Origin of the sequence: Halorhabdus sp. CBA1104 (assembly GCF_009690625.1) — an archaeon.
Taxonomy (GTDB): Archaea; Halobacteriota; Halobacteria; order Halobacteriales; family Haloarculaceae; genus Halorhabdus.
Genome location: NZ_CP033878.1, coordinates 1,461,255 through 1,517,843 on the forward strand (window position 1 = coordinate 1,461,255; position 56,589 = coordinate 1,517,843).

Annotated in this window: 54 protein-coding genes and 1 pseudogene (1 of these 55 cut by a window edge); 24 read left to right on the plus strand and 31 right to left on the minus strand. The window is 61.9% G+C overall.

The genetic code is table 11. The features are described 5' to 3' along the window. Positions 1-524 precede the first annotated feature (524 nt). From Hrd1104_RS07395 to Hrd1104_RS07415, 5 genes are all read left to right on the plus strand, one after another. On the plus strand, positions 525-1,064 hold the full coding sequence (locus Hrd1104_RS07395; RefSeq protein WP_154552148.1) for a pyruvate ferredoxin oxidoreductase subunit gamma: 540 nt from the start codon (positions 525-527) through the stop codon (positions 1,062-1,064). Further along, positions 1,061-1,354, plus strand: a complete 294-nt coding sequence (locus tag Hrd1104_RS07400; protein WP_154552149.1) for a 4Fe-4S binding protein — start codon at positions 1,061-1,063, stop codon at positions 1,352-1,354. Before Hrd1104_RS07395 ends, Hrd1104_RS07400 begins: the two co-directional genes overlap by 4 nt. 1 nt (position 1,355) lies before the next feature. Then, positions 1,356-2,582 carry a pyruvate ferredoxin oxidoreductase gene (locus Hrd1104_RS07405; protein WP_154552150.1) on the plus strand — a complete coding sequence of 409 codons (1,227 nt, stop codon included), beginning with the start codon at positions 1,356-1,358 and terminating at the stop codon, positions 2,580-2,582. Then, positions 2,582-3,538 (plus strand): thiamine pyrophosphate-dependent enzyme, encoded by a 957-nt coding sequence (locus Hrd1104_RS07410; protein WP_154552151.1) that lies wholly within the window; start codon positions 2,582-2,584, stop codon positions 3,536-3,538. Before Hrd1104_RS07405 ends, Hrd1104_RS07410 begins: the two co-directional genes overlap by 1 nt. A gap of 177 nt (positions 3,539-3,715) precedes the next feature. Then, entirely contained in the window at positions 3,716-5,185 is a 1,470-nt protein-coding gene (locus Hrd1104_RS07415) for a methyl-accepting chemotaxis protein (protein ID WP_154552152.1), read from the plus strand. A gap of 131 nt (positions 5,186-5,316) precedes the next feature. On the opposite strand, the gene Hrd1104_RS07420 is transcribed toward Hrd1104_RS07415, so the two are convergent. Next, positions 5,317-6,333 carry a polymer-forming cytoskeletal protein gene (locus Hrd1104_RS07420; protein ID WP_154552153.1) on the minus strand — a complete coding sequence of 339 codons (1,017 nt, stop codon included), beginning with the start codon at positions 6,331-6,333 and terminating at the stop codon, positions 5,317-5,319. A 99-nt stretch (positions 6,334-6,432) separates the two neighbouring features. Between Hrd1104_RS07420 and Hrd1104_RS07425 the strand changes: the two genes are divergently transcribed. From Hrd1104_RS07425 to Hrd1104_RS07435, 3 genes are all read left to right on the plus strand, one after another. Continuing rightward, entirely contained in the window at positions 6,433-6,630 is a 198-nt protein-coding gene (locus Hrd1104_RS07425) for a DUF5800 family protein (protein ID WP_154552154.1), read from the plus strand. A 74-nt stretch (positions 6,631-6,704) separates the two neighbouring features. Further along, positions 6,705-7,343: a chemotaxis protein CheC gene (locus Hrd1104_RS07430; protein ID WP_154552155.1), complete on the plus strand. Its 639-nt coding sequence runs from the start codon at positions 6,705-6,707 to the stop codon at positions 7,341-7,343. Positions 7,344-7,369: 26 nt separating this feature from the next. Continuing rightward, complete coding sequence (locus tag Hrd1104_RS07435; protein ID WP_154552156.1) at positions 7,370-7,822, plus strand: CopD family protein; 453 nt, start codon at positions 7,370-7,372, stop codon at positions 7,820-7,822. 65 nt (positions 7,823-7,887) lie between these two features. Here the strand turns inward: Hrd1104_RS07435 and Hrd1104_RS07440 are convergent, their stop codons facing one another. From Hrd1104_RS07440 to Hrd1104_RS07450, 3 genes are all read right to left on the minus strand, one after another. After that, entirely contained in the window at positions 7,888-9,459 is a 1,572-nt protein-coding gene (locus Hrd1104_RS07440; RefSeq protein WP_154552157.1) for a DUF1508 domain-containing protein, read from the minus strand. A 194-nt stretch (positions 9,460-9,653) separates the two neighbouring features. Then, a complete protein-coding gene (cysK, locus tag Hrd1104_RS07445) occupies positions 9,654-10,568 on the minus strand; it encodes a cysteine synthase A (RefSeq protein ID WP_154552158.1) in 915 nt (304 codons plus the stop codon). Positions 10,569-10,690: 122 nt separating this feature from the next. After that, positions 10,691-11,329: a helix-turn-helix domain-containing protein gene (locus Hrd1104_RS07450; protein ID WP_154552159.1), complete on the minus strand. Its 639-nt coding sequence runs from the start codon at positions 11,327-11,329 to the stop codon at positions 10,691-10,693. 188 nt (positions 11,330-11,517) lie between these two features. On the opposite strand from Hrd1104_RS07450, the gene Hrd1104_RS07455 reads away from it, so the two are divergent. After that, the gene (locus Hrd1104_RS07455) at positions 11,518-12,486 is read left to right on the plus strand and encodes a sugar phosphate nucleotidyltransferase (RefSeq protein WP_154552160.1); all 969 of its coding nucleotides are present in this window, start codon (positions 11,518-11,520) and stop codon (positions 12,484-12,486) included. A gap of 48 nt (positions 12,487-12,534) precedes the next feature. On the opposite strand, the gene Hrd1104_RS07460 is transcribed toward Hrd1104_RS07455, so the two are convergent. Then, positions 12,535-13,254, minus strand: coding sequence for a diphthine--ammonia ligase (locus tag Hrd1104_RS07460; protein ID WP_154552161.1), 720 nt, complete (start codon positions 13,252-13,254; stop codon positions 12,535-12,537). A 314-nt stretch (positions 13,255-13,568) separates the two neighbouring features. On the opposite strand from Hrd1104_RS07460, the gene Hrd1104_RS07465 reads away from it, so the two are divergent. The 6 genes from Hrd1104_RS07465 to Hrd1104_RS07490 all read left to right on the plus strand — a co-directional run bounded on the left by Hrd1104_RS07465 (position 13,569) and on the right by Hrd1104_RS07490 (position 20,007). Then, the gene (locus Hrd1104_RS07465) at positions 13,569-15,452 is read left to right on the plus strand and encodes a hydrolase (RefSeq protein ID WP_154552162.1); all 1,884 of its coding nucleotides are present in this window, start codon (positions 13,569-13,571) and stop codon (positions 15,450-15,452) included. 246 nt (positions 15,453-15,698) lie between these two features. Further along, positions 15,699-16,589, plus strand: coding sequence for a coiled-coil protein (locus Hrd1104_RS07470; RefSeq protein WP_154552163.1), 891 nt, complete (start codon positions 15,699-15,701; stop codon positions 16,587-16,589). 87 nt (positions 16,590-16,676) lie between these two features. Continuing rightward, a complete protein-coding gene (locus Hrd1104_RS07475) occupies positions 16,677-17,819 on the plus strand; it encodes a DUF373 family protein (RefSeq protein WP_154552164.1) in 1,143 nt (380 codons plus the stop codon). 38 nt (positions 17,820-17,857) lie between these two features. Next, complete coding sequence (locus Hrd1104_RS07480) at positions 17,858-18,271, plus strand: DUF371 domain-containing protein (protein ID WP_154552165.1); 414 nt, start codon at positions 17,858-17,860, stop codon at positions 18,269-18,271. Positions 18,272-18,377: 106 nt separating this feature from the next. After that, the gene (gene nth / locus Hrd1104_RS07485; RefSeq protein WP_154552166.1) at positions 18,378-19,247 is read left to right on the plus strand and encodes an endonuclease III; all 870 of its coding nucleotides are present in this window, start codon (positions 18,378-18,380) and stop codon (positions 19,245-19,247) included. Between the two features lie 55 nt (positions 19,248-19,302). Next, positions 19,303-20,007, plus strand: coding sequence for a DUF6602 domain-containing protein (locus Hrd1104_RS07490; RefSeq protein ID WP_154552167.1), 705 nt, complete (start codon positions 19,303-19,305; stop codon positions 20,005-20,007). A 12-nt stretch (positions 20,008-20,019) separates the two neighbouring features. Here Hrd1104_RS07490 and Hrd1104_RS07495 read toward each other — a convergent pair whose 3' ends face one another. The 3 genes from Hrd1104_RS07495 to Hrd1104_RS07505 all read right to left on the minus strand — a co-directional run bounded on the left by Hrd1104_RS07495 (position 20,020) and on the right by Hrd1104_RS07505 (position 23,544). Then, complete coding sequence (locus tag Hrd1104_RS07495; protein ID WP_154552168.1) at positions 20,020-20,994, minus strand: aldo/keto reductase; 975 nt, start codon at positions 20,992-20,994, stop codon at positions 20,020-20,022. Between the two features lie 110 nt (positions 20,995-21,104). Beyond that, positions 21,105-21,563 carry a disulfide bond formation protein B gene (locus Hrd1104_RS07500; protein ID WP_154552169.1) on the minus strand — a complete coding sequence of 153 codons (459 nt, stop codon included), beginning with the start codon at positions 21,561-21,563 and terminating at the stop codon, positions 21,105-21,107. 61 nt (positions 21,564-21,624) lie between these two features. Then, entirely contained in the window at positions 21,625-23,544 is a 1,920-nt protein-coding gene (locus Hrd1104_RS07505; protein WP_154552170.1) for a beta-CASP ribonuclease aCPSF1, read from the minus strand. A 354-nt stretch (positions 23,545-23,898) separates the two neighbouring features. On the opposite strand from Hrd1104_RS07505, the gene Hrd1104_RS07510 reads away from it, so the two are divergent. Both Hrd1104_RS07510 and proS read left to right on the plus strand, forming a co-directional pair. Then, entirely contained in the window at positions 23,899-24,717 is an 819-nt protein-coding gene (locus Hrd1104_RS07510) for a succinylglutamate desuccinylase/aspartoacylase family protein (protein WP_154552171.1), read from the plus strand. A 210-nt stretch (positions 24,718-24,927) separates the two neighbouring features. After that, a complete protein-coding gene (gene proS, locus Hrd1104_RS07515) occupies positions 24,928-26,379 on the plus strand; it encodes a proline--tRNA ligase (RefSeq protein WP_154552172.1) in 1,452 nt (483 codons plus the stop codon). 1,043 nt (positions 26,380-27,422) lie between these two features. On the opposite strand, the gene Hrd1104_RS07520 is transcribed toward proS, so the two are convergent. The 10 genes from Hrd1104_RS07520 to Hrd1104_RS07565 form a co-directional block, all read right to left on the minus strand. Beyond that, positions 27,423-28,334, minus strand: a complete 912-nt coding sequence (locus Hrd1104_RS07520) for a glycosyltransferase family 2 protein (RefSeq protein ID WP_154552173.1) — start codon at positions 28,332-28,334, stop codon at positions 27,423-27,425. A 64-nt stretch (positions 28,335-28,398) separates the two neighbouring features. Continuing rightward, positions 28,399-29,475 carry a M20 family metallopeptidase gene (locus tag Hrd1104_RS07525; protein WP_154552174.1) on the minus strand — a complete coding sequence of 359 codons (1,077 nt, stop codon included), beginning with the start codon at positions 29,473-29,475 and terminating at the stop codon, positions 28,399-28,401. Then, positions 29,475-30,734, minus strand: a complete 1,260-nt coding sequence (gene lysA / locus Hrd1104_RS07530) for a diaminopimelate decarboxylase (RefSeq protein WP_154552175.1) — start codon at positions 30,732-30,734, stop codon at positions 29,475-29,477. Before lysA ends, Hrd1104_RS07525 begins: the two co-directional genes overlap by 1 nt. 62 nt (positions 30,735-30,796) lie before the next feature. Beyond that, a complete protein-coding gene (locus Hrd1104_RS07535; protein WP_154552176.1) occupies positions 30,797-31,624 on the minus strand; it encodes a 2,3,4,5-tetrahydropyridine-2,6-dicarboxylate N-succinyltransferase in 828 nt (275 codons plus the stop codon). A 1-nt stretch (position 31,625) separates the two neighbouring features. Beyond that, complete coding sequence (dapB, locus tag Hrd1104_RS07540; RefSeq protein ID WP_154552177.1) at positions 31,626-32,384, minus strand: 4-hydroxy-tetrahydrodipicolinate reductase; 759 nt, start codon at positions 32,382-32,384, stop codon at positions 31,626-31,628. A 31-nt stretch (positions 32,385-32,415) separates the two neighbouring features. Continuing rightward, a complete protein-coding gene (dapA, locus tag Hrd1104_RS07545) occupies positions 32,416-33,339 on the minus strand; it encodes a 4-hydroxy-tetrahydrodipicolinate synthase (RefSeq protein ID WP_154552178.1) in 924 nt (307 codons plus the stop codon). A 213-nt stretch (positions 33,340-33,552) separates the two neighbouring features. Next, positions 33,553-34,713 (minus strand): nicotinate phosphoribosyltransferase, encoded by a 1,161-nt coding sequence (locus Hrd1104_RS07550; protein ID WP_154552179.1) that lies wholly within the window; start codon positions 34,711-34,713, stop codon positions 33,553-33,555. Between the two features lie 33 nt (positions 34,714-34,746). Continuing rightward, positions 34,747-36,429, minus strand: a complete 1,683-nt coding sequence (locus tag Hrd1104_RS07555; RefSeq protein ID WP_154552180.1) for an Hvo_1808 family surface protein — start codon at positions 36,427-36,429, stop codon at positions 34,747-34,749. Between the two features lie 81 nt (positions 36,430-36,510). Continuing rightward, a complete protein-coding gene (locus tag Hrd1104_RS07560) occupies positions 36,511-38,154 on the minus strand; it encodes an Hvo_1808 family surface protein (protein ID WP_154552181.1) in 1,644 nt (547 codons plus the stop codon). A gap of 70 nt (positions 38,155-38,224) precedes the next feature. Beyond that, positions 38,225-39,934: an Hvo_1808 family surface protein gene (locus Hrd1104_RS07565; RefSeq protein WP_154552182.1), complete on the minus strand. Its 1,710-nt coding sequence runs from the start codon at positions 39,932-39,934 to the stop codon at positions 38,225-38,227. A 162-nt stretch (positions 39,935-40,096) separates the two neighbouring features. On the opposite strand from Hrd1104_RS07565, the gene Hrd1104_RS07570 reads away from it, so the two are divergent. Further along, positions 40,097-40,669: a cysteine hydrolase family protein gene (locus Hrd1104_RS07570; protein ID WP_154552183.1), complete on the plus strand. Its 573-nt coding sequence runs from the start codon at positions 40,097-40,099 to the stop codon at positions 40,667-40,669. Next, positions 40,669-41,118, plus strand: a complete 450-nt coding sequence (locus Hrd1104_RS07575; RefSeq protein ID WP_154552184.1) for a GNAT family N-acetyltransferase — start codon at positions 40,669-40,671, stop codon at positions 41,116-41,118. The genes Hrd1104_RS07570 and Hrd1104_RS07575 overlap by 1 nt, the downstream gene beginning before the upstream one ends. A gap of 4 nt (positions 41,119-41,122) precedes the next feature. Here Hrd1104_RS07575 and Hrd1104_RS07580 read toward each other — a convergent pair whose 3' ends face one another. Continuing rightward, positions 41,123-42,196, minus strand: coding sequence for an aldose 1-epimerase (locus Hrd1104_RS07580; RefSeq protein ID WP_154552185.1), 1,074 nt, complete (start codon positions 42,194-42,196; stop codon positions 41,123-41,125). A 163-nt stretch (positions 42,197-42,359) separates the two neighbouring features. Here Hrd1104_RS07580 and Hrd1104_RS07585 point away from each other — a divergent pair, with 163 nt between their 5' ends. After that, positions 42,360-43,865 carry a dihydroorotase gene (locus Hrd1104_RS07585; protein WP_154552186.1) on the plus strand — a complete coding sequence of 502 codons (1,506 nt, stop codon included), beginning with the start codon at positions 42,360-42,362 and terminating at the stop codon, positions 43,863-43,865. A gap of 221 nt (positions 43,866-44,086) precedes the next feature. Here the strand turns inward: Hrd1104_RS07585 and Hrd1104_RS07590 are convergent, their stop codons facing one another. After that, positions 44,087-44,413 carry a hypothetical protein gene (locus Hrd1104_RS07590; protein ID WP_154552187.1) on the minus strand — a complete coding sequence of 109 codons (327 nt, stop codon included), beginning with the start codon at positions 44,411-44,413 and terminating at the stop codon, positions 44,087-44,089. Positions 44,414-44,822: 409 nt separating this feature from the next. Then, positions 44,823-45,572, minus strand: coding sequence for a DUF5806 family protein (locus tag Hrd1104_RS07595; RefSeq protein WP_154552188.1), 750 nt, complete (start codon positions 45,570-45,572; stop codon positions 44,823-44,825). A 95-nt stretch (positions 45,573-45,667) separates the two neighbouring features. Here Hrd1104_RS07595 and Hrd1104_RS07600 point away from each other — a divergent pair, with 95 nt between their 5' ends. Together Hrd1104_RS07600 and Hrd1104_RS07605 are read left to right on the plus strand one after the other, a co-directional pair. Then, entirely contained in the window at positions 45,668-46,036 is a 369-nt protein-coding gene (locus tag Hrd1104_RS07600; RefSeq protein ID WP_154552189.1) for a universal stress protein, read from the plus strand. Beyond that, positions 46,033-46,563 (plus strand): GNAT family N-acetyltransferase, encoded by a 531-nt coding sequence (locus tag Hrd1104_RS07605; protein ID WP_154552190.1) that lies wholly within the window; start codon positions 46,033-46,035, stop codon positions 46,561-46,563. The genes Hrd1104_RS07600 and Hrd1104_RS07605 overlap by 4 nt, the downstream gene beginning before the upstream one ends. Before the next feature lie 33 nt (positions 46,564-46,596). Here Hrd1104_RS07605 and Hrd1104_RS07610 read toward each other — a convergent pair whose 3' ends face one another. Continuing rightward, on the minus strand, positions 46,597-47,049 hold the full coding sequence (locus tag Hrd1104_RS07610; protein ID WP_154552191.1) for a universal stress protein: 453 nt from the start codon (positions 47,047-47,049) through the stop codon (positions 46,597-46,599). Positions 47,050-47,155: 106 nt separating this feature from the next. On the opposite strand from Hrd1104_RS07610, the gene Hrd1104_RS07615 reads away from it, so the two are divergent. Both Hrd1104_RS07615 and Hrd1104_RS07620 read left to right on the plus strand, forming a co-directional pair. Further along, a complete protein-coding gene (locus tag Hrd1104_RS07615; RefSeq protein ID WP_154552192.1) occupies positions 47,156-47,617 on the plus strand; it encodes a universal stress protein in 462 nt (153 codons plus the stop codon). Positions 47,618-47,619: 2 nt separating this feature from the next. Further along, positions 47,620-48,690, plus strand: coding sequence for a DHH family phosphoesterase (locus Hrd1104_RS07620; protein ID WP_154552193.1), 1,071 nt, complete (start codon positions 47,620-47,622; stop codon positions 48,688-48,690). A gap of 21 nt (positions 48,691-48,711) precedes the next feature. On the opposite strand, the gene Hrd1104_RS07625 is transcribed toward Hrd1104_RS07620, so the two are convergent. From Hrd1104_RS07625 to Hrd1104_RS07665, 9 genes and pseudogenes are all read right to left on the minus strand, one after another. Further along, entirely contained in the window at positions 48,712-48,888 is a 177-nt protein-coding gene (locus tag Hrd1104_RS07625; RefSeq protein WP_154552194.1) for a hypothetical protein, read from the minus strand. 36 nt (positions 48,889-48,924) lie between these two features. Continuing rightward, positions 48,925-49,368 (minus strand): DUF5807 family protein, encoded by a 444-nt coding sequence (locus Hrd1104_RS07630; RefSeq protein WP_154552195.1) that lies wholly within the window; start codon positions 49,366-49,368, stop codon positions 48,925-48,927. A gap of 73 nt (positions 49,369-49,441) precedes the next feature. Further along, positions 49,442-51,183: pseudogene (gene flaJ / locus Hrd1104_RS07635) on the minus strand (archaellar assembly protein FlaJ). Beyond that, complete coding sequence (locus Hrd1104_RS07640; protein ID WP_154552196.1) at positions 51,183-52,856, minus strand: type II/IV secretion system ATPase subunit; 1,674 nt, start codon at positions 52,854-52,856, stop codon at positions 51,183-51,185. Before Hrd1104_RS07640 ends, flaJ begins: the two are co-directional and overlap by 1 nt. A gap of 12 nt (positions 52,857-52,868) precedes the next feature. Continuing rightward, positions 52,869-53,630, minus strand: a complete 762-nt coding sequence (locus tag Hrd1104_RS07645) for an ATPase domain-containing protein (protein ID WP_154552197.1) — start codon at positions 53,628-53,630, stop codon at positions 52,869-52,871. Further along, on the minus strand, positions 53,627-54,076 hold the full coding sequence (locus Hrd1104_RS07650; RefSeq protein WP_154552198.1) for a flagellar protein G: 450 nt from the start codon (positions 54,074-54,076) through the stop codon (positions 53,627-53,629). Before Hrd1104_RS07650 ends, Hrd1104_RS07645 begins: the two co-directional genes overlap by 4 nt. Beyond that, positions 54,069-54,509 (minus strand): flagellin, encoded by a 441-nt coding sequence (locus Hrd1104_RS07655; RefSeq protein WP_154552199.1) that lies wholly within the window; start codon positions 54,507-54,509, stop codon positions 54,069-54,071. Before Hrd1104_RS07655 ends, Hrd1104_RS07650 begins: the two co-directional genes overlap by 8 nt. Continuing rightward, a complete protein-coding gene (locus Hrd1104_RS07660; RefSeq protein WP_154552200.1) occupies positions 54,493-56,199 on the minus strand; it encodes a FlaD/FlaE family flagellar protein in 1,707 nt (568 codons plus the stop codon). Before Hrd1104_RS07660 ends, Hrd1104_RS07655 begins: the two co-directional genes overlap by 17 nt. 234 nt (positions 56,200-56,433) lie before the next feature. After that, positions 56,434-56,589, minus strand: the 3' portion of a protein-coding gene (locus Hrd1104_RS07665; protein ID WP_154552201.1) for a chemotaxis protein CheD. It continues 360 nt past the right edge of the window; 156 of the gene's 516 nt are visible here — the last part of the coding sequence; its start codon lies beyond the right edge, outside the window — the gene reads right to left on this strand; its stop codon occupies positions 56,434-56,436.

A 56,589-nucleotide genomic window follows, 5' to 3' on the forward strand; every position in this document is an offset into this window, starting at 1 on the left:
ATGTAAGATAGGGCCTGATTAATGATTCGTGAAGCCCCTTTCTTGCGATTTGGCTACCAGATTTACCACGATCTATGAGGTTCATATATAGAAAAATATATTTGTCGTCCGAATATTCATGCCGCCACGCTGGTGGTAAGGAGTGATCTGAGACAGGGAGGTACCGACGCCGTGGCCACACGGCATACCCCCTATATCGCGGGATCGACGATTGGCAAAGGCCAGTACGGCGATCGTCGTGAAAATATCGCAAAACCCACAGAGGGCGGCAGGAATGCAGATATTTACTGTAATGATTGTTCGTTTGAAAAACCCCGACTTCGTTACATTCGTTGCGATAAAATCGTGAAAAACCAATTCTCGCCCCCTTAAACACCCCGAATTATGGGGGTAGGGTTTAGTTATTGTTTGTTACATACTACAGAAGTAGGTGGACTCTCTGATGACCGATGACGCAATTGGACGCGACAAAGGGGGTCAGCCAGGAGCCCACCGCGAACTGAATGCGCACTTAGGTGATTACGATGGATGAAATACGGATTCACGGACGTGGCGGCCAGGGTTCGGTAACGCTGGCGCAACTGTTGGCACAGGCAGCTCACGAAGAGGGGACGTGGGCACAGGCGTTCCCGGCGTTCGGTGTCGAACGCCGAGGGGCACCCGTCGAGGCGTTCACTCGCTTCGACGAAGAAAAGATCACGGACCGGAGTCAGGTCGACGAGCCGGACTACGTGATCGTCCAGGACACGAGTCTGCTGGAGTACGTCGACGTCACCGAGGGGCTCGCGGATGGCGGTCTGGTGTTGATCAACACCAGCGACGACCCCGAGGACGTCGACATCGAGACTGACGCCGAGGTCGTGACGGTCGACGCGACGGAGATCGCCTTAGAGCACCTCGGCAAGCCGATCATGAACACCGCGCTGCTTGGCGCGTTCGCCGGAGCGACCGGCCTGCTGTCCCAGGATAGTCTCGAAGCAGTCATTACGCGGAAATTCGGCGGCGAGATCGGCGAGCAGAACGTCGCCGCGACCAACGACGCCTTCACGGAGGTATCAGCATGAGCCAATCAGACGACCCATACGAGAACCTCACGATCACGACCGGTGCCGTCGTCGAACCGAACACCTCCCGAGTGAACAAGACGGGCTCGTGGCGGCAGTTCAAGCCCGTCATCGATGTCGACGCCTGTATCGCCTGCGGACAGTGTGATACGTACTGTCCCGACCAGGCGGCAAAGCCGGTCGAAGGCGAGGACTACTACGGATTCGACCTCGATTACTGCAAGGGCTGTGGGATCTGTGAGGAAGTCTGCCCGACTGACGCCATCGAGATGGTTCGGGAGGTGAAGTGAGATGGCCAAAGCAGAACAGAACCCCTCTGACGAGCAGGAGGTCATGAAGGGTACCTCGGCCGTGGCGAAAGGTGTCATGGCCGCAGACCCCGACGTCGTCTCGGCGTACCCGATCACGCCCCAGACAGGGGTCGTCGAGAAGCTCTCGGAACTGGTTGCCGACGGCCAACTCGACAGCGAGTTCATCAAGGTCGACAGCGAATTCAACGCCGCTTCGACGTGTATTGGCGCGTCGGCCGCTGGCGCACGAGCCTTCTCGGCGACGTCCAGTCAGGGCCTGAAACTGATGAGCGAACCGCTGTTTACGGCGGCTGGCATGCGCCTGCCGATCGTGATGGCGGTCGCCAACCGGTCGCTGTCGGCCCCGCTGTCGATCTGGGCCGACCACACCGACGCCTTCGCCGAGCGGGACGGCGGCATGCTGCAGTTCCACGCCGAGGACGTCCAGGAAGCCATCGACCACGTGCTGATGGGCTTTCGGGTCGCCGAGCAGGTCAACCTGCCCGTCCTCTCGAACTTCGACGGGTTCATCCTGACCCACGTTCAGGAACCCGCGGACATCCCCAGCGAAGAGGAGGTCAGCGAGTTCCTGCCCCCGCGTGACCCCGAGTTCACCCTCGACCCGTCGGATCCGAAGACGATGGGTGCTTTCGCCCGGCCCGAACACTGGACGGAAACACGGTACGCGATCCAGGAAGCGATGATGGAGTCGAAAGACGTCTGGGCCCAGACCGTCCAGGAGTTCAAGGAGGTCTTTGGCCGGGACTACACCGAGTACAACGGGATGCTCGACACCTACCACGGCGATGCTGATTACCTGCTCGTGGCGCTGGGCTCGATCTGCGGGACGATCCGCGGTGTCATCGACGAGTACCGCGCCGAGGGTGTCGACGTCGGCCTCGTCCGACCACGCGTCCACCGCCCGTTCCCGACCGAAGAGCTGCGAGAGGCCTTGGGCGATGCCGAAGCCGTCGGCGTCCTGACCAAGGAGATGTCGCCCGGCTACGAGAGTGCGCTGGCCGGCGAGATCAAGGGCACGCTGTATCACGCCGAGAACCAGCCCCCGATCAAGAGCTTCGTCATCGGCATGGCTGGCCGAGACGTCAACGCCCCGGAGATCGGGACGATGATCGAGGAAACCATGGAAGCATCGGCCCCGATGACCTTCGAAGAGCAGGAATCGTGGCCCCAGCTGCGTGAGGAAATCCTCAACGGAGGCGATCAGTAATGAGTTCAGACCTGCAAGATCAGGACTTCACCGACGAGGTGGAACACGGCGAGGAACTGTGGAACCCGGGCCATCGCGCCTGTGCCGGGTGTGGTCCCGCCCTGGCGATGAAATACATCACCGAGGCGGCCGGACCGAATACGATCGTCACGAACGCCACGGGGTGTATGGAGGTCGTCTCGACGCCGTTCCCCGAGAGTTCCTGGGGGACGAGCTACATCCACAACATCTTCGAAAACGCTGCCTCGGTGGCCGCCGGCGTCGAGGCCGCCTACCAGTCGTTCGACCGCCGGGATCCCGATCACCTCGATGTCAGCGACGAGGACGACCTCAACATCATCGCGATCGGTGGCGACGGTGCCACGGCCGACATTGGCTTCCGTGCCCTGTCTGGCATGATGGAACGTGGGCACGACGTCACCTACATCATGTACGACAACGAGGCGTACATGAACACGGGCGTCCAGCGCTCCAGTCAGACGCCACTGGGCGCGTCGACGACGACCTCGCCGGCGGGGACAGAGAGCATCGGGAACGACACCAACAAGAAGGACATGGCTTCGATCGCGGCCGACCACGGCGTCGAGTACGTCGCGACGGCCTCGATTTCGAACCCCCACGACTTCAAGCAGAAAGTCGAGAAGGCCCTTGAGATCGACGGGCCGAAGTTCCTGCACGTCTACTCGCCGTGTCCGGTCGGGTGGAGCTACGAGTCCTCGAAGACGGTCGAACTCGCCGAGCTAGCCGTCGAAACGGGGCTGTTCCCGGTCTTCGAGATGGAGAACGGCGAGATCACTAACGTCAACAAGATCAGCGACCGCAAGCCCGTCCGGGAGTGGCTCGAAACCCAGGGTCGCTTCAAGCACCTCTTCGAAGGCGAAGAGGGAGAGGAAACGATCGAAGCACTCCAAGAGTGGATCGACGGTCGGGCCGAAGACCTCGGTCTCGACGCCTGAGCTGACCCCCAATCAGTCGCGTCTATTTTCCTTTTTGTCGTCTCCGGAGAGCGTCCCGACCCACTCGTGTATCGCGCTGGCCACCACGGCTCCACCGGCACGGACGGGCGCCTGCCACTATCAGTATGTGAAACGGTGGTAGAAGAATATATATGCATCATCTTTTAAGATACGTGTATGGTTGATGCTCACACGCGGAAGCTTCGTGCTGTGGTTTCATTCCAGCTCCTGCACGTGATTTGGCAGGCTGTACTTCCCGTGGTTGCCCCGCCGTCACTGTACCCAATCCTGGCCGGTGGTGGGTTCGTCCTCGCGAGTATGGTACTCGGCTATGCGTTTCTCGACCAGCGGCGACGGATCGAATCGCTCTCGAAGACACGCGAGACGTTACGCTCGCGAGTAACAGAACTCGAAGACGAGCGGACGAGCCTCGAAGAGCAACTCGCCGATGCCCGGACGGAACTCGAAGCGCTTCGTTCGAGAGGCGAGCGGGGACCCCAGTCTGGAGTCACGGCGCTGACCCCGGATGGTGGCGTCGCCGCCACGAGCGTCGACTCCATCGAGGATATCGACGAGTACCTATCTCAGAGTGCAACAACGGCCAAAGCGGCCAGCGATGGAGATCTCACGGTTCGGCTCGACGCCGAGACGCCTTCGGAGGCACTCAACGAACTCGCAACCGAGTTCAACGCGATGGCGGCCGCCTTCGAGCAAACGATCGAAACAGCGGGGGACTTCAGTGGTGATGTCTCGGGATCGAGCGAACAGGTGACGACGGCGACAGAAGCCGTCCGGGAGGCCAGCGAAAGCATGGCCGACAGCGTCCAGCAACTCGCCGACGCTTTCCACGAGCAGCACGGACAGATCAACCAGATCTCCGACGAGATGAGCGAGATGTCCGCGACGATCGAAGAGATTGCGGCCTCATCAGACGAAGTCGCCGAGAAGGCAGACCAGACCGAACAGCGAACCGTCGAAGGAATCGAGGCCGCCCGCGACGTCAGCGATGCGATGGACGAGGTCGACGAGCAGACCGAATCCGTCGTCGGGACCGTCGAGACGCTCGACGATCAGATGGGTGAAGTCGGACAGATCGTCGACTTGATCGACGATATCGCCGAACAGACGAACATCCTTGCGCTGAACGCCTCGATCGAGGCCGCCCACGCATCGAGCGGCGATAACAACGGATTCACGGTCGTTGCCGACGAGGTCAAGAGCCTCGCCGAAGAGACCAAAGACGCGACCAACGAGATCGAAGATCTCATCAACGACATCCAGGCCCAGACCACCCAGGCAGTCGAGGAAATCCAGACGATGCGTGAGACGGTCGGGGAGGGCCAAGAGACGATGGACGAGGGCCTCCAAGCGCTAGAATCGATTCTCGACTACGTCCAAGACACCTCCAGCGGGGTCAAAGAGATTTCGAGTGCCACTGACGATCAGGCAGCCTCCTCCGAAGAAGTCGCCAGTATCGCCGACAGTGCGGCCGAAGTCAGTCGCGAGAACATGCAGGAAGCCGAGAACGTCGCTGCCATCGCCCAAGAGCAGACCCTCGCCCTCGGCGAGATGTACGTCAACGCGAAGATGCTGACCATGCGAGCCCAGCAGCTCTCGGCGCTGTTCGAGCGCTACACCACCGAGTAACGACGGGCTTCCCGGGAGGATCGCTTCTTTGTCTTGATCGGAATCACTCATCACCGGCTAGCTGCTAATAGAGTTGCAGTAATATGTGCGGAGTGTTCACACGCCAGGGGCGTGGATACCTATCGCCATCGTCACTCGGTCGGCGACGATTCAGGGGCAGTGTCTTCGACGTCGCTCGGCGTAGGGCCAGCGGTATCGGGAGACTGTGCGTCCGCCGGGAGAGTCTCCTCGGCCGCTAAGCGTTCGGCTGCGCTGGCCATCGCCTGGGCAGTCTGGTCGACGTCATCGAGCACGTCTGTGGCGTGCAGTTCCATTTCGCCACGAGCACGGATCGTCCCTTCGACGGTGGCATTCTCGTGAAGTTCGACGTTCTCGGCTGCAATGTCTCCCCAGATGTGGACACCAGGGCCGATCCGGACCGTCCCGCTGCGGGTCGTGACGTCACCTTTGATTTCGGTTGCCCGACCAACGGTCACGTCCTCGCGCGCCCGGAGGCTGCCAAAGACGGTCGTGTCCCGGCCGACCGTGAGCGACTCAGCGCGGAGATTGCCGTGCAATCGACAGTCGTCACCGATCAAGGCGGGTGCCGAAACCCGCCAGGCGTCGTCGCTGACGTGGGCGTTTCGCGGAACGATCAGCGGGTCGTGTTCGGAGTCGGAACCGACGACTGATTCGAGGGTCTCTTGGGCAGCCTCCTGTTCACCCATCCGGAGCAAATGCGAGAGGTAGACAAACAGGAAGACGATCGTCGGCATCGGGTTCCGGATGACGATCCAGCCGTTTGCCTCGAAGCCGTCTTCGATCTCGACGTCGTCGCCGATATCCAGATCACCGGCAACTTTCAACTCGCCACCGATATGCACCCGCTCGCCGAGATAGGCATCCCCGCCGACCAAGACATCTGCCTCGACGTCAGACCACACGTCGAGTCGGCAGTCACTTGCGGCCTCGATGTGGCCGCCAAACCGGACACGCTCGCCAGCGACGACCGTCTCGCCGCGAACGCCGAACTCGACCGTACTCTGGCCGCCGACGATCACGTCGCCGTCGGTGACGAGATCGTGCTCCTCGACGGTCGTCCCGTCGGGGATCGCGAGTTCTTCGAGCGGCGTCGATCGAAGCACACATCTAGAAGAGAAATCAGGCATCTTAAACCCCAAGCCCGCGTCTGACGGTCGTCTGACGGAGACAACGAGAGTCGAGAGGTACTCCGCGATGCTTTTATCCACGAACACGTAGAGTCGACCATGACCGCCCTGTCTTTCGACGATCACGGCGTCGACGTCGTCTACGAGGGGACCGACTTTCGTCTAGAGAAAGCCCTGATCGAAGACGCCGTCGGCAAGGCCTATCCTGACGTGACCGACCACGAAGTGTTGCAACTCGTCGATCCGGAACCGGCACTTTCGGGTGAGCCACAGCGTATCGCCGAGATTATCGACTAACGGAGATGAGAGAATCTGCGCCCATCACGGACCAAACCACTAAGTAGCAGTTGCGAGTGATTTACGACGAAGAGATGCCGTTGCTCATCGATATCAGGAAGCTGCGAGTGATCAACCAACTGATCAAAGCGGGGGCGGAAAATGCGGCGACATCCCTCGGTTCGCTGGCAGGTGTCGACGCCACCGTCGAGATCAAGAGCCTCTCGTTCGTCGAGCCACCGGACATCGGCGCCCAAATCGGCACTGAAACGGTCTACAGCGCCAGTATTCGGCTCAAAGAGCCACCTTACGGCATCTTCCTGATGACCTTCTACGAGGAGACGGCTGCCGAAATGGCCACGTTGCTGACTGGGACAACCGTCGACGGCGAGTTCAACCAGTTACAACAGAGTGCTCTCCAAGAAGTCTGTAACATCCTCACCTCCGGGTTCGTCGACGGGATCGCAAACACCCTCGGGACGACCATCGACATGAGTACGCCGACACTGAAGCAGGCCTGTGGTGACGAACTCGCCGATGAGATGCTCTCTCACGTTCGCGTCGATTCGGTCTCGATCGTCCTCGACAGTATCGTCGACGTCACTGACCAGGCCGAGGAGTTCAAGATCCGCCTCTTCTTGATTCCCGACCCCGGCGCATTCGTCAATCTACTCGATCACCTCTCGGTCGGTGAGATCGACGACGACGATACGGAAGCCGATCCAGTGTTTTGAAAGGTCGCCACCCCCGATTCGTGCCTATGGCACTGACAGACGCGCTGGTCGCCGGATTACACGTCACGTTCGCTGGACTGTGGACGGGGAGCGTGCTGTTCGTCACGTTCGCCGTCGTGCCAACCGCACTGGACGGTCGAATCGATAGCCAACCACTCTCGGCGATCACCGATCGGTTCAAACTGATTACGCGAGCGAGCGTGCTCGTGACGTTGCTGACTGGTGCCCACCAGGCCACAACGGGCTACACTGTCGACAGTCTGCTGTCCTCGCCTCGCGGGCACCTGGTCGTGACAATGGTCGTGCTCTGGCTGGTACTCGCTGGCCTCTCTGAGGTCGGTGCAGCAAAGTTGACCAACGGAACCCAACAACGGAAAGTCCGGACGCCGGCCACACAGGCACGCCCGTTCTTCCTCGCCGCCTCGCTCGTCGCTATCCTCCTCTTGCTCGATGCCGGCGCACTGGGCGCGCCGTGGTGACCGAGACGGAGACAAGAGACGACCGATCACAGCAGACGGGGCCACACGAAGAGCGGCCCTCGCTCTCAGATGTCTTCTGTCGGGGCCGCCGGTGCGTTGCGTTTGACCCCGTCGATAGCGTTCCAGGCTCCCGAGCGGTCGGCATATCCTTCGCCACTGTCGGCGATGATGTTCCCGTTACGGTGGCGAAGCCGCCAGCGCCACTCACCGCCCGCATCCTCGTAGACTTCGAACGCGGCGGGCGTCACGTCGAGGACGTCCGCATCCGGCGCGTAGTTCTCGACGCGCTCGACGGCATCCGCGGCCTCACTGCGCTCGGTGTAGCCCTCGCCGCTGTCGGCGACGATCCGGTCGTTTGTCGATGAGAGTCGCCAGCGATACTCGGCGGCGTTGTCCTCGTAAATCTCGAAGTCGAGGCTGTCGAGATCTTCCTGGATGCGATCGACCGCACGGCGGGCGTCGTGGTATCGCGAGTAGCCCTCGCCACCGTCGGCGAGGATGTTGCCGTTGCGATGAACCAGTCGCCAGCGATATTCGCCGGCGTTGTCCTGGTAGATCTCGAAGGCAGTCGGATCGAACCGGAGATACTGGGCCGGCCCGACGTACTCCCTAACGCTGTCGATTGCCCGGGCAAGGTTTGCCCGTGAGTCATACCCCTCACCGCCGTCGGCGAGGATGTGTCCGTTGTCGTGTCGAAGCCGCCAGCGATATTCGGAGGCGTTGTCCTCGTATGCCTCGAAAGTGGCCTGACTTTCGCGGTCTTCGGGCGGCTCGAAGGGGTCGTCTTCGGCCGGGAGTTGTGCTTCCTCTTCGATGAGCGTGACAGTCGCTCCGAGTGCGTCCCGACGGATACTGGCGAGACCATTCTGGGCGTTATGCTTTTGTGTGTACCCCTCGCCCGAGGTTGCGGTAATGTTGCCGTTACGGTGGCGAAGCCGCCAGCGCCACTCACCGCCGGCGTCCTCGTAGAGTTCGAACCGGGCCTGACTCTCACGAAGCGTTCGGAGTTGTGCAGCCAGGTCCGCCTCGTCGGCTAAGGTGGCCGAAAGCTCGGCCCGGAGTGTCTCCAGTTCGCGAGCGAGGTCTTCCTCGTCAGCTTCGGCATCCGCAATGTGACCACGCAAGTCGTCGATGACTGATGCCAGATCGGACTCGTCGGCAATCGTGTCGTCGAGTTGATCCTGGAGTTTCGAGACATCTTCCTCCGCGCGAGTGGTGAGCAACGGCGCGAAGACGCCACCGAACGTCATCAAGAGCAAGCCCAGTGCATAGACGACAATGATCGGACTGGACCGTGGTCGCCAGTTGTCCGGATACGCGACGAGAAACCAGATAATTCCCCCAACAGTCACCAAAACACCGGCAAGCACCAGCAGGGAGCTGTACTCTCGCAGCGGCAGCCGGACGATCGATCCGGCGAGCAACAGTGACAGCCCCAGTGCGGCGATGACGATTGCCCAACCCCGGATCGAGCTGGCTGGTTCGCTCGGGATCAACAGCAGGATGCCGAGAACGCCGAGCAATGCCCCGAGAACGAATATCCAATAGCCCATCACTTCGTCTTCGGTGGCTGGGTCACCGATCCGCTCGCGATACCACGTGACGAGCAGCTCGTTGCTCGATAAATCAGTTGCCATAGTATGTTCGTTCACTTATACAGACAGACAATACTTATAGATTGGTGCAGAACCATTACCAATACCGATTCGGGGCGACGATCACAGCCGAAGGAGAACTTCTCGATAGACACGCCCAGTGCACGGACGAGGTGCGCCGAGTCAGATCACAACGCAGGTGGGGCACTGAGCGATTTGAGGGTCCACGGACGGCGTCAGGTGGCTTCGAAGAGGTCAGTCGAGAGATACCGCTCGCCGGTGTCCGGGAGGACCGTCGCGACGACTGCGTCGTCGGGATAGTCCTCGGCGACGTGTTTCGCTGCGTAGGCAGCGGCCCCGGCGGAGATACCGACGGCAAGCCCTTCCGCACTGGCGAGGCGGCGTGCCTCGGCGAGCGAATCCTCGCGTTCGACAGTCACGACTTCATCGAGAAGGTCGGTCCGGAGAATTTCGGGGACGAATCCGGCCCCGATGCCCTGGATCCCGTGACTCCCCGGCTCGCCACCGGAGAGGACGGCCGAATCAGCGGGCTCGACCCCGACGATGTCTACGTCGGCCTCGACATCTTCGGTGAGGTACTCGGCAACGCCCGTAATCGTCCCACCAGTGCCGATTCCGGCCACGAAGGCGTCGAGTTCGCCATCGGTATCCGCCCACAGTTCCGGTCCCGTCGTCTCGCGGTGAGCGCCCGGATTGGCCGGGTTCTGGAACTGCTGGGGAATGAAGGTGTCGTCGTATTCCGCAGCGAGTTCCTCGGCCCGTTCGATAGCACCGTTCATGCCACCGTCGGCGTCGGTCAGTTCGAGATCCGCTCCGAGACCAGCCAGCAGTTGCCGACGCTCCTCGCTCATCGATGCAGGCATGGCGAGGACGAGATCGTACCCCTTGGCCGCACAGACGCTGGCAAGCCCGATCCCGGTATTGCCGCTGGTGGGCTCGATGATAACGGTATCGTCGGTAACCTCACCGGCTTCCTCGGCGGCTTCGATCATCGCTCGACCGATCCGATCTTTGATCGAATACGGATTGAACGATTCGACCTTCGCGAGGACCGTCGTTCCCGTCCCGTCGTCGAGTCTCAGTAACGGCGTCTCGCCGATCAGTGCAGTGATATCGTCTACGACGTCCATCGTAGTCGTTAGTTTTGCAGATCAATATTTAAGGCCGTCCGAAACTCCCAGCAGACGGGAATACTAGTCGGGAATGTGCGTATCGAGAGACCTGCCGTGACCGATCTACTCACCGCCGACAATCACAGTTCGGCGACTAATTCGTCCATCAACTTCGACTGGGCAGCTGCGAGGTGTTCGGTGAACGTCGAAGAGTCGATGCCCAGTTCGTCGGCAACGTCCGTCGCGTTTGCCTCGCGTGGGTACGAGAAATAGCCCATCCGATAGGCCGTTTCGAGGACCTCTTGCTGGCGGTCGGTCAGCCGGTTGCGGTTGATCGGAACGACATCAGCACTCCCCTCCTCGTCGCTCTCGACTTGCAGGAGGTAGCGGATTCGTACTGAGCCGTACCGCTCACGAAGGTCTGTAACGAGGTCTCGCAGGTCTTGGATCGCCGTAAGATGCAACGAGAGCACGAGCGAGCCATCCTGGGCGCGGATCTCGGAAATCGGATGGCTGCTCTCTTCGACGAATTCACAGACACAATCGAGCGGTTCGTGGCGGAACCGATAGACACTGGCCGACCGATACTCGAACAGTTGCGAGAGCCGATCGTCAGCCAGTGCCGTCTCACCGCTCGCAGTGAATTCTTCGGTAATCGCGTCCCCGTCCTGGCCCGCCCGTGAGACCGATGTAAGTGGTCCCTCCGCTCGCTCGGAAAACTCGGCGACCGGACAGGTCTCCGGTGAGAGAACTTCGACTTCGGCGCGCATTCCCGGCATCAGTACGTACAACTCTGGCCGGACAGGGCATAACCGAACGGGCCATTCCCATCGACTGAAAACGGTATCATGGACCCCTAAAGGGGCAATATCGACCGATTGTTCTGTTTCGGCCCCTCGGTGTCGGGCGGTCGAGACAGGTAGCCAAATGGAAAAGAACTTGGCACGGGGACTGCGATGCCCAGGGTATGAAAGCCGTCGTACTCGCCGGTGGGTATGCGACGCGATTGTGGCCGGTGACCCGAAATCGACCAAAAATGTTGCTCCCGATCGGGGAGACGACCGTCATCGACCGGATTCTCGACGAACTGGAGTCCGACGACCGGATCGACGACGTGTTCGTCAGTACCAACGAGCGCTTTGCGGACGATTTCCTCGACCACATCGCGGACACAGACCTCCAGAAACCGACGTTGTCGGTCGAACAAACAGTCGAAGAGGACGAAAAATTCGGTGTGATCGGCGCGCTCGCCCAGTTGGTCGAGCGGGAAGGCCTAGAGGGCGAAGATCTCCTGGTTGTCGCCGGAGACAACCTGATCAGCTTCGATCTGAGTGACTTCCTCGATACGTTCGAGCAGCGCGAACAGCCAACGCTTGCAGCCTACGACGTTGGCTCCCGGGAGCGAGCCAAATCCTACGGACTGATCAACGTCGAAGACGACCGCGTCGTCGACTTCCAGGAAAAGCCGGACGACCCCGACAGTACGCTCGTCTCGATCGCGTGTTATGCCTTCCCCGCAGAAGACGTCAGGTTCGAGGAGTACCTCGAAGGAGGCAACAATCCGGACGAGCCCGGCTGGTTCATCGAGTGGCTGGTCGACCGTGGTGAGGTCTACTCGTTTGCGTTCGATGGGGCCTGGTTCGACATCGGCACGCCCGAAAGCTATCTCGAAGCGATCCGCTGGACGCTGGAAGGTGACAGCGTCATCGCCGACAGCGCGACAGTCGTCGACTCGACGATCGGTGACAACGTCCACGTCCTTCCCGGCGCGACCGTCGAAGATTCGACGGTCTCGGAGTCGATCATCTTCTCTGATGCCACTGTCAAAGACTGTGAGATCCACGACACGATCATCGATCGGGGGACCCACGTCGAGCACCTCGATCTGGCTGGCGCGCTCATCGGTGCTCACACCCAGATCACCAACGGCGCCTGAGAGTCTCCCGCGTGGGATCGATGCGGTTTAGGAGTCGATGGCGACTGGCTAGGCTAACCAGGCGTCGTCGATCCGAAGGTGTCCCCGGGTCCCGTCCCAGACAGTCTCGGCGTCGAGTTCGATCGGCCGATCCATGTGTGGCCCATCGGTCACCAGCGTTTCGAACTCGCCGCCTTCGCCCAGGACGTGGACGCCGTACTCGTCGTTGCGTGCGAGCAACTCATCGAGTGCAGCCGCATCGAGTTGTCGACCGAGCCACGAGTCGTCCAGGCCGGCGGCGGCGACCTGAATGATGCGGATTTCGAAGCCAGCGTCGAGCATATCCCTGGCGAGCGTCTCGGGCTCGCGCTTCCAGAGAGGAGCAAAGAGATCGGCATCGAGTCGCTCACACAGGCCTTCGATACGGGAGGTCTGGAACTCGCTTTCGACCGCCCCGGCGACGACTCCGCCCACGCCACCCGAGAGTTCGGCGTCGAGTTCACGGACGGCCGCTTCCAGTGGTTCGAGTTCGGCATCGCCTTGCGCTGTGGCGTCGGTGGCATCCTCGGCTTCGAAAGCGTCCGGGTGGACATCGACGAGCGGAATGCCGACGCTGTCCGCAGCCAGCGTAGCCAGCTCCGTCGCTGGAACGTGATACATGTAAGAGTCGCCCTGCGGGTGGACCGTTACGAGTCGCTCGACGGGTAGATCCTGCTGTAGGGCCTGATAGAGTGCCCACGAAGAGTCTTTGCCGCCGGAAAAGAGGCTAAGCCACGCGCCGTCAGTCATACACCAGCGTCGCGCGCGACCGGATTTAGACTTGCCGGTCGGGACGAGCGGTAGACCGTGATCGTCACCGTGCCACACGCCGAAACGTGCCGAGTGCCGCCAAGCGATTCGTACACCGGCCGCCGGTGGGCAGCGTCGAGAGACTGTGCGCACCCGCTTGCCTCACAGGTCGGTACGCGTGATTCGATCGTCCCAACTGCTCGATTGGCAGCCACCAATAAGGCGAGCTAACCCCGCACTGAAGTGAACGTGCGGGCCTGCAGTGGATCGCCGAGAGATGGGTAGTTCTCGTAGACGCCGGGGACGTAAAGGCTATGCCCGCGGCGTTCGCGGTCAATAGTATGTTGCGAGAGTGGCGTGCTGGGACGGTCGAGCCGGGCGGCGAGAAGCCCGAGGCGGACGACTGGCCCGCCGTCGATGTTCCGGGGAAGCCTAGCGAATTCGCCGGCGCCGACGCAGTAGCCTACCAGACGACGTTTCCAGATCCCCGTGGAGACGAGGGAGAGCACGCACTGTTGGTGCTCGAAGGCGTCTACGCACACGCCCGAGTATGGCTCAACGACGCGTTTCTGGGCGAACACGACGCCTACTTCGAACCCTGTCGGCTCCGGCTCGATGCGGACCTCCAGGCTGAAAACGAACTGATCGTCGAGTGTCGGCGACCGGACGACCGGTTTGGCGGGAGCTACGAGAGCGACCGTGTTCCGGATGCCGAGTCCGTCCCTGGCATCTGGTGGAACGCAGACATCGAGACCTACGGCGACAGCCGAATTCTGGACCTCTCGGCGCGCCCGCGAGTCGACGAAGAGGGCGCTCGCTTCGAAGTCCGGACGACGGTCCTGGCCGAAACGGCACTCGAAGACAGCGTGACGTTCTCGGTCAAGCCGGAAGGCAGTCGCCGGGGGCGCGGGATGATGCAACGGACTGGAGTCACGGCTGCACCCGGCGAGCGAACGACCGTCGAACACACGATCGAGATTCGCGATCCGGCCCTGTGGTGGCCCCACGAATTGGGCGACCAGTCTCGGTACGTTCTCCGGGCGAAACTCGACGACGAGCGCACAGTCACGACGGGACTCTGTTCGGTGGAGTACGACGAGGAGGCCGGCCTGAAAGTCAACGGCGTGCCGGTGAGTGCCCGCGGAATCAACCTGCTGGCTGCCGATCCCGCAGACGTACAGCGAGCGGTCGACCTCAATGCCACAGTCGTTCGCGCCCAGGCACACGTCCCCAGCCCAGCAGTCTACGAAGCAGCCGACGACGCCGGCGTGCTGGTCTGGCAGGACCTGCCCTTGACCGGGCCAGGGCCGTTCGACGTCGAACGAGGCCGAGATCTGGCGAGAGGACTCGTTGCTGCAAACGACCACCATCCGAGTCTGGCCGCCCTCGGCGTCCACGACGATCCCGTCTCGCTGGCCGAGGATGGCCTCGGGTCGGGGATCGTCGATCGACTGCGGCTTCGCTGGCGGCTGTGGCGTGCCGAATACGACCGCGAGGCGGCAGATGCCGTCGCCAGCGCAGTCCCTGACTGGCTGGTGACGATCCCCGTGATCGGCCAGCCGGGGATCGACGCAGACGCGACGGCTCTGTTCCCCGGTTGGGAATACGGCACAGCGGCGGACATCGACCGGTTGCTGGATCGGTATCCGGCGATCGGTGACGTCGTTGCCGATTACGGGGCCGGCTCGCTCGGTAGTGCGGAGTCTGCCAAAGACGTCCCTGGATTCGACCACGAGCGCCACGATCAGCGGGTGGACGGTGATCGAGACGCTTCCCACACATACCAACGGGACGTGCTCAAGACCGTCACCGAATCGCTCCGCCTCCACGATGCAGACTTGTTGATCGCTAGCGGATTGCGGGATCTCGCTGGTGCCGGGATGGGCGTCATCACTGACGAGGGAGAACCAAAAGCTGGATACGATACCCTCGAAACGGCATTCGAGCCGGTGCAAGCGATCGTGGACGCGCCGACGGCAGGCACCGAGACAGAGCTAGTCGTTCGTAACGACCTCCCCGAAGATGTCTCGGGCCGGGTAGCCTGGGAGACAGGCGACGTTAGCGGTGAGGAAGAATTTGCCGTCGAAGGAAACGAGATGACGGTCGTCGAATCGATCACGGTTCCGGCGGACGCAGCCCGTATCGAAACCTCTCTGGCTACCCCTGAGCGATCCGTGTCGAACACGTACCACTTATAAAAAACTATGGTACTGTTTCACATCCGTGAGTACGAGGGCCAAGTCTATGATATGCCCCGGCATGCCCCAAAGTGACCGGAATCTTTAAACCCTGGCCTCTTGTAGTAGCAGTTACCTGAACGCTTCAAGCGTTCGGCAGTACCGTGCGACGCCCAGAATGACAGGGAACCTACTTATCAGGAGTCAGCACGCCTGGAGTCGCGAGACTGTCGAACGCCGAAGCGGGAACGGCACAGAGAGTTAACTATGACAGATTCGATAGACCAATCCAAGAACGTATCAGTAACAGACGAGGAACTCCAGAACAAGTCGAAAGGCGAGCTCATCAAGCTCGCTGGACAGCTACGGGATCGGCGGAACGATCTCAACCAGATGGCCTCCGAGCGGGCCTCCGAGCGTGACGACCTCAACGCAAAGACCCGCGAGAAAGTCGACGAGGCCCAGGAACATCGCGAGAAGCGCGACGAGCTCAACGAGCAGGTCCAAGAGCACAAGGAAAGCCGCAACGAGCTCAACGCCAAGGCAAACGAGCTGTTCGACGAAGTCGAGCAGAAAAAAGAGGACCTCGAGCTCGACGAGGGCAAAAGCGTCGACCAACTCGAAGAGGAAATCGAGGATCTCGAATTCAAACAGCAGACGGAAGTACTCAGTACCGAAGACGAGCGCGAGCTGATCGAGAAGATCGAGGAAAAGCGGGAGCAGCTCGCCGACCGGAAGGAAAAACTCGACCAGACTGGTGACGTCGATGAGATCAAAGCCGAGGCCCAGGAGATCCGCTCTGAGGCCAGCCAGCACCACCAGAAGGTGACCGAACTGGCTGATGAGGCCCAGGAACACCACAATCAGATGATCGAGGCCTATCGCGAGGCCGACGAGGTCCGCGACGAGGCCGACGAGATGCACGAGAAGTTCGTCGAGGCCCAGGAAGCTGCCGACCAGCACCACGAGGACTTCGTTCGTGTCCAAAAGCGCCTGCGCGAACTCGACGAGAAAGAGGAAGAAGAGGAACGGTCGCGCCGCGAAGAAGAGAAAGAAGCTGCCCGCGAAGAAGCCGAGGAGATCTACCAGCAGTTCAAGGACGGCGAAACCCTGGAGACCGAAGACCTGATGAAACTCCAGAAGACCGGCCTGCTGTAATCGCGTCAGAGACGATAGTTCTGCGGCCGGCGTCTGTGAGGGAGCGAGTGACGAGGATTTTTATGGAATCGCAGCCACCACTCGATTGTGAGCACCCTGGTGGTGTGTCTGGACCGCGGTGGGGACCTCGCGACAGCCACCGAACCGCCCGTCGTCGGGTACGAAGCTGTCGAATCGTTAGTCACTGAGTTCGGTGTCGAGGACCCGGAAGACAGTCGAGTGAACTGTCTGCTCGAAGGGCTCCGGGTTGTCCAACGACTAGAAGACGACGGCGAGGAGGCGACCGTCGCGGTCGTCTCCGCCGGCCCCGACGCCGTGGGCCTGGATCGGACGGTCGCTCGACAGACGGACGAACTGCTGGAGACGTACGATCCAGACTCGGCGATCGTCGTGACCGACAGTGCCGAAGATCAGCGACTGGTCCCGATCATCGAAAGCCGAGTGACCGTCGATGCCGTCGATCGGGTTGTCGTCCGACAGGCACGGGACATCGAATCGACGTATTACCTGCTCAAGCAGTTTCTGGCCGACGAAGAGCTCCGCGAGACGGTTCTCGTGCCGGTCGGTGCTGCACTGTTGGCGTTGCCAATCTTGCTGGTCGTTCTCAACAGCGTCACGATGACTGTCGGAGCGATCGCGGCGGCGGTCGGCCTGCTGTTGCTGTATAAGGGGCTTGGCATCGACGAGTACGTCGCCAACGTCCCGCGTCAGGTACACAACGCCCTGTATTCGGGACAGGTATCGTTAGTGACCTACGTCGTCGCGGCGGGGCTGGGGCTGATCGGGATATTCGTCGGTGTGCTTGGCGTGTCGGCCACCGCTTCGGACGCCGAAGTGATCTTGGCGATGCGGTTCGGATTCGACAGTGTCCCGTGGCTGACAGCCGCAGCGCTGGCAGCCAGTACTGGTCGGTTGCTCGATGAACTGATCCGCCACGAAGGCGTCCGGAGTGCGTACCTGAACCTCCCCTTTGGCGTCGTCGCTGTCGGCCTCGTCGTCAGGGGTGTGACCGGGTACTTCCTCGAGCGAGCAGCCGTCTTTGCCTCAGTGACGATCTCGTCGTTCGACCTCGGGCCGATAGTCGTCGAGGGATTCACCCTCTCACCGAGCGCTCGCCTCGCGATGTTCCTGCTAGCCGGGATCTTCGTCAGCCTCGTCGGCGTCCGGTTTGCAGCCTACGTCAGCGGTGCAGGCGTTGAAGAGGAACTCGCCAACGAGGGCCAGCCCTGAAACGCGGTTCTCAAGTGACCGGACCCGAACGGACGTGCATGGACGAAATCGTTCACGCACACGGGCACGAACACGTCACGGCGACCCATCAGAGTACCCTAGAGTTCACCAGCGACGACTACTTGACGCCTGCAGGAGACTGTATTCTCGGTATCGAGGCCGATCGTGTCCCTACCGATTTCGACCCGGAATTCGTCGCGGCCTGCCGGGACCCTGAAGCGACGATCACGGCAACGATCGAAACGGACGAGTACCGGCACGTCATCGAGGGGAGCGGACACCCGGACCTCCACTTCGAGAACGAGCGAAGCATGGTGATCCGCACCAGCGACTACGTCGACGACCGGACAGTCATGGTCGGGGCCGACGGCGCTGCTACCGACGTCGATCGTGACCTGATCGACGCACTGGCGGAAGGCGCGTCAGTAACGCTAACACTCAGTGTCGAATGAATTGATTACTCGACTGGAGTAGAGCCCGTTGGACGACGTGCACTGAAGGCGATAGCAGTGAGAAGCGTTCCGGCCGTTTTTGGAAGTGCGACGCGAAAACCGGCATATGAGTAAGGACCCGGAACCGGATCGAAACATCAGCGGGGGCGCCGCTGGCGGCGGCGCGGAAGTATCGTGTAGCGGCGAACGTACGGATACCCGTGGGGCAGCGGTCGTCGATCGGCTCGGGGACCGCTACTGGGAGAAGACCTACGGCGGGCGGGATGCCTTCGAGTGTCTCGTTCGGACGATCCTGAGTCAGAACACCAGTGACGCGGCGAGCCAGCCCGCCCACGACGCCCTGCTGGAACGATACGGTGACAGCGAGGCGCCACGCCTCACAGAAGCATCGAACGCCCAACGGAGTGAGTCCCGAGACGACGGGACCGATCTGGTAGCGGCACTCGCCGACGCCGACCAGGCGTCTCTCGCAGAGACGATCTCCGGGGCCGGACTCCACAATCAGAAATCGGCTCGGATCATCGATATCGCCCAGCGGATCCGGTCGGAATATGGTGGGGAGGCCGCGTTCGACGCGTTCCTCAGAGGCGAGCCGGCCGAATCAGTCAGAGAGACGCTACTCGATATGACCGGCGTCGGGCCGAAAACCGCTGATTGCGTGTTGCTGTTTGCGGGCGGCCGGGATGGGGTCTTTCCCGTCGATACACACGTCCACCGGATCTATCGCCGCCTGGGGATCGCCCCAGCTGGGGCCGACCACGAACGGGTCCGTGAAATCCTCGAACGTGACGTGCCCGACCAGCACTGTGGGTTCGGCCATACGGCGAGCATCCAGTTCGGTCGCGAGTACTGCTCGGCGCGCAAGCCTGCCTGTCTCGACGGGCCCGAAGCCTGCCCGCTGTACGACCTGTGTGATAGGGTCGGAGTCGATCCAGCTGCGAGCGAGGTCGTCGACCCAGCCGAGGCCAACCAGTAACTGCCGGCCAGCCAACGACCCTAATTTTTTATTAGTATTGATCGTAGACTACGGCATGGCGCCGTTCGACGAGTATTTTCGTGCCGTCTCGACAGAATTGGTCGATGCCTACGAGGCGGCCGACGGTTTCGAACACCAACGGGATGCCAGAGCTGCGTTCCTCGAGACGTTCCTCGAAGCGGTCTATCCAACAGCGTACATCAACGAAGGCGGCGAAATCGTCGACGCGAGCGGTGAGCAGAGCAACCGGGCCGGGATTGTCCTCTACGATCAACACCTCCCGGTTCTGTCCGTCAGCGGCCACGATCGGTATTTGAGTGCCGGCGTCCACGCACATATCGACGTCAAGGCAGACCTCTTTGGCGAAATCGATCACGCACTGAGCAAGGTCGACTCGATCAAGCGACTCGACACCGATCGGATGCCCATCGATAGAGACCTCGAACAGCGAGACCACCACTTCACCGCCGTCGTTGCCTACGACGGTCCAGACCCGGACGTCTTCAAAGCGGCCGTCCTCAAACACTACGCCAACCGAACTGGCCTCAGCAGTTGCGCGGACCTGATTTGTGTCCTCGGCGAGTACGTGATGCTCACCACCTACCGCGGCCAAGATCCGGGACTGACCTTCCTCCAGACCGAGCAAGACAGTCTGATGGTGGGGTTCGTCAACCTGGCTGGGGCCGTCTCCACAAACTACTGGCGACGCCGGCCGCTCATCGCGGCGTACATGAACCGCACAGAAGCCGAACAGTTCTAACTGGCCCGGGCGTCAGTTCATCGCCGTGTCGATGCGTTCGAACTGCTCGTCGGTGAGTGCGACCTCGACAGCGCCAAGATTCTCCTCAAGCTGGTCGGGCGTACGAGCACCGATGATCGGGACGATCGTCAGATCCTCGTGAGCCAACAGCCAGGCCAGTGAGATCTGTGCCGGCGAGGCATCGGTCTCGTCGGCGACGGCCCGGATCTCTTCGAGGACGTCCCAAGCCTCCTCTCGGAGGTACCAGTCTGCGAAGTGATCGTCGATGTCCCCGCGCGAACCGTCCGGCGCACGAACCTCGCCATCGCCGACACGCTCGTACTTGCCAGTCAGGAAGCCGCCGTGCAGCGGCGAGTACGGGCAGACTGCCAGGTTCTGGTCGGCACAGACATCCAGGTACTCCGCGACTGGCTCGCGGTGGACCGCCGAGTACTGTGGCTGCGTGACGGTGACGGCTTCGTAGTTGTTGACGTCGGCTTTCCAGAGACCCTTGGTGAGTTTCCAGGCGTCGGCCGTCGAGAGGCCGACGTAGTTGACTTTGCCCTCGCCGATCAGATCGTCGATCGTTCGTAGCGTCTTCTCGATTGGTGTCTCGTCGTCGAAGCGGTGGAGATACAGGATATCCAGGTAGTCCGTATCGAGTTTCTCGAGAGAGCCTTCGACCTCGGCCCGGACGTTCTTCGCCGAGAGGTTCTCCTGGAATCGAGAGACGTCCGACCAGTAGCACTTCGAGGCGATCACGAAGTCCTCCCGGTCGCGCTCTGCGAGCCACTCGCCGATCCAGCGCTCGCTGTCGCCCCCGCCGTAGCCGTTTGCGGTGTCGATGAAGTTCCCACCCAACTCCGCGTAAGCGTCGAGCAGTTCGTGGGCTTCCTCCCGGCCCGTCTCGACGACGCCCGTCTCCTCGTGTTCCATCCCGAACCGCCACGTCCCCAGAGCGATCGGTGATACCTCGAGTCCAGTTGTGCCGAGTCTGACGTACTCCATATCTATTGGCTAGTGCGCCGCCCCTTTTAACCCTGATGTGATAATTCGTATCAACTGCGATCGGTCGGGGCACCGTGGCTCCGAACGCGATGCCGAAACGCCAGGGGACGTTACTGGGCCGGTCGAACGGCCAAAACGAGCATCGCGACCGTGATGAGCACGAACGCGATCAGCGAGAGATTCGGGATCGAGAATCCGTATATTTCGTACAGAACGGTCCCGCAGCCACCGCCGCCCAGCGTACACTGACTACCAGTGGCGGCCGACAGTTGCAACAGAGAGTGGTAGGCGGCGATCGCGCCACCGGCCACCGACAGTGGGAGGACGGTCCGGTAGACTGCACGGCGCCCGTCGACGACAGCCATCCCGAGGACGACCACCAGCGGGTACATCAGGATCCGTTGATACCAGCAGAGTCGACACGGGACCAATCCGAGCCCGAGACTGAGATACAGACTGCCAGTCGTTGCGACGAGGGCAACCAGCGTGGCAAACAGCAACAGCGGCCGAGGACGCTCACTGACCCACGCTCGACTCGCCGACGCCAGACGGGGCGTCTCATCGTGCATGGTAGCCGAAATTTTCGGTGCGTACCTAAATCAACCGCTTCGAAGCCATGGGCGGACCAAATCAGACAAACCGGAAGGTTTCGAGATTCTTGGGCGCGAACGTCCGCATGTTGTACTCGTGGTAGAGTGCCGAAGAGAGGTCCTGGACGGACGATTCGTCACCGTGGACACAGAGAATCTTCTCCGGGCGGGGGTTCATCGTCTTCACGAAGTTCTCCAAGCCCTGCCGGTCTGCGTGCCCGGAGAAGCCATCGACTGTTTCGACGTTCATCTTCAGTTTCAGAGTGTTGGCACGGCCGTTTCCGTTGCCGAGTGGAATCTCGTCCCAACCGTTCTGGATACGCTGCCCCAGGGTACCCTGGGCCTGGTACCCGACGAACGCAAGCGTCGAGTCCGGATCGGGACCGAGGTGCTCGATCCAGGACATGATCGGACCGCCTTCCATCATCCCCGACGTCGAGAGAATGATCGACGGGCCTTCGTCGACGACGTCCTGGCGCTCGTCTTCCCCGCCGTCGATGTGGTTGAACTGGTCGGCCAGGAAGGGGTTCTCGTCCTCGTGGAAGATCCGGTCCCGAAGGTCATCACGGAGATACTCCGGATAGGTGCTGTGAATGGCCGTCGCCTCCCAGATCATGCCATCGAGGTGGACTGGCATCTCCGGAATGTCGCCTTCACGCATCGCCTCTTCTAAGACGAGCATGAGTTCCTGGGAGCGACCGACGGCGAATGCCGGAATTAAGATTTTCCCACCTCGGTCGTAGGTGTTCTGGATGACCTGTTGGAGTTTCTTCTCGGAATCAGCCTGGTCGGTCTGATAGTCGTTGCGACCGCCGTAGGTCGACTCCAGCACCAGCGTCTCGACGCGCGGGAACTCGTTTACAGCCCCGTTGAACAGCCGGGTGTCCTCGTAGTGGATGTCCCCCGAGAAGGCGACGTTGTACAGTCCCTCACCGATGTGGAAGTGTGCGACCGACGAACCGAGAATGTGTCCGGCGTTGTGCAGGGTGAGTTTGATGTCCGGCGAGATGTCAGTGACGTCGCCGTACTCGATCGGGATGGTGTGTTTGATCGCCTCCCGAACCATCTCCGAATCGTAGGGCGGCGCGCGTCCCTCTTTGGCCGCGACATCGAGATAGTCGAGTGTCAACAAGCCCATCAGATCGCGAGTCGGTTCAGTCGTATAGATCGGCCCGTCGTAGCCGTATTTGAACAGGAGCGGGATGAGCGCAGAGTGATCGAGGTGGGCGTGGGTGAGGACGACCGCATCCAGCGAACTGGCACCCGAACCGAGCGCCTCAGGCACCTGAAGGTACGGCACTTCGCCCTCGGCCCCGGGTTTGTCGCCACAGTCGATCAGCACGCGCGTTTCGGGGGTCGACAGGATAAACGAAGCACGACCGACCTCTCGACAACAGCCAAGCGTGGTGATCCGAACCCACTCGTCGTCGGACATCTCTTCGCGGTGGATCTGCCGGCCGACGCGTTCGAGGATATCCCGTCGTTCGTCCCGCTCCTGGGTGAGGAAGCTCCGGACGTTCGAAACTGTCGACGACTCGATGGGCGGCGTGCGGACGACATCGGGCGTCCAGCCGACCTCTCTGGTTATCTCCCGGAGAGTCGCGCCGTGGCGGCCGATCACCATGCCTGGCTTCTCGGCTTCGACGATGACCTCGCCAGTGTCCTCGTGGAAATCCAGGTCGGTGACCGTTGCCTCCTCGGGGATCACCGACATGATCTCCTCTCTGGCCTCCGGTGGCGGGGTCAAGACGTCAGGGTCGGGCCGAACAGTAATCCGTTTGCGGAGTTTCGAAGCCAGTCGGCGGATCAAATCACCGTTGTCCGCGAACGTCTTCGGATCCCGCGTGTATACGATCAGTTTCGGCCCTTCGTAGGTGACGTCCGTGATCGAGATGTTGTTCGGTACTTCGCTTTCGATCGTCTCCTTGGCGTCTTCGAGTTGCTGATCTACGTTGCTCATAGCTGCAAAAAGTCCGCACTGCCTTGCCCGCCGATACGCCGACAGGACGATGCCCACGGCCCGGAAGGCAACTGCCGTCGGTATGCGGGACGGCGACTGATTAATAGTGTCATGATGCGATAGTGCTGCGCTCGCGATCGTGCTAGTCCGGACCCATCTGAGTAACCAAGAGAGCCCGGAAAACCGATCTCGCCTCAAAATATTCCCCTCGGATTATAAAAACCTTCGGAAAAGACAGGACAGAGCCGACGACCTGGCTGGGAATGGGAAATCACAGCGAGTCTGTGCGCCGTCTCAGCCGACAACTGACCGCGATTCCAATGGCTCTTGGCACTGGCTGGCCTACCGGCCCCTATGCGTGTCGAGCAACTCGGGGACGGGGAGCCGGAACTGGCGATCGTCGCAGCGGTCCACGGGGACGAGCCCTGTGGCGTCCGCGCAGTCGACCGCCTCGTGGCCGACGAGTCGACCGTCGAACGCCCGGTCCGAGTAATCGTCGCCAACGAGAGCGCCCTCGAAGAAAACGTTCGCTACGTCGATACCGACCTCAACCGAGCGTTCGACGAGGAAACACCGGGTGACGCCCACGAACGTGAACTGGCCAGCGAGCTGGCTGACGCTGTCCGTGGCTGTACAGTCCTCTCGATCCACTCGACGCGATCGGCCGCAAAGCCGTTCGCGATCACGTCAGGGCTCGACGAGATCGCCCGCCGAATCGTCCCTCATCTCTCGGTCCGGGCGCTGGTCGAGACCGGCGTCAACGCCGAAGGGCGGCTGTTCGCCGCCGAGGCCGATATCATCGAAGTCGAAGCCGGCTACCAGGGCTCGGAAGAAGCCGCAGAGAACGCCTATCGGCTCGCCCGGGAGTTCCTCACGACGACAGGCGCACTGGCAGGCGACACGATCGCCCACGATCTGGAAGTCTACGAGCAGGGGAAGCCAGTCGAGAAGCCCCCAGCCGACGAGTACGAGGTCTTCGCCGAGAACTTCGTCCACGTCGACGCCGGCGAAACCTACGCGGCGGTCGACGGCGAAGGGATCGCAGCCGAGGACGGGTTCGACCCGATCTTGTTTTCGGCGTACGGGTACGAACACATCTTCGGATATCGCGGCGCATTCGCGGGGACGCTCCGAACCACCGAGGACGGGACCGCGACGCTGACGGCCGACTGAAGGGCGGTTTCCGGTCGGTACACCTTGCGTCCCGAACACGGCGGGTTTATGCCGTCGCTCGCGGACACACAGGTATGAGCGGCGAGCAGGCTTCGATCACAGAGGTGTCCATCTGTAACTGGGGCACCGACCGGCATCGGGGAATGATGCCGTATCACGGATAAACGCTCGCTCGAAACAATCAGGCCGATTCGAACCAAGTTACGACAAATGTCCGAACAAGAACTCGGTATCACGACGAGCAAAGAACACGAAACAGGCGAGTGGTACGCAGAACTGGTCCAGAAGGCCAAACTGGCCGATTACGCCCCGATGGGCGGGTTCATCGTTACCCGCCCGCGCGGGTACGCCATCTGGGAGCGCCTCCAGAACCACCTCGACGGCTGGTTCAAAGAGACTGGCGTACAGAACGCCTACTTCCCGATGTTCATCCCGGAGTCATATCTCGAAAAGGAGAAAGACATCGTCGAAGGATTCGACCCCGAAGTGGCGTGGGTCACCGAGGGCGGCTACGACGAACTCGAAGAGCAACTGGCCGTCCGACCGACCAGCGAGAGTATCATTACCCCATTTCTCTCCCAGTGGACGCGCTCTCACCGCGATCTCCCGATCCGCATCAACCAGTGGTGTAGCGTCGTTCGGTGGGAAGCCACCGAGACCAAACCGTTCTTTCGCACCAAGGAATTCCTCTGGCAGGAAGGCCACACCGCCCACCACGACCAGGACGGTGCGTGGGAGGAGATGGAAACACGCCTCGACCAGTACGAGCGCCTCTACGAGGACGTGCTGGCGATGCCCGTCCTGACCGGCCGCAAGCCCGAACACGACAAGTTCCCGGGGGCACACACCACGATGTCCGTCGAGGCGCTGATGCCCGACGGCAAGTCCGTTCAGGGCGGGACCTCCCACTATCTGGGCACCTCCTTCGCCGAGGCCTACGACGTCACGTACATCGACGAAGACGAAGACGAACGGACCGCCCACACGACCTCCTGGGGGCTGTCCTGGCGGGCACTTGGCGCGCTGTTCATGACTCACAGCGACGATCAGGGACTCGTCCTCCCACCCGCGCTCGCGGATCCCCAGGTCGCGATCGTTCCGATCTGGGACGACGAGACCAAAGACGAGGTGCTCGAATACGCCGAGGGTGTCGCCGCCGACCTCGAAGACGCTGGTCTCCGGGTCGAACTCGACGACCGCGAGCACCGCAACCCCGGCTTCAAGTACAACGAGTGGGAGCTGTACGGCGTCCCGCTCCGTCTGGAAATCGGCTCCTACGAGGTCGAAGACGAGGAAGTCACGCTCGTCCACCGGCCCGACGGCGAGGAACTCACTGCCGACCGCGATGGCGTCGCCGAGACCGTCGAGGACAACCTGGAGACGGTCTTCGCGAAGCTGTACGCCAGCGCCGAGGAAACCCTGGAGGGTGAGATCCGTGAGGCCGAATCCCGCGAGGAGATCCTGGGCACGATTGGCCAACACGGCGGGTACGTCAAGTGTGGCTGGTGTGGCGACGAAGACTGTGAGGAACCCATCAAGGACGCGATCGCCGCCGAGATCGTGATGGTTCCGAAGGATCGGGACGAAGAACCGATCCACGACGACTGTGCGATCTGTGGCGAGGAGGCCAAAGAGACTGCCTACTTCGCGAAAACCTACTAAACCATCTTTTTCCCGCTCGGGTTCGCGCAAAGCGCGAACCTCTCGCGGCAAAAACATGGGTGAAAAAGGCCGACGGCTCGACCGCCGGTCTCGCCGTCGGTGAACCGCGCTCACTCCGTTCGCGCGGACAACCGTCCGCATATACGTTCTTTTCCTGTCATAGAAATATTCACAGCCGATTACCTGCAGTGCACTCCGAATAGTCAAATGTTGCGGTCGATATAGTTACGGAAGCAGTGCAAGATATAGAGCATACATTCAGCAGGGGTTCGCACCTGCTATCCAAAACGCGATTCGAGTATTCCAAAATAGATGGATGAGCATTCCAAATAAGATAGCCGCGACAATATTCAGAGTGTCTTGGCGGCTTAATGACCGACTTCCGTATTTAAACACTACTGTCGCTATGACTGCGCCTGTCGTCATATGCATCAGAATCGGCATGAGAGCAGTCACATTGAGAGTAAATGATAGAATTATCTTGCTCAATGATTCCACAATTCCTACTGTTAGCCCACCCAGCAAGCCGAATTTCAAAGGGTTTGATCGTGCCCTCCATGTTTGTGATTTTCTACTAGCAATATAAAGCACAAGTATTGAACCAAGTAGTTTGGAGGTTATCGGTTCTTGAACTGCTGCGATTATTGGTTGTAAACAAACACGAAGGTACTCTTCAGTTTCTGGAGGATAAGATTCCTTCAGGGCAATTAGAACCAGATTGTTTACTACAGACATCAAGATCGTTGCTATCGCAAAGGGGAGGAGATATACCGAGGTGAATTCTGCAGCGTTCCCGATAGAATTCCCTACAGATGATCGTCGCTCCCACATATTGTCTAACTCCCAAGAATCCGAGTCATTTCAATATTCTACGGATGTGGTATAATCATTGTGCTGAGTATGCGCCTTCCATCTTGCAGGGGTGTCTTGCCAAGACTCAAACAAGCAGACTATATGGGGATATTTATGACACGCTGAGTGCCTAGCTTAACGACTGAAACAAATCCCCTACTGTCAGCCGTCAGCTCCACTCAAAACGACGGTCACTCGACAACCTCGACGTCGAACATGCTTCGCCAGCGGTAGCGTCGTCCGCCCCAGACGAACGTCCGTCGTGCCAGTGCATACACGAACAGCGGGAGGTTACCCACGGTGGCCGGGACCGCCAGAAGGAACGTCCAGCGCCGGATGCCGAAGGCTGCGTACACCGCTCCGTACGTCGCTGTCAGCCCACCGATCGTCAGTAGCGGAGCAACGACGAGTGCAGCGACGATTGCGAACAGTGCACCGAGGTTGAACGCCGTCAGCCCTGGCGCGTGAAACCGGGTCAGTGAGATAAACCGGACGTACCGCTCCAGGGACTCCCGCGTGGTTCCGCCGGCGGGCACCACACGGACGCGCTTGACCGTCGTCACGTCCAGATGCTCCCCGAGCGTGCCATCGTCACTGACCGTCCGGGTCAGATCCGTCCGGAACGCCGCCACGTCCAGATCATCGCACTCGAAAATCACGCCACCACCCCAGGCGACGTCACCGAGCCACGTCATCAGAGTGCCACCGAAGGCATTGGTCGGTTCGAGCAACACCGAAAGCGGGTCCCGCCCGCGGAAGAAGGGGACTTCAGAGACGGGACCGTTCGCGTCGTAGTCGGCCGAGAGCCGCTCGAGCCAGCCGTCCGGGTGCTCGAAGTCGTCGTCGGTCCAGACGATCCGATCATTGTGCGCTCGCTCCATGCCGACGTCGATCGCGTTGGCCTTCCCGGAACACCCGGCTGGTTCGCCGGCCGGAATTACCGATACGGACGCGGGAATGTCCGTTCGCTCTGAGACTGGGTCGCTCTCGTAATCACAGAGAATGAGGAGTTCGTCGCCGTCCTGAAGTTGGTTTGCCACTTGCCCGCAGGCCGGCGTCCAGGTCGTCGTCGGCAACAACACCGAAATAGGCGGCCGCTCCATACTCGAGCCACGACGACCGTATTGCAGTAGCTACCGGAACCGTCAGGTGCTGCCGGTTGCGCTCCTACGCCAGCAGCGTCTCGATCGCACCGGTCAGGACAGTCGCCGCCCGTTGAATCGAATGCCGATCGACGTACTCTCGGGGCGAGTGAGCGACCGGCCCCTCGTCGTCGCTCAGTTCACCCGGACCGAAGACGACAGTCGGTGCAAGGTCGGCGAACTGCGCGGCTTCGGTCGCTGCACCGAACGGGCGAACCTTGCCCTCGCTGGCTTCCTGTAGTACCTCGACGATCCGTGCCCCCGTGTCCGTCTCGAAGGCCTCCGGGAATGGCGTCTCGGGACGAACCAGTTCGACGTCAACGCCGATCTCGACAGGGAGGGATTCGACGAGGTGTCCCTCCAGGGCCGCCGGAAACGCCTCGCTCCGTTTGGGCGGAACACTCCGACGATCGAACGTAATCGTGCACTCGGCCGGCACCTGGTTCGGTGCCTCGCCCCCCTCGACCATCGTCGGCGTCAGCGTGGGTTCCCCAAGGGTGTCGTGTGGTTCGGTCTCGTGTTCGTCGTCGAAGCGGTCCATCGCCTCGATCGTCGGGCCGACGGCACGGAGGGCGTTGGTCCCGTCTGCCGGATTGCTCGCATGAGCACTCTCACCGCGGAGCGTGATCGTCCCCTCGAACTGCCCGCGAGCGGCATAGCAGACGTCCAGAGCAGTCGGCTCACCGACGATCGCTCCATCGACGGCGAGTGTCTCGGCCAGGTGGGCTGCGCCAGTTTGAGTCGTCTCTTCGTCGGGTGTCACTGCCAACGTGACGCGCCCGTCGCCAGGATCGGCGTCGAGGAAAGCACCGACCATCGCGGCCAACGGCCCCTTCGCGTCACACGAACCGCGTCCCCTGACGAACTCGCCGTCGCGTTCGAACGGCACGTGTGGCGGTACCGTGTCGAGATGGGTATTCAACAGCAGGTGTGTTCCGTCAGCACTGCCCCGGTGGGCGATGACGTTCCCGGCTTCGTCGATGTGGGCACTGACACCGGCGGATTCGAGCGTCTCGACGAGGAAAGACTGCATGTCAGCCACCGACTCGTGGGACGGTGTCTGGACCGCCCGTTCGTGGAAATCGAGACCATCAAACGACATCACTCACGCTCCGACTCTGGCGCGCCCGAGGCCTGGTCTTCGACGCGAGTGACGTCGGCCATCGTCTCGCGACGACGAACAACCCGTGCGCTCTCACCGTCGATTGCGACCTCAGCGGGGCGGGGCTGGGAGTGGAAATTGTTCGCGAGTTCGTAGCCGTAGGCCCCGGCGTTGCCGATCGCAAGCACGTCACCACGTTCGGGCCGTGCGACCGGCCGATCAGTCGCGAAGACATCCGCACTGGTACAGCACGGGCCACCGATCGAAGCGGGCGCTGGCTCACGATCAGGGTCGGAGATGTTCCGGATCGGGTGGTAGGAATCGAACATCGCCGGCCGGATGAGTGTCGAAAGCGAGGCGTCGACGCCGACGACGGTCGCCTCCGCAGTCTCCTTGATCGTATTGACCGTGGTGAGGATCAGCGCCGCGTCGGCGACAACGTACCGACCAGGCTCGAACTTCACCGTTGCCTCGAGGTCGCCGATCGATTCGCGGACTGTCTCGGCGACGGCTTCGATATCGAGTGGCGGTTCGTCCTCCCGGTAGGGCACACCGAAGCCACCGCCAAAGTCGACGAACTCCAGATCGCTGTCACCGACGTCGCGAGCCAGATCGGCAACCGTGCCCAGGGCGCGTGCGTGGTCGTCAACCTCGTCCGTCAGCACACCACTGCCTACGTGGGCATGAATTCCGACGAGGTCGAATCGGTCCCGAAGATCAGCGGCGAGTTGGGGCACGCGGTCGTAGGGGATCCCGAACTTGGCGTCCTTGCCCGTCGCGACCTTCTCGTGGTGGCCGGTCCCGATACCGGGGTTGACCCGGATGGCGACGCGGCCGTCGTAGCCACGCGCTTCGAGGCGATCGAAGGTGTCTTCGGCACCGCCGGTGATCGTGAGCCCTGGATAGTCTTCGGCCAGGTCGACGGCGTAATCGAGGTCTTCGGCGGGCGGATTGACCGCCGTGTACTGGAGGGTGTTGGGGTCGGCGCCCGCTTCGATCGCCCGCTGTAGTTCGCCGCGAGCGGCACACTCGACGTCGGCACCGACGTCAAGCAGCGCCGAGAGAACGGCCCGCCCGGTGTGGGCCTTGGCGGCGTACATTACCTCGGCATCGGGAAATGCGGCATCGAAACGACGGTAGTTTGCCTGAACACGGCCGGGATCGAGGACGTACAGGGGCGTCTCGTGGTCGGCAGCGAGATCGAGCAAGCGGTCGTGGTCCCACTCGGAAAGTCGACGGACTGGCGGTGAGTGACTCATTGGGGAAGACACGGGAAGGGCAATAACAAGGATTGCGCTTCAGGGTACCCAGCCCACGATCGTTACTCCCGCAACGCGTCCTCGCGCTCGGCACCCTCTAGGGTCTCTTCTTCGACGTGCGTCGCGACGACTGCCGGCTTGAACGCCCCACCGTCGAACAGATCGTGCTCGCCGATCGAAGACTCGACGAAGCGCTGGAACGCTCGCCGTTCCGGTGGCAGCTCGCCGTAGATGATCACTTCATCGACAAGATCGTACACGGGAATGCGGGGCGACAACAGCGTGTTCTCGCCGACCACCGAATTCTCACCGACGACGAACCCCGAGGTGACGCGACTCCCCGCCCCGAGTGCGACGCCGTCCTCGACGATTACCGGCGCGTCCTCGACCGGTTCGAGGACGCCGCCGATGACGGTGTTGGCACCGAGTTTCACGTCCGCGCCGATCTGGGCACACGAGCCAACGACATCGTTGGAGTCGACCAAGGTCCCGTCGCCGACGTTGGCGCCGATATTGACGAAGGCGGGGCTCATCAAGATCGCGTCCCTACCCACGTAGGCACCGCGTCGGATAACCGTCCCGTCGGGCGTGTTTCGCGTTCCACGGTCGCCGAGATCGGCCGTCTCACGGAGGGGAAGGACATCGTGATACGTCACGTCGCCGTACTCGCGGGGCTGTGTCTCGCGCAAAGCGAAGTTGAGCAGGATACCCTGCTTCACCCAGGCGTTTGCTTCCCAGGTCCCGTCGCGTTTCTCGGCGGCTCGAATCTGGCCGGCTTCCAACGCTTCAAGAAACCGGTCGAGGGTGGCCTGCTGGTCTTCGGTGAGGTCCGCTGGGGCGAGGTCGTCCGATCGCTCCCAGAGCGTCTCGACGTCGGCTTGCAGACTCATGTTAGCCCTCGATTACGTCCCCGAAGGTATAGAATCCCTGATCGCGGCCATCGAGCCAGACGGCAGCATCGAGTGCGCCAGCGGCGAAGACGCCGCGATCCTCGGCGCGGTGGGTCAGCGTTAGCACCTCGTCGTTGCCGGCGAACATGATCTCGTGCTCGCCGCGGACGTCACCGGCCCGTCGGACGTGGACACCGACCTCCCCATCTTCACGCGGTTGTATCCCCTCACGGCCATAGGTCTCCTCGAAGTCACGCTCCTCGGCGAGGGCGTCGAGGATAGTCTCAGCGGTGCCGCTTGGCGCGTCCTGTTTCCCGTTATGGTGGGTCTCGGTCAGTTCGGTGTCATAGCCCGGGAGCGCGCTGGCGGCCGCCCGTACCGTCTCCAGCAGCGCCTGAATGCCGCGCGCGAAGTTCGCTGCTTTCAGTACCGGGACGTCTTCGCTGATCGCTTCGAGGGCGGCACGTTGGTCGTCGGTCAGCCCCGTCGTGCCAGTGACCAACGGGACGCCAGCCTCACCACAGGCGTCTGCCAGGGAAGCTGTCGCGGCCGGGACCGAAAAGTCGACCATCGCGTCGGGTTCGTGGGTCGCCAGTAATGCTGGAACGTCCGCGGGGTCGTGGACAGGTTTCTCGGCAACCATCTCGGCGTCCGCGTCGTCGATCGCGACGACGACTGCCACGTCCTCCCGATCGGCCGCTGTCTCGATAACCGTCCGTCCCATGCGTCCGGCCGCGCCGGAGACGCCAATGCGGATCATATCCGTCGCTCCGTGCTCGGTCCCGGAATGACTATCGGTCCGTCGTCTCGACTGGTGTCTCGACATCGATGGGCTCGAGAGCCCCAAGCGTCTCTTTGAGGTGCTTGCGGTGGTGCTCGGACAATCGCGTCAGCGGCGATCGAAGCACCGGCGAACCCAGACCCCGCATCGCCATCGCTTCTTTGACCGGAATCGGGTTGGTTTCGACGAACAGCGCACGGGCAAGCGGACCGAGTTCGTGGTGGAGTTGCCGAGCGCGTTCGAAATCCCCAGCCAGCGCCGCACCGACCATCGCACACGTCCGGACCGGTTCGACGTTCGCGACGACGCTGATCGCACCGGTCGCACCGATCGACAGCATCGGGACCGTCAGCGGATCGTCGCCCGACAGAATCGCAACATCCATCTCGCGGGTCCGTTCGATGATCTCAGAGATCTGCCCGAGGTCTCCCGAGGCTGCCTTGAACGCCTGAATGTTCTCGTGTTCGGCGAGTGCGACCGCGGTATCGGGCTCGATGTTTCGGCCCGTTCGAGAGGGGACGTTGTAGACGATCTGTGGGAGATCGATTGCAGCAGCGATCGTCCGGTAGTGGTCCAACAGCCCCTGTTGTTCGGGCTTGTTGTAATACGGCGAGATGAGCAAGAGGGCGTCAGCGCCAGCGTCGGCTGCTCGCCGTGACAGCGAAAGCGCTTCCTGGGTGTTGTTCGAGCCCGTTCCGGCGATCACGGGGACGTCCGCAACGGCGTCGATAACGGCCTCGATAACCTGGACGTGTTCGTCGTGGGAGAGGGTCGCACTCTCACCGGTAGAACCGACGGGGACGAGTCCATCCACGCCCGCCGCTTCGAGACGCTTTGCGTTGGCCCGGAGTTGCTCGAAGTCGATACTTTCGTCCTCGGTGAACGGTGTCGTCATCGCCGGATAGACACCCTCGAACGGCGGTGGCGCTGTCATGGACGGGTGATCGCAGTGGACATACGTGAATCTACGGGATCGACACGCGAGCGACAGCGTTCGACGAACGCGGGAAAGGGGGTTGGGCTTCGAATCGCGACCGAGGAACGACGTGTGGCTGTGATTTGGGTTGTGTTGAGTAGCTACTCCCGGGACGGAGCCGGCGAATTCGGCGGCGGAGACGGATCGACGGTCCCGCTGACGGTCTCCCAGTCAGACATCGAGGCCGAAATCGACCGTCTCGGCGTCTGCCTGGGCGCGGCGGCTGGCCGCCTCGAGGTCGAAGTCTCTGAGGATCTCACCGTCCCGGAGGAGTGGTTCGAGCAGGGATTGGCCGTCGGCCGGACCGGCCCGGCCTGCGAGCCCGACCTCGTGGCCGCCATCGGGCGTCCGGTAGACGGCCTTTTTCCCCGAGAGTTTCCCGCGTTTGGCGACGGGCTCGCCCTCGATGTCGACGATATCCAGCGCGAAGTCCTTCGGGTCGGCATTGCTGACGTAGCCGCCGACACCGAAGCCATCGGCGACGTCACGGAGGTCCCACAACGTCTCGGGGTCTAGGCCACCACTGAGGAAGATGTCGACGTCGTCGTGACCGCGGGCCTCAAGTTCCCAGCGCACTTCCTGGACGATTCGCCGGAAGTCACCCCGTCGGGAACTGGTCGTGTCCAGCCGGATGCTATCGAGGTCGTCGATAGCTTCGACGGCCCGCAGCGCTTCGTCGACTTCATCACTGTAGGTGTCACACAGTGCCACTCGTGGCACGTCTGGGCCGACTGCCTCGTCGAAGGCTTGCCAGGCGGCTTCCTGGTTGCCCGGCCCGAAACAGATCACCAGCGCGTGTGGCATCGTCCCACCGGCCTCGCGTCCGATCACGTCACCGGCGGCAACGTTCGAGATGCCATCGAGGCCACCGAGCAGGGCGCTGCGCTCGATCATCGCCCCCAACGAGGGATGGACGTGCCGAGAGCCGAAGCTCAAGACGGTCGCGTCGGGCGCAGCCAGCCGGGCACGTAAGGCGTTGGTTGCGACACCGGTCGGATGTGAGAGAAAGCCCAGCAGGGCGGTCTCTAACTGGGCAAATGCCCGATACCGCCCCTCGATGCGCATGACTGGCCCGTGATCGAACAGCTGGCCCTCGGGCAAGGCATCGACGTCGACAGGATGGCCTTCGAGCAAGTGGGCTGCATCTTTCAGTCCAGCCAGCACCGACCACTCGCCGGTCGGGAACTGGTCGGCCGAGACCTCCGCGACGACGGTGGGATCCTTGCCAGCGTGTTCGAGAGCTTCCATGGTCCGGTCGAAGTAAGCGTCCGTCCCTCGACCCGACGCGATCGCCGACGAGGGCACGATGTCGAACGGCGACTCTTCGGTCATGGTGTCGATCGCTTTGGGCCCCACAGCAAAAACTTACCCGTCCCGATCGCGCCACACAGCAAGCCCAGCTATCACACACAGACTGAACACAGCCCCGGTAGCGACGAATCCAGGACCGCTGGTGGTCGTGGGTGGCTGGGCGGCGGTCCCGTTGCTGGGAGGGGTCGTCGCCTCGGCACTCCGAGCAGCGCCGGCCCTGACTGCCGACAGCGCAGTGACGTTGGGCGCGTTGACGATCACGAGCTGGTCGCCAGTCTGATCGAGATAAAACGCGTCGCCGAACGCCTTGTCCTCGGGGATCCAGTAGGTGTCTCGGTGGCCATCGACTGGCTGGGCACCGTAGTAGGCAAGCAGGTCCGTATACCCCTGGGCAAACTCGGCGGCGTCTGCCTGGCTATCCCAGGCCGTCTTCCAGACGTAGCCCGTCTCGTTGGTCGTTGCGGAATCGTTTCTCACGTAGGGGTATAGCCGGTCGTTGTCCCAGCCGTTCGTGACGTCGAGACCGTAGTTGAGTGGATCGACACTGCTGACGTCACCGCGAGCCGTGAAATTGTAGATCGCAAGCGGCCCGACGACGGGTGTCGCCGTGCCACCACTGGCGAAGACCGGCCGCATGAACATGGCACTGAGGCCAGCCTGGCCGAATCGAGCGTACTCGGGGCTGCCATTCCCGAGATCAGGGACGTGCCAGGCGGCCGCGCTGGTGTCGGTGAACGTGAGATTGTGCGGCCGTTCATCGGGGTACATCTCGGGGTGAATCGTCTGCTCGGTCGAGACCGGGAGCTGCTCGTAGACGTCGTTGACCGCATCCCACCCGCCCGTGGCGCGGATCTCGGTGACGAAGGCGGGACCGTCGCTGTAGGGCTGGTACTGAGTCAGATAGACGCCGTAATTGATAGCTGGCTCACTGTCGCCCTCGCGATCCGTCTCGCCGTCGGCACCGTCCGTGCCGGTCCCGGACTGGAGACAGTCCCACTCGGCCACACAGCGCTGTTGGTACAGTCGATCGACGAGGTTGGCATCACCTTCGACGATCCCATCGGCGGCGTTGTGTCCCTCCTGTGTCGGCCGGTCGAACGAGAGGTCGAACCGCTGGTCCTGCAGGGCGTGAAACAGTTCCTGTGAGAGGGTGATCTCGTCCATTTTCGGGACTGACTCGTTTGCCGAGACGACGACGATCTGCTCGTTGGCGGGCGAGTAAAACCCACCCACGGTCGCCGACTGTGTCGACTGGTAACCAGCCACCGCATCCGTGTCTTCGCCGATCGAAAGCATCGCCTCCCACTTGACGTTCTGGTGGAGGCGATTGGCCGTCGACGTGTTCGGCGTGCTCGCGTTCGTTCCCCACTGGTCGCGGTATGTGTCTCGGGAAACGACGTCGACACTCACCGTCGTCTCGAACTCCAGGCGCCGAATCTGCTCGACGCGGGCCATCGACCGGGCGACGACGGCCTCGAGTTCCGAGTTGTTCAGCCCGTCCTCGGGCGTCACGTCGAGGGTCTCGTTGTACCAGTAGCCGTTCTCCCACCCGAGACGATCCGACGAGGGGTCCGACTGGGAAGCGTCTCCAAGGGCAGAGTCATTCGCCCCAGCGGGCGAGTCGATTGCCTCGCTGTCGATTCCCGGTGTGGCCGCGACCGAGGCGGCTGTCGGTGCGACGGCCGTCCCCACCACCAGAGCGGCTATCAGGGCGGCGACGAGATGACGAGAGACCATACGAACGATGGGCGCGAAGGCCTTACAAATCTCTCGGAGTCGTGAAAATAAACGACGGGCCAGGGGGTGATGTGTCTGCTCTTATCGGTGGCGAGTGGCGATCCCAACTAGCCCAACGACGGCAAGCAACACTGTGAGGACCGTGAATCCGTCACCGGACGTTGTCGTGGTCGTGGACCCGGAAGCCTCAGTCGGCGTCGGCTCACCGTCGGGAGCGGCGCCGTCCCTGACCGCAGAGAGGTCCTCGACGCTTGGCGCGTTGACGACCACCAGTTGGTCGTCAGTCTGGTTGAGGTAGAACGCGTCACCGAATTCCTGCCCGTCTGGAATGCGGTAGGTCCCTATCCGGCCGTCGACGGGCTCGGCACCGTTGAACTGGAGGAGTTCCTCGTAGGCGGTCTGGAATTCGGTGGCGTCCTCGGGCGAGTCCCAGGCCATCTTGTAGACGTAGCCCGTCTCGTTGGTCTCACTGGATTGGTCGGTGACGTACGGGACCAGTTTGTCACCGTCCCAGCCCGCCGTGACGGTGTGGTTGTAATCGTACGGATCGAACTGGTCGACCCCGCCGTCGGGAGCGTAGTTGATGTGGTTCTGTAACGGAACGATCGCAGTCATCCCCTGGGTCTGGAATGCAGGATACCACAGCGTCACGTACAATCCCGCCTCGCCAAACGAGGCGTAATCGACACTCCCGTTGGTATCTACGGGCCGCCACCGCTCGTCACTCCGGTCTGGGACAGATACGTCAGTCGGCTCGTCCTCGCCGTATTTCTCCGGGTGAATCGTCTGCTCGGTCGAGGCCGGTGGGTTCTCGTAGATCGCGTTCACCGCGTCCCATCCCCCGTCCTCGCGGACTCCCTCGACGAAAGCCGGGCCGTCGCTGTAGGGCTGCAGGAGAATCTGATAGAGGCCAAGGTGAGGCTGGAAGTCAGAGGGCGTGTCCTGTCCCGACGGTTCGAGACACGTCCCGTTCCAGGCTCCATCACAGCGTTCCTGATAGAGGTGATCGACGTAGTTGCCGTCACCTTCGATAATACCGTCTTTGGCGTTGTGTAGTTCCCGCGTCGACTGGTTGTAGGCAGAGACGTTGAATCGCTGGTCCTGCAGGGCGTGAAACAGCTCCTGGGAGAGTGTGATCTCGTTCATCTGTGGCGTCTCCGTGTTCTCGGAGACGATCTTGATTTCGCCCGTCGAGGGATCGTAGAATCCGCCGACGCCACCCGCGCGGTTGCTGGCCTGGACCGCGACGGCATCCGTCGACTCGTTGATCATGAACAGGGCCTCGTACTTGACGTTCTGGTGAAGTTCCTGGGCCTCGGTCGTATTCGTCGTCCGGTTCTCGACGCGCTGTTGATAGTCGTCACGACCGATGACCTCGACCGGCGGTGTCGTCTCGAACTCGAGGCGACGAATCTCTTCGACCCGAGCCATTCCACGGGCGACAACGGCCTCGAGTTCCGAGTCGTTCAGCCCGTCTTCGGGCGTCACGTCGAGGGTCTCGTTGTACCAGTAGCCGTTCTCCCAGCCCAGTACGTCCTCGTCGGGATCGGGTGGCTGCTGGTCCGCAATGGGGCTCGCATCCGTGCCAGCAGCCTGCTGGGACTCGTTGAACGTATCGTAGGCAGGGCCAGGACCAGCGGGACCGGGACCGATCGCCCCAGCCACCGGCACGCCGACCAGTGCGACTGCGACGATGACCACGACCACTCCAGTTCGGGAAACCATACCGTCTCTGGGAGTGAGAGCCTTACAAATCTCCCGGTAGTCGCAGTCGGAAGCCGAAAATATGACCCGATCAGCGTCGACCAGCGGCGACAAATCCGAGAAGGGCAAGCAGCGCGGCCACGAATCCGAGCCCGGGGCCGCTGGTCGTCGTGGCGTCGGTGGGCTGCTCAGTGCTATCACCAGCGGTGGTCGTCGAGGGCGGCGTCGCTGTCGTCGTCCGGGTCGTGGTCGCTGTTTCGGTCGGCGTTTCTGTCTCCGTCGGCGTCGGCGCTGCACCCTCCGGGGCAGCCCCCGAACGTACGTCGGACAACGCCGGCACGCTGGGCGCGTTGACGATCACCAGGCGATCGGCCGTCTGATTGATGTAAAACGCGTCACCGTAGGTCTTCTCGTCGGGGATCCGGTAGGTGTTCTCGTGGCCAGCAACTGGCTCCGCGCCACGGTATTTGAGGATCTCGACGTAAGCGTCTTCGAAGGCTGTCGCGTCAGCCTGGCTGTCCCAGACCGTCGACCAGACGTAGCCCGTCTCGTTGGTCTCGCTTGACTCGTCGGTCACGTACGGTACCAGTTTGTCACCGTCCCAGCCGTTGGTCGCGTCGGCATCGTAATCGTAGAAGAACGGCGATTGAGCACGAAGCGACTGATTGAATGGCGCTGATCGGGGCATGACGACCGACATACCGGACTCGTAGCTCGGGAACCACAGCATCGTGTACAGCCCCGCTTGGCCGATCGTGTCCGCTGCCGACTGGCCATCGACGGTGAGCGGCTGCCAGCCGGCACTGCTCCGATCGGGCACGGCCACCGTCTGGGGCTGGTCCGAGCGGTACGTCTGGGGATGAATGACTTGCTCAGTGCTGGTAGGGAAACTATCGTAGGCGTCGTTGACAGCGTCCCAGCCCCCGCGTTCACGCAGTGTAGCGACAAACTCGGCCCCGTTGCTGTACTGGACGTAATTGAGGATGGAGAGACCCACAGCCGCATCCGAGAACCTCTGGCCGCCGCCGGTTGCCGGCGTGACACACTCCCAGTCGGCCCCACAGCGCCGTTCGTACAGATAGCCCACGTGGCTGGCGTCACCCTCGATCAGTCCTCGGCGGGCGTTGAACGCGTCCGTCGTCTGATTGGTTCCCCGGAAGGTGACGTTCAGTTCCTGGACTTGCAGCGCGTGGACGAGTTCGTGACCGAGTGTCAGCTCCGAGAACGATGCCTGTCCTTCGTCGACGACGATCGTGACGTCACCGGCCTGTAAGTCGAGTTGCGGCACGGACTGTGGGACCACGAACGCGGCCGCAAACCCACTCTGGCGTTCTCTGATTGCAGCCGTCGCGTTCCGATCTTCGCCCCGGAACCCGAGGGCCTCCAGTTGAACGTTCGCCGACAGCGGATCGACCGCGAACGATTCGGCGTACGCCGCGTAGGAGCTTCGATTGATGAAGTTGAGGTCGACTGGTTCGTCGAACTCCACGCCGCGGATCACCTCGACGCGGGCCATCGTCCGGTTTAACAACCGGGACGCCTCTTCCCTGTCGATCCCGTCGGAAGCGTCGACGTTGATGGATTCGTTGTACCACACGCCGTTCTCCCACCCAAGCCGATCCGACTCCGGATCGGGCGGGCTCGCCACAACGGCCGCTTCCCCGTCAGCCCCCACTGCCACGGATTGATCGTCGAACTGTGCCGTCGAGACACCTGCCTGTGTCGCCCCGACCGTCACTGGTTGGAGAGCCAGCATTGCAACAGCGAGGACAGCCAGGAGTTCTGTGCGCTCGGCTCGCATGATGTAAAGCTTGCTTTACCAATAGTAATAAGTATTTTCCTTATTGTCGCGTTTGATTGCTTTCGCCGGGCGCGCATGTTTCGTGGTCCCAGCGTGCAACGACTCGTGGAAGGTTGTGAGCCAGAACCACTAATGGCCACACTCCCGAACGAGGAGACGACAATGACATTCGAACCGGGCCGGACTGCCATCGTCGTGGTCGACATGCAGAACGGCTTCTGCCACCCCGACGGGAACCTCTACGCACCGCCGAGTGAGGATGCGATCGAACCGTGCGTCGAACTCGTCGATCGGGCGCGTGCTGTCGGCGCGTCCGTCGTCTACACGCGGGACGTACATCCACCCGAGCAGTTCGAGGACGCTCACTACTACGACGAGTTCGACCGCTGGGGTGAACACGTCCGCGAAGGCTCTTGGGACGCCGCGCTCGTCGATCCACTGGCCGACCGCGAGGCAGACCTGACCGTCGAGAAACACACCTACGACGCCTTCCACGAGACCCAACTCGACGGCTGGCTCGAAGCCCACGGGATCGACGATCTCCTGCTCTGTGGCACGCTGGCGAACGTCTGTGTCCTCCACACCGCAGGTAGTGCCGGCCTCCGGGACTATCGCCCCGTCTTGGTCGAGGACGCTATCGGATTCATCGAAGACGACCACCGGGAGTACGCACTGGATCACGCTGACTGGCTGTTCGGTGAAGTGACCGACCGGGATTCGGTCACCTTCGCCTGATGATCCGTCGCTTCCAAACAGGTGACGGGCCAGGTGTCAGGCGCGTGTATCACCGGGCGCTCGCGGATGCAGGCACCGATCCGGCCGACGTGCCGGGTAACGCAGATCTCAACTGGGTCGAGGAGACGTATCTGCGATCCGACGGGGCGTTCCTGATCGCGGAACGGGACGGAAAGATCGTGGCCTGTGGCGGCCTCCTCGTCGACGGAGCGGCCGCCGAACTCATGCGGATCGCCGTCGATCCGGCCCAGCAAAACGAGGGGCTGGGGACTGCAATCGTCGACCGCCTCGAAGACATCGCCACCGACCGAGGGTGTGACCGGATTACCCTCACGACAGCGGGGAGACAGATTGCCGCGACCGAATTCTATCCGGATCGTGGCTACGAGCGAGTCGCGACGCGAGAAACGAACGGCTACGAATTACTCGACTTCGAAAAGGCGCTGTAACCGCTCAGTCGTCCCGTTGGACGGTCCCATCCGGACCGATCCGACTCACTCGCTGGCTGCCGTCGAACGTCTGTGCCACCAGCGACACCTCGACAGTCTCGCCCGGACCCAGCGACCGCATCGAGCCGTTTTCCCGCTGGGCGTCCGGATACGAGTGGGCGGGGTGGGCCGTCGTCGGTTCCAGCCCAGCCGTATAGTTGCGCCCCCAGAACGGTGCGGCCGCGAGACCACCGTAAGGCTGCCAGTACCACAGTGACTCGAAGTGCTCGGCCGGCCACCGCAAGCCAAAGCCAAGGTCCAACGCCGGATTCGTCACCGCGTACCAGCCTTCGTCCAGCTCGTGCAGGTACGCCATGTCGTTGATCTCGGCGTCGGTCGGCGGGAATTGCGAGAGATCGACCGACTCACCGTCGGCGCCGGGCGCCACTGGCCACTCGAAAGACGCCTCACTCTCTAGCCGGTGGTTCTCGGTTCCGGGATCGTACGCTTCGACGTAGCCGCGCTCGGCGGAGACGTCCAGGCGGGCTTGGGGGCCGATCAACGGTCGCCCCAGCGTGAGGTGCTGTTGGTGGGCGTACTCGACCGTGACGTCGCCCTCGTTGGTGATCGACTCCTCGATCTCGAGGGCGGCCTCGCCGGCCCGCAAGGTGAGTTCCCGCCGCACGGTAAACGGATAGCGCCGAAGCGAGGTCGTGAGTTCGAGTGTCACCGCGTCCTCGTCGTCCCGGACGATCTCGGCGTCCCACTCCAGGAGTGCCGTTTCGCCGTGGTGGTCGTAGCGCCCGCCGGGGAATTCGAAGGGACCGCCCGCTCCAGGAATGTTGAGTTGCCAGCCGCCAGGGTAGTATTCATCCCAGGTACCTTCGATCGAAGGCAGGGCGTTTGGCGGGGCCGACCACTCGTGATCGGCGTGCCAGAGGACGTCGATGTCGGTCCGCTTGTCCCGGAATTCGACGATATCACCGCCCTTGCCCTGCAGGACCATCACCCGGAGGTGGCGATTTTCGAGGATCGAGGCGTCGATCCCCTGATACTGGTAGGCCGTCGAGATTCGCGGTCGCTTGTTCCACTCGTCCATGGCGAAAGCCGACGACGGGTATTGTCTAAGAGTTTATGATGATCGGCGGCCGGGGAACAATCCAGTAGCTTGTCGCGTCTGTCCTCGAAGATCGAACCCATCGAGAGGGAGGCGCGCCACCGGACTCCGGGACACTTAGGGTCGCGGGGTGCTCAGTCGGGGCATGCGCATCCGGAACGCGACGCTGCCCGACGGACGACAGCGGGACGTCCACATCGAGGGCGAGCGGATCGCGGCCGTCGCCGAAGATCTCTCCGATCACGAAGGCCGGACGATCGATGCATCGGGGAAACGCCTCCTCCCGGGAATGATCGACACCCACGTCCACTTCCGGGAGCCGGGCGACAGCCACAAAGAGACCTGGACCAGCGGGTCCCGAAGTGCCGCCGCCGGTGGTGTCACCACGGTCGTCGACCAACCGAACACGACACCGCCGACGATCGACGGCGACGCCTTCGACGAGAAAGCGTCGATTGCCGAGTCCTCGCTGGTCGATTTCGGCCTCAACGGCGGGGTGTTGCCGTCGTGGGACCCCGAATCGCTCCTCGAGCGGCCGGTGTTCGCGCTCGGCGAAGTGTTCCTCGCGGATTCGACCGGCGATATGGGGATCGACGAACGCCTGTTCCGTCAAGCACTGGCCAAAGCCCAGCGTCAGAACGTGCCCGTCACCGTCCACGCCGAGGATGCCAGCCGGTTCAACCGGGGGGCCCAGGAACGGACCGACGCCGACGCGTGGTCGGCCTACCGGGCGGCCCGCGCGGAGATCGCAGCCGTCGAGCGCGTCTGTGAACTGGCCGAGGAGTTCGACGTCGATTGCCACATTGCCCACGCCTCGACGCCGGAAGCGATCGACGCCGCCGGGCAAGCTGGCGTCAGTTGCGAAGTAACCCCGCACCATCTCTTTCTCTCCCGATCGAATCTCACCGATCTGGATACCTTCGGGCGGATGAATCCCCCGTTGCGCCGCCAGAAGCGCCGTGAACGCGTCTACGATCGCGTCCGCAACGGGCAAGTCGACATCATCGCCACCGACCACGCCCCACACACGCGCGAGGAGAAAGACACGGGTATCTGGGACGCCCCCAGCGGGGTCCCAGGCGTGGAAACAGCACTCCCACTCTTGCTCGAAGAGGCCCGCCGTGACCACCTCACGTACGAACGAATCCGGGACCTCACAGCCGCAAACCCGGCCGCCCTCTTCGAGCTGGCAAACAAGGGCCGGATCGCGCCCGGATTCGACGCCGATCTCGTCCTCGTCGATCCTGAAGACACACGGGAGATTCAGGGCGAGGCGCTCCACACCAACTGTGACTGGACGCCCTTCGAGGGCTGGCAAGCCGTCTTCCCCGAGTGGACGATGGTTCGGGGTTCGATCGTCTACGAGCGGACGGAAGACGGCGAGCAATTCCACGACAACCAGGGCCGGAACGTCAGGCTGGCCCGACCCACGGCGGACAGCCAGGCAACCCCCACGGAGGAGGCTGAGCCATCGGCCAGTGACCAAGCCCCCGATCCTGTCGAAGAAGACGAGTCGGTCGCCGGTGAAGACGGCGAGCCTGCAGACGAGCCAGTCGAAGCCGACGGTGGCGGCGAATCGACGACCGAGCCGGGCGACAACGCGGGCGAGGACGCCGACAGAGCAGTAACTGCTGAGAAGTCAGACAACTGAGAGACTCCCAGCGTCCGAGTGCTGCAGGCCGGTCAGCTGTGAGGGTGTACAATCGGCAAGTGCGGCAGTACTGGGCAGACAAGGGGGTGCTGATTGCGGTGAGGTCAGTGTTGTTTGGTGCAATCGTCGTGCGAGATATGGAGGGTGCATGCAACGAGCGCCGAACTCACGAACAGTGAAACGATCGCTTGGACAGACAACGAGAAGGCGTTCGACGGGACTCACAACACCCGTACCCTGTAGCCTTCAGCGGCAGTTTCGTCGGTGACTCGGCCGGCCTCAAGCGCGGCGTCGAGGACTTCGGTAACGAACTCTGGAGGGACTTCGACGCCGATAAAATCGGCCCCGTCGCGTCCCGTTGTCAGTCGCGCCATCGTTCGGTTCGTCCCGTCGTCGTTGTAGATGCTCCCGACGCGTACGCCGTCTCTGATAAACCGTAGCGTCACGTCAGTCGGCTCGATCGAGTCGAAGTTCACCTCGAACACCCGGTCCTCGCCGTCAATTCGAGCGAGCAACCGTCCGTTATGTTCGGTCACAGTCGTCTCCATACCGCTCGTAGGTGTCCGAAGTACATAAGACCTCACGCAGAGTGACAGGTCCGTCTGTGCGGAGTGAGCACTCTGTGTGTAATCTGTGATCGGGCAGGACCGCTTGCTGTGGATGCTGGTAGCTGTGGATCGAGTTACGTCCCGTAGTCACCCACTGGTCGTGGCACAGACACGCCCTGCATCGCAGAAAGGTATCGGCAAACTCCAGACTGTTGAGGAGCTCATCGATACTCGATACCCACGCACCGTTTTGAAATCGGTCGGCCGACAGGAAACATGCCTCGTGAACGGTTCCAAGACGCCCTCGTAGCTCGATCGAAACCGCACACAGCAACTGGCGTCGGCGGAGCACGCTTTGCGTTCGAGAACCACCAGTTAGCGTCTATCCCTGAGCGGTCTGGACTGCAGATCACTCCTCGCCGTCGACCTGAAAGGAGTGTCCACAGTCGGGACATTCGACCTCGTCGTGGCGAAGCGCCGCACTGTGTTCCCGGACTTCCCGCATCACATCTGAGATCTGATCTTCGGCTTCGAGTTCCTCGTCGACGCTCAACTCGACGCCCTCGACCTCCAGCAGGAACTTCGCGACCTCCGTGGCCTCGTACATCACCTCGTCGAGTTCGTCGGCGGTGAAAAAGTCACTCATCGCCCCATAGAGGAAGGTCGCGCCGGCCATACGGACCTTCTCCTCGAAGGAGGCCCGGGCCTGGTTGACGGCCTGTGGCGTGTAGGTATCAGTCATGAACGGCACCAGTTCGGGCAGGTTCTCGCCGATCTTGGTCATCTCGACGCCAGTTTCGGTCCGGAAATCAGCACACAGGCGAGCGATCGCCCACTCCCGGGCAGTGATGTAGGTTCGTTCACGGAGGAAGTCGTTTGCGCGTTCGTAGGTCCCGCCGTCGATCTTCTGAAAGCGCTCGTAGGAACGGACATCCGCCGGCGGGTCCTGCTCGGTCGCTGTCTCGCTTGCCCGGTCTGCATCCCCGGCCGTCCTATCGGCGTTTACGGACGCCGTTTCGGTGTCCTCGTGACCCCCCGTAGCGGAGACTGGCTCGCCCGATGGCTCGGTGTCAGCCGGTTCGGGCTGGGCGCGATCCGCCGACCCATCACCGGACGGGACTGGTTCTCTGGCGGGCTCGTCGGCTTGCTTGTCGTCCATGCCAGGGGGTGTGGGCCGGGCTCGAAAAAACATGTCGGCGCCCGCACCGGGTCACGGAACGGAGAATTTTTATCTCCAACAGTAATGGGAGGCATATGAAGATTCTGCTGGGAGTCGGCGGGAGCGATCACTCCCGGCGGGCGCTCGAGGAAACCGCAGACCGCGTCCGGGAAACCGGCGACGAGCTGACCGTAGCCATCTTTCGGTCCGAAGCAGTCGAAGCACCGCTGACAGACATCGAAGCGGACGTCGACGAAGTGCTCGAAACCCACGACGTGACCGCAGAGGTAACGCGTGTCTCAGGTCACCCTGGTGGCGAACTGGTTACACTGGCCGATCAAGAGGGATACGATCGGTTAGTCATCGGCGGTGGGACCCGGAGCCCGCTCGGGAAGATTCAGCTGGGCAGCGTCGCCGAATTCGTCGTACTCAACGCAGAAACCCCGGTGACACTCATCCGATGAGCGGCGACCGTTCTTACCCCACAGACGTGTCAGGGCCGTTCCCGACGCCACCCCACGCGTTCACCGACGAAGACGGTCGGGACATCGTCGTCCGAGTCGCCGACGACCGCGAGGCACTCGTCTCGATGTACGAGGCCTTCGATCCCGAAGATCGCGCACAGGGGATCCCGCCAGTCGGTGAGGGATCGATCCGGCGATGGCTCGAGCGCGTCTTCGAAGACGAGTGTCTGAACGTTATCGCCTGGCACGATGGAGATGCCGTCGGGCATTCGATGCTCGTCCCGGACGACGAGGACGCCTACGAACTGGCGATCTTCGTGCTTGGCTCCCACCAGTCGGCCGGGATCGGCACGGAATTGCTCCAAACGCTGCTGGGCCACGGCAAACAGGACGGAATCGAGTGCGTCTGGCTGACGGTCGAGCGCTGGAACGATCCCGCGATCGGCCTCTATAAGAAGGTTGGCTTCGAGATCCGCAACACCGAGAGTTTCGAGCTAGAGATGGCGATTCGCATCGCCGACTCGTAGGGCGCTGCTTTGAACACCGCTTTCTACCGCCCATCAGACCGAAAGAACTGGCTGGCTGGCATACGAGAGAACGTAGCCAGCGACGCGACCGAGCATCGCTCCCGGCTCGTCCATCGCCGACTCCCGTGGCACGACGATGAAATCGGCTCCGAGTTCCTCGGCTGCGTCTAACACGACACTGACCGGATGGCGACTCAGCGAGGTCGAAGAATAGCCGGCAGCCGCGGACTGTGAGAGCGTGACGTCGTAGCCATCCGCACGCGCGATCTCCCGGACGGCACCCATAAACGCCCGGTGTTCGTCGGCAACACTGTCAGCAGCGATCGTCCCGGAGTCGATCCCACGCGCGATCTGATCGTCGATAACGTGAAGCACGTGGACGTCAGCCCCGTACTGATCAGCTACCGCCAGGGCGTGTGCTGCGGCCCGCTCGGACGTATCCGTCCCATCGACGGGGACGAAGACCGTCTCGATGTCGACACTCATTGTGACTACTGTGTCAGGAACCATCAAAAACCCACCGAGCGCTGTCACGGCCAGTCGGCAACGGTGCCACGCCAGCTTTATCCCGGCAGGGAGATACCTCATCTGCATGTACGATACGGTCGTGCTCGCGACCGACGGTTCGGCGAGCACTGAACGAGCGGTACGGGTCGGACTCGACCTCGTCAAGCGGTTCGACGGCACTGTCCACGGGCTGTACGTCCTCAATGCGAGCGACATCGCGGCCACGCCCGAGGCAGTCCGTCAAGACCTTCGTGACGCACTTCGAGATCGAGGTCAGGACGCACTCGCGAAGATCGCCGAGCAGGCAGACAGTGACGTGATCACGTCGATCCGAGAGGGGAAACCGGCAACGGAGATCTGTGCGTACGCCGAGTCGGTCGAGGCCGACGTAATCGTGACAGGGACACGCGGCCGGCACGGCGAACACGCGTTCTTGCTTGGCAGCGTCGCCGAGGCCGTCGTCCGCCAGTCCCCCATCCCGGTGTTGACCGTCCGACAGTTGGAAGCCGACGAACACGCCCAGCGACGCCCACAAGGGGTGGCCTGACCATGGACGACTGGCTCATCGACGACGAGCGACTGTCGATCGAACGGAAATCAGTGCTCCCTGGAGAGGGGTTTTTCTACCCGGAGACGCTCGAAGAGACCGAACGCGAACGCGAAGCCGCCGATCGACTCACCGACGCCGAGACGGTCGTCATCGCCGACACCGACGCCGACGGCCTTGCCTGTGTCGCCCTGTTGGAAACTCAGTTCGGCGAGGTGTCACTGCTCCCGGCCAGCCCCCACGACCTCGGCCGGGCAATCGAGTGGGCCGCCGAATACGTCGATCCGGGGACGCATGTGTTCGTCTGTGATCTCTGTCCGGACGCTCCCGAAGACCTCGACGCCCTGGGGGCACTGGTCGATCAGGCTGGCGCTGTCCGATGGTTCGACCACCACCAGTGGGAACCCGATTTGGCGGAGGCCGTCGAGACTGCCGGCGTCGAGTTGACGGTCGGCGACTCCGAGGCAGTCTGTACGGCTGACGTTGCCCTAGGAGAACTCGACGGTGACTTCGAAGAGCGCTTCGTCGAGCTAGCCGCAGTGACACGCGACCACGACCTCTGGATCCGGGAGGATCCACGAAGTGACGATCTCGCGGATCTCGCCCACTGGGTCGAGCCCGACGAATACGTCGACATCATCCGCGAGCATGGGGCCGACCTTCCGCCCGAGGCCGAAGAACTGCTCGCCGAGCGACGCATCGAAAAAGACGCCCTCATCGAGAAGGCCGTCGAACGCGCCCAACTGCGCGAGATCGGTCCCTGGACCGTGGGAGTGACCTACGGCCGCTGTTCGCAAAACGAGGTTGCCCAAGCCCTGCGCGAACAGGGTGCCGACGCCGCTGTGATCGTCAAGCCGGCTGGTTCTGCGAGTATTCGAGGGACCGAGACCTTCGAGCGCGCCCACGAGGTCGCCGCTCAGGTCAACGGGGGCGGCCACCCGAAAGCCGCCGGCTGCAAACCGGACGTCTACGACGACATGCTCGATTACGCTCACCACTGGACGACCAGGGGCGCGGTGGCGAAACAGGCGATTATCGATGCGTTCCGGCGGCTCGAGGTCGAAAGCGACTGAAACCCGGGCCGGACACAACCGTCAGTCGACCAGCGCGTCGTCAAGGACGAGCTCCCACAACCCTGCCAGCACGACGAGCCCGGCGACAACAGCGCTCTCGCGGGGGCCGTACTGAAGTGGAAAGACGAACAGACCCAGAAAGACGAGAACGCCGGCAACACCGGCCGTTCCGCCGAGGATCAGTTTGTGGCGATCCATGCGGACCGACGGTTCGAGTCGCCAACCTGAAAACCGTTACTGTCGATCAACGGTATCCGCGACCCACTTCTCGCTGTAGCGTTCCCCACAGGCACAGACCGCATAGGCGTGAATGACGTCGCCCTCGGCGTATAGCCCGCCGACATCCTCGTTCTGGGCTTCAGCGAACGCGAAGACGAAGCGGACAGTGTGATCCTCGTCGTGGTCATCGGCAGCCACAGGACAGGTGCCACCAGTCAGGTCGTCGTCGATGTGGCCCTCGGTGTCCATGGCCTCCTGGGCCAGCGCCATCGGGTCGATGTCCGTCGCCGACTGGAAGGCACTGCGGCCGTCCTCGCCGGGCAACACGAGAACAACACCGTCCTCGACGGACTCAGCATACGATTCGAGCGCTTCGGGATTCGAGACGGCCGCCTCGTGGAGGAAGACGGCGACGTCATCGGGTCGGTCGCCGGCCAGAAAGGCCTCGCGATCGGTCATACCGCAGGCGACGGCACAGGGAGGGAAAAACGACTCGGAGGCGATCGGTGATCGGTACTGAAATCTGAAGCGGTCAGATGTTGATGACGCTAGAGACGACGAACTTCGTGAAGATCGCGATGACCGCGCCAACCCAGGTTAACACGACGAAGTGCATGTAGCTGTTGAGCTTGTGCCCCCGTCGGTGGTCCGGATCATCAGCGCCGACAGCATGGCGTTGAACACGATGACGATGATGAGCAGGAACTCGATGACGGGGATGTCGTAGACAGAGGTGTGAACGAGGGCATTGACCTCGAAGCGGCTCCCAGTGTCGAGATTCAAGCTCATTTCGGAGAGGATATTGACGACCTGCAGCCCGATGAAGAAGGCGAACGTCGAGGCCGCAGAGATCCCGTAGAGGACGCCGATGAGAGTCGTCGTCTCCTGGTCGCGTTGCTGGCGGAGTTGCTGGACTTCGTTCATGTTCTCGCTGATGAGTTCGCCCAGTTGCTTCGGAGAGCCACCCATCTCACGGCCAACGAGGTACATCTCGCTGAAGGTTTGGATGAGATAGGAGCGACACTCCGCGGTGAAGTGCCCCCACGCTTTGGCGGGCTCGATACGCATATTGAGCCGCTTATAGAGGTTGTCGACGTTCTCGGTGAGCGGGCCAAAGTCTTTGCTGCGTAGCGATTCGAGGACCGTCCCGGTTGTGGACTGTTTTGCGCCTTCCGTCGAGCCGAGCGCGCGGATGAAGCTGGGATACTCCTCGTCGCGAGCCTTGATCTTCTTTTCCTCACGACGGATCACGAGGCCGGGAATGAGCAACGGAGAAATTGGGACAGCGGCATAGAACGGGAGCGGAACAGGGTCCCAAATCGGGACCAACATGTTCAGCGTAATCGGGCTGATGCCCGCTGCCCCGCCGAACGTGATAAGCGCGAGCACGACCGTCAGGAAGACGCCAGCAGCGAAACTCAGGTTGAGACGGCGCTCCATCGGCGACGTGATCTCTTCGGGATGGTACCAGACGGGATCGTACGGCGCAAGCGATCGAATCGCGACGAAGAAGCCAGATTGAACGAAAATAAAGAGGACGATGACGGCGCTGACGGTCATCATCGGGTTCGTCCCCGTCAGGATCGGGAGGACGACCGCAAACACCAGGGCGAACGTCATCGAGAGAATCATCGACAGATAGAGGTCTTTCATGACCTCCAGATTGCCGAGCGCGCCCTCGTAGACGGTTTTGTAGTTGTCGATGATCATGTCCTGCTCGGAGAGCAGGTAGTCCTCGAGGCTCTGGCCGGCCCCGAGCGTGTAGCCGAGCCGATCGAAGAAATCGGAGACCGGCTCGCTCGGGACCTCTTTGGCCCGCCGCCTGAGGGCATCGTCAAGACTCAAATTCCACGTATCGACCAACTCGACGACCCGGCCCATCTCCGTGGCGAGTTCGCCGTACTCGTCTTCTTCGGCCAGCGCCCGAAAGACCTCCATCCGGTCGATTTTGGTCGTCGCCAGCACCGTCATGTGCGTGACCAGCAGGTGAAATCGGTTGTTCAGCGCCTGTCGGCGCTGGGAGAGTTGGACTTTCGGATAGAAGACTGCCGCCCCGAACAACAGTAACCCAAGCAGCGGGAACGGCAAGGCAATCGCCAGCGGGAGCGGGATTACGACCGCGACCGCGATGGTAATGACGAAAAACACGAACGCTGGCAGCAAGATAGCCAGCAGATATCGCTGGATCGGGATTCCCATCCGACGGTAGGAATCCATCAGCGAAGCTATCGTACCGGAGATCGTCAGGTCGAGGGTGGCTTCTTCGGAGGCCATCAGTCTTGGCGGTGGATATCGAAGGAGAGCCCCTCGACACCGTCCCGTTGGAAGTTCTCGATCATCTCGTTGACCTCGTGATAGCCCAAGATGTTCTCCTGGATCGCCCGTTCGATGAGGCGAGCACGGAACTTCAGGTCGTCGTAGATGTCGCGCGTGTCCTCGTATCCCAGCAGCGTCGCGATCTGCTCTTCGAGGACGAAAGAGTTGTTCATCCCCTGGAAGACGATCTCGTCTTCGACCGGATCCCAGTAGAAGCTCTGGCGAGTGACGACACCGTCCATCTCCTTCGAGTACCCCTCGATTTCCTGAACGGAGGTCACCCGACGAAGCACCTCGTCACCCTGCTTGACACGGTTCTGGAACAGTGCGATGTCGGCGACGTCCATGAACGTCTCGGGGACGTTGATCGGTTCACCGGTAAAGCGCTGGATCATCGAAACGATGTCGGCAGCGTGGAAGGTCAGCATGACTGGGTGGCCAGTCTGGGCGGCCTGGAACGCCATTCGCCCCTCCTCGCCACGGACCTCGCCGACGATGATGTAGTCAGGACGAGACCGGAGCGCGGCGGCGACGAGATCGAACATGTCCACGTCCGTGCCCTCGTCGTCACCCTCGCGAGTGAGCAGTTGCTGCCACGTATCGTGTGGCGGGAGCACCTCCGCGGTGTCTTCGGCAGTGTAGATCTTGTTGTCCCGGGGGATGAACGACATGATGGAGTTCAGCGTCGTCGTCTTCCCTGAGGCAGTCTCCCCGACGACGAAGACCGTCTGCTCGTTCTCCAAGGCGAGCCACAGATACGCCGAGAGCTCGGGGCTGAGGGTCCCCCACTTGGTAATCTGGAAGATAGAGAGGGGTTCGCCCTCGTTCTGTCGGATCGTGAGTGACGGGCCTTTGACGGAGATGTCGTCCGAGTAGATGATGTTGATACGTGAGCCGTCGGGCAGCGTCGAGTCGATGATCGGGTCGCTGTCGGAGACGGGGTCGCCGATCCGCTCGCCCATGTTCCGCAGCCACTGTTCGTACTCTTCGGGTTCGCCGAAGTCGACGGTCGTCTTGATGAGGCTGTAGACGGAATGATCGACGTAACACTCGTGGGGACCGATGACGTGGATGTCCTCGTTGGCCGGGTCGCGCATCACCGGCTCCAGCGGGCCGAGGCCGACGATATCTCGGTTGAGTCGGTAGCGGATGTTCTCGTAGGTTTCCTCGGTCACCTCGACTTTCCCGATGTTGGTGATGTCGTTGAAGCGACTGAGGACGCCGTTCTCGTCACCACTCGACTTGACGGCCGTCGTCTCCTGGAGGAGTTCTTCGATGCGGTCGTCGTACTCGGCCTCTTCGCTTGGGGCCGGCTTCATCACGCTCTTTTCGAGCAAGCGATTGCGCACCTTCTCGAAGACGGTCCACTCGTCGTCCTCCAGTTCGGGCTCGATGGCGTAGTACTTGATGTCCTGTCCGATGTCACCGTAGATGTGCGTGTAAATCGGGCCACCGACGGGGTAGATGATGTTCGGGCGCTGGGACTCGTACTCCCCGTCGGCCTCGTCGACGAACATGGGGAACTCGCCGGTGATCTGCTTGAACTTCTGGAGGTGATCACGGAGATGGGGCCGTCTGGCGGCGTGTTGGCGGAGTTCATCTGACGGTTTCGGTCTGCCGTGATCTGTCATAGTGTGTTTGTTTTAGGCCACGCTGCGTGATTCGATGACGATGCCTGTCCCCGAACGGACTGAGTACCCGATCGTGTCCCCGACCTGCTCGCCCATGCCGGCAAAGCGTTTCACCGAGATCTGTCGGCGAACGTCGTTGCCGACCTCGACCATCTCCAGTTCGATGAACACGTCGGCGATTGCCCGGAACGGGCCGATCGCATCTTCATCCAGCGTCGAGGGATCGACCGTGAGCATGATGACTTTCCCCTCGGCGATGACGTCCCGGAAAAAGGAGATGATCTCCAGGGCAGCCTGGCGTTCCTCGTTTTGGCGGACGAGGGCCTCGAACTTGGGGTCGTTCCGGAGGATGGCGTCGAACGTATCGATGATAATGACGTCCGTCTCCCACATCACCTCGGCGTCCATCAGGCGTTTGAGCAGGTCCATCCGATCGGTCTCCTCGTCGCCGCCCTGGAACGTGTTCGAATCGCCAATGTCTGCGTGCAGGAACAGCAGATTCTCGTCGAGGATATGCTCGACCATGCCGTAGTCGAGGCTGTGCATCTGATCGAGAAAGCTCCCGACCGTCAATTCAGTCGAGAGCATCGTGACGGACTGGCCAGTCTCACAGAGCCCGTAACTGAACCGCTGGCTCATCGCTGACTTCCCGGCCCCGTAGTCGCCCTCTACGAGGACGATACTACCAGGAGGGATGCCGCCGCCCAGTTCCTTGTTGAGTCGATCCCGCTCGTCTAGGCCAAGCGAGTAGAGGTCAGTTGTTGCGATACTCATGTGCGAAATTCGAACACCTCCTCGTCACCGTTGATCGTAATCTGGACACGGTGATCGCCACTCGAAAGGTCCGGGGCCGAAATATCCATCCGGACGACGTTTCCGATGGCCCAAGTCTCCCCGTCGACGACCGTCACCGAGAAGTCAGTCTGGAAGCGGCCATCGAGCAACACGTCCATCACCACGGGATCCGGGGGCAGGCTCTGAGAACCAGTGTTCTTGACGTACAGGGTGATGTTGCCGTTCCCGGAGCGGTCGTAGACGGTCGCACCGCTATCGCTGATGAATTCGATGTCGGTGCGAACGTCGTCACTGACGTCTAAGCCGAGTTCGTCGACGGCTTGACTGAGTTCACCGACCGTGTTCGTGAGCACGCCAGCGACGCTGGCTGCGACGAGAATGCTCGCGATGAAGATGATCAGGTGAGACGCAGAGACACTAGCCACGCACGACCACCTCCGTACTGGCAACCCCTGGACCGGAGACGATCTTGATCCGGTCGGGCTGGCTAGTGGCCGAAACGTTGTATCGCAACTGCTCGCCCGGCAGCCACAGGCCCGTCCCAGTGTCACCGTCGACAGACCGCTCGGCGAAACTCGTCTGGTAGTCGTTGTCGACGATGAGGTCCGTCCCGTCGACGGTCAGTTCGGACGCACCCGTGTTGTTGACCGTGACGATGAGACTGTTGTTGGCGTCGTAATACGTCGCGTTGTGGACCGCGATGGCCGTGTTTTGCTGGGTGAGCAAGTCATCCTCGGCTGCGTTACGAGCGTCTGTTACCCGCTCGACGGTGTTGAACGCGGCAGTGTGGAACATCCCGAAGGCGATGAGCGTCGCAGCGAAGATGATCGCCACCGAGGCACTAACGCTGAAGCCCATCTGCTCCACCTCCAGCCATAGTTGGCATCTGTTCGAGAGCGACTGACTCGGCACCGCCGCCGTTCAACTGACTCACGTACCGGAGGCTCTTGGTGTGGTGATCGATAGTCAACGTCGCCGGTTCGCTGTCCGCGTCGAACCCCTGCAGATACGCCTGAAGCTGGTCGGCGACGTCCTCGTCGATCCAGTCGATGCGCTCGTAGTAGTGGATCGCCTCGGCAGTGGCTCGGATCCCGACTTCCTCGACGAGGAATTCGAGCCACTCGACGACGATCAAGTCGGCGAGAAAGCCATCGGGGAGTTCCGTGAGGTACGGCTTCCCGTCCTCGCCGCTGGCCGATTCCTCGGCCGTGTCGGCCTGATCGCTCGCCTGAGTGTTCGACTGAGAGTCCGCATCCGCCGTCGGTTCCTCGACAGCCGCCTCGTCTACAGTCGCCGAGTCCACACTTTCGGCACTGTCCGCAACACCGTCGGCAGCGGGCTTCTCAGCGTCGTCAGTCTCTGCGGCTGCGTCGGGGTCGGCCTCTGTGTCGACTGCGTCCTGTTGTTCGTCCTCGTCGATGACCGTATCGAAGAGGTCGTCGTCCGCAAGCGCGTCGTCGGCTGACTCGTCTTCGAGTTCGTCGAAGGCATCAGCTGATTCGTCCTCGATCTCGTCGAAGGCGTCAGCCGATTCGTCTGCGAGTTCGTCGTCAGCTTCGGTCGCCTCGTTGTCCGAGCTCGTCTCGTCTGCCTGCTCGGCCTCGTCGCCCTCGGCCCACTCGGCGTCGCCCGACTCGTACTCGTCTTTCAGTTCCGCAAAGGACTTGCCGCCTTCTTCGCCGCCATCGCTTTCGTCGCCGTCCGCATCCATCTCGAAGTCATCGTCCATCTCGAAATCGTCGCCGTCGTCGAAATCCTCCTCGAACTCGTCGTCGAAGGCAACGTCCTCACCACCCTCCTCAAGCTCCTCGCCCCCGAGAACGTCACCGACGTCGGTGTCGGCCTCGAGTTCGTCGTCGTCCTCGACGAGATCCTCGTCGAAGAACCCCTCTGCATCGGCGTTGGCGATATCTTCTTCGAGATCGTCGTCGGCCTGGTCGTCGTCGCCATCGTCGAACAAGCCAAACGATTCGTCGCCCGGGCCACCGAGTCCACCGGCATCGATATCGTCCGCGAAGGGATTGACACCGCGGGTCACCATCTCGTAAATGTCGAGCAGCTTCCGGACGTTCTCCTCGACGTCATCGACCGTCTCGGAAATCTGTTCGTTCTCGTTGCGGACGGTGTTGACCGTCGAAGACAGACTTCCGACTTCCGTTTCGAGTTCGTCCAGTCGATGTTCCAGCTCGTCCGTGTCTGACCCCCCGTCCATGTCGCCGAACTCGTCGTCTTCGAATTCCCCAAACTCGTCACCACCATCGTCGAGTCCACCCAGCTCACCGAAATCGTCGCCACCGCCTTCCTCCGGCATCAGTCCCTCGCCACCGCCTGCATCGTCCGGTTGTGCCTCCTCGTCGTCGGAAAGAATCGAGTCGAAAACTGACCTGATACTCATACCGACAAAGCCCACTGAGAGCAGTGCGACGAGCAACGGCTCCGGCGACACTGCTCCGGCCGGCCCCAGGAACCACCCGCCGGCATCCAACACGGGCCGACCGGCCGCCGTCGTTACGGCCGATTCGAGCCACAGGGACGAGAGACCACTCATCACAACAAAAGTAGCCGCTCACACCCTTCAATGTACCGTTTAGAGTATCATATCTGATAACTGATTGTTCTATTCCGCGAGACGGGAAAGAAATTAGCGTCTGACGCCCCCAACTGGACGGTACGTGGCGGCTCCAGGACCCTCGAAATATCGATTTTCGGAACGACCATTGCGTTGACTGGTCGTGGCCGAGAACGTGAAAAGATGCAGAGGGGTATCGGACAGACGGCGATCTCACAGACGACGGGAATCCATGTTCGCGCTCTTGACGACGAGATCGCCACTGCTGCCCTCGAACCGGAGCGATCGCCCGTGGTTGCCGCCGACATCCTCGTTGACGACGGGGATGTCCATCGATTGGAGCGTCTCCTTGACGACGGTCGCGTTCCG

Bases quoted from the DNA above. Each gene is read 5' to 3' on its own strand.
- Hrd1104_RS07395 (WP_154552148.1), top strand. From the start codon at position 525: ATGGATGAAATACGGATTCACGGACGTGGCGGCCAGGGTTCGGTAACG.
- Hrd1104_RS07615 (WP_154552192.1), top strand. From the start codon at position 47,156: ATGTACGATACGGTCGTGCTCGCGACCGACGGTTCGGCGAGCACTGAA.
- Hrd1104_RS07520 (WP_154552173.1), bottom strand. From the start codon at position 28,334: ATGGAGCGGCCGCCTATTTCGGTGTTGTTGCCGACGACGACCTGGACG.
- Hrd1104_RS07580 (WP_154552185.1), bottom strand. From the start codon at position 42,196: ATGGACGAGTGGAACAAGCGACCGCGAATCTCGACGGCCTACCAGTAT.
- nth (WP_154552166.1), top strand. From the start codon at position 18,378: ATGAGTAAGGACCCGGAACCGGATCGAAACATCAGCGGGGGCGCCGCT.
- Hrd1104_RS07505 (WP_154552170.1), bottom strand. From the start codon at position 23,544: ATGAGCAACGTAGATCAGCAACTCGAAGACGCCAAGGAGACGATCGAA.
- Hrd1104_RS07535 (WP_154552176.1), bottom strand. From the start codon at position 31,624: ATGAGTCTGCAAGCCGACGTCGAGACGCTCTGGGAGCGATCGGACGAC.
- Hrd1104_RS07490 (WP_154552167.1), top strand. From the start codon at position 19,303: ATGGCGCCGTTCGACGAGTATTTTCGTGCCGTCTCGACAGAATTGGTC.
- Hrd1104_RS07450 (WP_154552159.1), bottom strand. From the start codon at position 11,329: ATGCCGGGAATGCGCGCCGAAGTCGAAGTTCTCTCACCGGAGACCTGT.
- Hrd1104_RS07500 (WP_154552169.1), bottom strand. From the start codon at position 21,563: ATGCACGATGAGACGCCCCGTCTGGCGTCGGCGAGTCGAGCGTGGGTC.
- Hrd1104_RS07435 (WP_154552156.1), top strand. From the start codon at position 7,370: ATGGCACTGACAGACGCGCTGGTCGCCGGATTACACGTCACGTTCGCT.
- Hrd1104_RS07525 (WP_154552174.1), bottom strand. From the start codon at position 29,475: ATGTCGTTTGATGGTCTCGATTTCCACGAACGGGCGGTCCAGACACCG.
- dapB (WP_154552177.1), bottom strand. From the start codon at position 32,384: ATGATCCGCATTGGCGTCTCCGGCGCGGCCGGACGCATGGGACGGACG.
- Hrd1104_RS07420 (WP_154552153.1), bottom strand. From the start codon at position 6,333: ATGCCTGATTTCTCTTCTAGATGTGTGCTTCGATCGACGCCGCTCGAA.
- Hrd1104_RS07660 (WP_154552200.1), bottom strand. From the start codon at position 56,199: ATGAGTGGTCTCTCGTCCCTGTGGCTCGAATCGGCCGTAACGACGGCG.
- Hrd1104_RS07575 (WP_154552184.1), top strand. From the start codon at position 40,669: ATGATCCGTCGCTTCCAAACAGGTGACGGGCCAGGTGTCAGGCGCGTG.
- Hrd1104_RS07610 (WP_154552191.1), bottom strand. From the start codon at position 47,049: ATGAGTGTCGACATCGAGACGGTCTTCGTCCCCGTCGATGGGACGGAT.
- Hrd1104_RS07645 (WP_154552197.1), bottom strand. From the start codon at position 53,630: ATGAGTATCGCAACAACTGACCTCTACTCGCTTGGCCTAGACGAGCGG.
- Hrd1104_RS07595 (WP_154552188.1), bottom strand. From the start codon at position 45,572: ATGGACGACAAGCAAGCCGACGAGCCCGCCAGAGAACCAGTCCCGTCC.
- Hrd1104_RS07630 (WP_154552195.1), bottom strand. From the start codon at position 49,368: ATGACCGATCGCGAGGCCTTTCTGGCCGGCGACCGACCCGATGACGTC.
- Hrd1104_RS07600 (WP_154552189.1), top strand. From the start codon at position 45,668: ATGAAGATTCTGCTGGGAGTCGGCGGGAGCGATCACTCCCGGCGGGCG.
- Hrd1104_RS07565 (WP_154552182.1), bottom strand. From the start codon at position 39,934: ATGCGAGCCGAGCGCACAGAACTCCTGGCTGTCCTCGCTGTTGCAATG.
- Hrd1104_RS07590 (WP_154552187.1), bottom strand. From the start codon at position 44,413: ATGGAGACGACTGTGACCGAACATAACGGACGGTTGCTCGCTCGAATT.
- proS (WP_154552172.1), top strand. From the start codon at position 24,928: ATGTCCGAACAAGAACTCGGTATCACGACGAGCAAAGAACACGAAACA.
- Hrd1104_RS07605 (WP_154552190.1), top strand. From the start codon at position 46,033: ATGAGCGGCGACCGTTCTTACCCCACAGACGTGTCAGGGCCGTTCCCG.
- Hrd1104_RS07550 (WP_154552179.1), bottom strand. From the start codon at position 34,713: ATGACCGAAGAGTCGCCGTTCGACATCGTGCCCTCGTCGGCGATCGCG.
- lysA (WP_154552175.1), bottom strand. From the start codon at position 30,734: ATGAGTCACTCACCGCCAGTCCGTCGACTTTCCGAGTGGGACCACGAC.
- Hrd1104_RS07430 (WP_154552155.1), top strand. From the start codon at position 6,705: ATGCCGTTGCTCATCGATATCAGGAAGCTGCGAGTGATCAACCAACTG.
- dapA (WP_154552178.1), bottom strand. From the start codon at position 33,339: ATGACAGCGCCACCGCCGTTCGAGGGTGTCTATCCGGCGATGACGACA.
- Hrd1104_RS07655 (WP_154552199.1), bottom strand. From the start codon at position 54,509: ATGGGCTTCAGCGTTAGTGCCTCGGTGGCGATCATCTTCGCTGCGACG.
- Hrd1104_RS07415 (WP_154552152.1), top strand. From the start codon at position 3,716: ATGGTTGATGCTCACACGCGGAAGCTTCGTGCTGTGGTTTCATTCCAG.
- Hrd1104_RS07620 (WP_154552193.1), top strand. From the start codon at position 47,620: ATGGACGACTGGCTCATCGACGACGAGCGACTGTCGATCGAACGGAAA.
- Hrd1104_RS07465 (WP_154552162.1), top strand. From the start codon at position 13,569: ATGCCCGCGGCGTTCGCGGTCAATAGTATGTTGCGAGAGTGGCGTGCT.
- Hrd1104_RS07480 (WP_154552165.1), top strand. From the start codon at position 17,858: ATGGACGAAATCGTTCACGCACACGGGCACGAACACGTCACGGCGACC.
- Hrd1104_RS07470 (WP_154552163.1), top strand. From the start codon at position 15,699: ATGACAGATTCGATAGACCAATCCAAGAACGTATCAGTAACAGACGAG.
- Hrd1104_RS07400 (WP_154552149.1), top strand. From the start codon at position 1,061: ATGAGCCAATCAGACGACCCATACGAGAACCTCACGATCACGACCGGT.
- Hrd1104_RS07405 (WP_154552150.1), top strand. From the start codon at position 1,356: ATGGCCAAAGCAGAACAGAACCCCTCTGACGAGCAGGAGGTCATGAAG.
- Hrd1104_RS07510 (WP_154552171.1), top strand. From the start codon at position 23,899: ATGCGTGTCGAGCAACTCGGGGACGGGGAGCCGGAACTGGCGATCGTC.
- Hrd1104_RS07495 (WP_154552168.1), bottom strand. From the start codon at position 20,994: ATGGAGTACGTCAGACTCGGCACAACTGGACTCGAGGTATCACCGATC.
- Hrd1104_RS07585 (WP_154552186.1), top strand. From the start codon at position 42,360: ATGCGCATCCGGAACGCGACGCTGCCCGACGGACGACAGCGGGACGTC.
- Hrd1104_RS07625 (WP_154552194.1), bottom strand. From the start codon at position 48,888: ATGGATCGCCACAAACTGATCCTCGGCGGAACGGCCGGTGTTGCCGGC.
- Hrd1104_RS07460 (WP_154552161.1), bottom strand. From the start codon at position 13,254: ATGACTGACGGCGCGTGGCTTAGCCTCTTTTCCGGCGGCAAAGACTCT.
- Hrd1104_RS07455 (WP_154552160.1), top strand. From the start codon at position 11,518: ATGAAAGCCGTCGTACTCGCCGGTGGGTATGCGACGCGATTGTGGCCG.
- Hrd1104_RS07640 (WP_154552196.1), bottom strand. From the start codon at position 52,856: ATGACAGATCACGGCAGACCGAAACCGTCAGATGAACTCCGCCAACAC.
- Hrd1104_RS07410 (WP_154552151.1), top strand. From the start codon at position 2,582: ATGAGTTCAGACCTGCAAGATCAGGACTTCACCGACGAGGTGGAACAC.
- Hrd1104_RS07570 (WP_154552183.1), top strand. From the start codon at position 40,097: ATGACATTCGAACCGGGCCGGACTGCCATCGTCGTGGTCGACATGCAG.
- cysK (WP_154552158.1), bottom strand. From the start codon at position 10,568: ATGGACGTCGTAGACGATATCACTGCACTGATCGGCGAGACGCCGTTA.
- Hrd1104_RS07560 (WP_154552181.1), bottom strand. From the start codon at position 38,154: ATGGTTTCCCGAACTGGAGTGGTCGTGGTCATCGTCGCAGTCGCACTG.
- Hrd1104_RS07555 (WP_154552180.1), bottom strand. From the start codon at position 36,429: ATGGTCTCTCGTCATCTCGTCGCCGCCCTGATAGCCGCTCTGGTGGTG.
- Hrd1104_RS07440 (WP_154552157.1), bottom strand. From the start codon at position 9,459: ATGGCAACTGATTTATCGAGCAACGAGCTGCTCGTCACGTGGTATCGC.
- Hrd1104_RS07425 (WP_154552154.1), top strand. From the start codon at position 6,433: ATGACCGCCCTGTCTTTCGACGATCACGGCGTCGACGTCGTCTACGAG.